Source organism: Paenibacillus sp. SEL3, assembly GCF_054602585.1.
Window position 1 is genome coordinate 2,492,501 of sequence record NZ_CM137725.1, and the last position, 57,671, is coordinate 2,550,171.

The 57,671-nt window shown below is 42.4% G+C and carries 38 protein-coding genes (2 of these 38 running past the window's edge); 5 read left to right on the forward strand and 33 right to left on the reverse strand.

Annotated features, from left to right (window positions below; all coding sequences use genetic code 11):
* The 19 genes from ligA to rfbA all read right to left on the reverse strand — a co-directional run.
* Positions 1 to 1,465, reverse strand: partial view of an NAD-dependent DNA ligase LigA gene (ligA, locus tag ACYCS5_RS11700; RefSeq protein ID WP_459761078.1) — the 5' portion only. Its footprint begins 551 nt before the window's first position; the window shows 1,465 of its 2,016 coding nt (coding positions 1-1,465); its start codon is at positions 1,463 to 1,465; the stop codon falls past the left edge of the window.
* An 88-nt stretch (positions 1,466 to 1,553) separates the two neighbouring features.
* Complete coding sequence (gene pcrA / locus ACYCS5_RS11705) at positions 1,554 to 3,878, reverse strand: DNA helicase PcrA (RefSeq protein WP_459761079.1); 2,325 nt, start codon at positions 3,876 to 3,878, stop codon at positions 1,554 to 1,556.
* Between the two features lie 41 nt (positions 3,879 to 3,919).
* Complete coding sequence (gene pcrB / locus ACYCS5_RS11710) at positions 3,920 to 4,612, reverse strand: heptaprenylglyceryl phosphate synthase (RefSeq protein ID WP_459761080.1); 693 nt, start codon at positions 4,610 to 4,612, stop codon at positions 3,920 to 3,922.
* Between the two features lie 144 nt (positions 4,613 to 4,756).
* On the reverse strand, positions 4,757 to 5,629 hold the full coding sequence (locus ACYCS5_RS11715) for a phosphatidylinositol-specific phospholipase C/glycerophosphodiester phosphodiesterase family protein (protein ID WP_459761081.1): 873 nt from the start codon (positions 5,627 to 5,629) through the stop codon (positions 4,757 to 4,759).
* A 106-nt stretch (positions 5,630 to 5,735) separates the two neighbouring features.
* Positions 5,736 to 7,136: an undecaprenyl-phosphate glucose phosphotransferase gene (locus ACYCS5_RS11720; RefSeq protein WP_039271378.1), complete on the reverse strand. Its 1,401-nt coding sequence runs from the start codon at positions 7,134 to 7,136 to the stop codon at positions 5,736 to 5,738.
* The gene (locus ACYCS5_RS11725; protein WP_459761082.1) at positions 7,133 to 8,041 is read right to left on the reverse strand and encodes a glycosyltransferase family 2 protein; all 909 of its coding nucleotides are present in this window, start codon (positions 8,039 to 8,041) and stop codon (positions 7,133 to 7,135) included. Before ACYCS5_RS11725 ends, ACYCS5_RS11720 begins: the two co-directional genes overlap by 4 nt.
* A gap of 372 nt (positions 8,042 to 8,413) precedes the next feature.
* Positions 8,414 to 8,470 carry a hypothetical protein gene (locus ACYCS5_RS11730; RefSeq protein ID WP_413782955.1) on the reverse strand — a complete coding sequence of 19 codons (57 nt, stop codon included), beginning with the start codon at positions 8,468 to 8,470 and terminating at the stop codon, positions 8,414 to 8,416.
* A 381-nt stretch (positions 8,471 to 8,851) separates the two neighbouring features.
* Positions 8,852 to 9,949, reverse strand: a complete 1,098-nt coding sequence (locus ACYCS5_RS11735; RefSeq protein WP_341040129.1) for an acyltransferase family protein — start codon at positions 9,947 to 9,949, stop codon at positions 8,852 to 8,854.
* A gap of 319 nt (positions 9,950 to 10,268) precedes the next feature.
* Positions 10,269 to 12,026 (reverse strand): acyltransferase family protein, encoded by a 1,758-nt coding sequence (locus ACYCS5_RS11740; RefSeq protein WP_459761083.1) that lies wholly within the window; start codon positions 12,024 to 12,026, stop codon positions 10,269 to 10,271.
* Between the two features lie 81 nt (positions 12,027 to 12,107).
* Positions 12,108 to 12,974, reverse strand: a complete 867-nt coding sequence (gene rfbD, locus ACYCS5_RS11745; RefSeq protein ID WP_459761084.1) for a dTDP-4-dehydrorhamnose reductase — start codon at positions 12,972 to 12,974, stop codon at positions 12,108 to 12,110.
* A 1-nt stretch (position 12,975) separates the two neighbouring features.
* Positions 12,976 to 13,995, reverse strand: a complete 1,020-nt coding sequence (gene rfbB, locus ACYCS5_RS11750; protein WP_459761085.1) for a dTDP-glucose 4,6-dehydratase — start codon at positions 13,993 to 13,995, stop codon at positions 12,976 to 12,978.
* Between the two features lie 53 nt (positions 13,996 to 14,048).
* Entirely contained in the window at positions 14,049 to 14,597 is a 549-nt protein-coding gene (rfbC, locus tag ACYCS5_RS11755) for a dTDP-4-dehydrorhamnose 3,5-epimerase (protein WP_117290409.1), read from the reverse strand.
* 96 nt (positions 14,598 to 14,693) lie between these two features.
* Positions 14,694 to 15,668, reverse strand: coding sequence for a glycosyltransferase family 2 protein (locus ACYCS5_RS11760; protein WP_341040137.1), 975 nt, complete (start codon positions 15,666 to 15,668; stop codon positions 14,694 to 14,696).
* Positions 15,668 to 16,597 (reverse strand): NAD-dependent epimerase/dehydratase family protein, encoded by a 930-nt coding sequence (locus ACYCS5_RS11765; RefSeq protein WP_341040138.1) that lies wholly within the window; start codon positions 16,595 to 16,597, stop codon positions 15,668 to 15,670. Before ACYCS5_RS11765 ends, ACYCS5_RS11760 begins: the two co-directional genes overlap by 1 nt.
* A 64-nt stretch (positions 16,598 to 16,661) precedes the next feature.
* Positions 16,662 to 20,483: a glycosyltransferase gene (locus tag ACYCS5_RS11770; RefSeq protein WP_459761086.1), complete on the reverse strand. Its 3,822-nt coding sequence runs from the start codon at positions 20,481 to 20,483 to the stop codon at positions 16,662 to 16,664.
* Positions 20,483 to 21,949 carry a class I SAM-dependent methyltransferase gene (locus ACYCS5_RS11775; protein ID WP_459761087.1) on the reverse strand — a complete coding sequence of 489 codons (1,467 nt, stop codon included), beginning with the start codon at positions 21,947 to 21,949 and terminating at the stop codon, positions 20,483 to 20,485. The genes ACYCS5_RS11770 and ACYCS5_RS11775 overlap by 1 nt, the downstream gene beginning before the upstream one ends.
* A gap of 5 nt (positions 21,950 to 21,954) precedes the next feature.
* Positions 21,955 to 23,166, reverse strand: a complete 1,212-nt coding sequence (locus tag ACYCS5_RS11780; RefSeq protein WP_341040141.1) for an ABC transporter ATP-binding protein — start codon at positions 23,164 to 23,166, stop codon at positions 21,955 to 21,957.
* Positions 23,167 to 23,181: 15 nt separating this feature from the next.
* A complete protein-coding gene (locus ACYCS5_RS11785) occupies positions 23,182 to 24,543 on the reverse strand; it encodes an ABC transporter permease (protein ID WP_341040428.1) in 1,362 nt (453 codons plus the stop codon).
* Positions 24,544 to 24,602: 59 nt separating this feature from the next.
* A complete protein-coding gene (gene rfbA / locus ACYCS5_RS11790) occupies positions 24,603 to 25,484 on the reverse strand; it encodes a glucose-1-phosphate thymidylyltransferase RfbA (protein ID WP_117290398.1) in 882 nt (293 codons plus the stop codon).
* A gap of 142 nt (positions 25,485 to 25,626) precedes the next feature.
* Here rfbA and ACYCS5_RS11795 point away from each other — a divergent pair, with 142 nt between their 5' ends.
* Positions 25,627 to 28,083 carry an O-antigen ligase family protein gene (locus ACYCS5_RS11795; RefSeq protein ID WP_459761088.1) on the forward strand — a complete coding sequence of 819 codons (2,457 nt, stop codon included), beginning with the start codon at positions 25,627 to 25,629 and terminating at the stop codon, positions 28,081 to 28,083.
* A gap of 91 nt (positions 28,084 to 28,174) precedes the next feature.
* Here the strand turns inward: ACYCS5_RS11795 and galU are convergent, their stop codons facing one another.
* From galU to ACYCS5_RS11815, 4 genes are all read right to left on the reverse strand, one after another.
* Positions 28,175 to 29,056, reverse strand: coding sequence for a UTP--glucose-1-phosphate uridylyltransferase GalU (gene galU / locus ACYCS5_RS11800; protein WP_459761089.1), 882 nt, complete (start codon positions 29,054 to 29,056; stop codon positions 28,175 to 28,177).
* 195 nt (positions 29,057 to 29,251) lie between these two features.
* Positions 29,252 to 31,762 (reverse strand): U32 family peptidase, encoded by a 2,511-nt coding sequence (locus ACYCS5_RS11805; RefSeq protein WP_459761090.1) that lies wholly within the window; start codon positions 31,760 to 31,762, stop codon positions 29,252 to 29,254.
* A gap of 770 nt (positions 31,763 to 32,532) precedes the next feature.
* Complete coding sequence (locus tag ACYCS5_RS11810; protein WP_459761091.1) at positions 32,533 to 34,446, reverse strand: stalk domain-containing protein; 1,914 nt, start codon at positions 34,444 to 34,446, stop codon at positions 32,533 to 32,535.
* A 49-nt stretch (positions 34,447 to 34,495) separates the two neighbouring features.
* On the reverse strand, positions 34,496 to 35,740 hold the full coding sequence (locus ACYCS5_RS11815) for a S1C family serine protease (RefSeq protein ID WP_029514532.1): 1,245 nt from the start codon (positions 35,738 to 35,740) through the stop codon (positions 34,496 to 34,498).
* A gap of 360 nt (positions 35,741 to 36,100) precedes the next feature.
* Between ACYCS5_RS11815 and ACYCS5_RS11820 the strand changes: the two genes are divergently transcribed.
* Positions 36,101 to 37,726 carry a nitrite/sulfite reductase gene (locus tag ACYCS5_RS11820; protein WP_459761092.1) on the forward strand — a complete coding sequence of 542 codons (1,626 nt, stop codon included), beginning with the start codon at positions 36,101 to 36,103 and terminating at the stop codon, positions 37,724 to 37,726.
* A 113-nt stretch (positions 37,727 to 37,839) separates the two neighbouring features.
* Here ACYCS5_RS11820 and ACYCS5_RS11825 read toward each other — a convergent pair whose 3' ends face one another.
* From ACYCS5_RS11825 to uvrB, 3 genes are all read right to left on the reverse strand, one after another.
* The gene (locus tag ACYCS5_RS11825; protein WP_459761093.1) at positions 37,840 to 39,051 is read right to left on the reverse strand and encodes a hypothetical protein; all 1,212 of its coding nucleotides are present in this window, start codon (positions 39,049 to 39,051) and stop codon (positions 37,840 to 37,842) included.
* A 405-nt stretch (positions 39,052 to 39,456) separates the two neighbouring features.
* Positions 39,457 to 42,318, reverse strand: coding sequence for an excinuclease ABC subunit UvrA (gene uvrA / locus ACYCS5_RS11830; RefSeq protein WP_459761094.1), 2,862 nt, complete (start codon positions 42,316 to 42,318; stop codon positions 39,457 to 39,459).
* A 172-nt stretch (positions 42,319 to 42,490) separates the two neighbouring features.
* On the reverse strand, positions 42,491 to 44,482 hold the full coding sequence (gene uvrB / locus ACYCS5_RS11835; protein WP_029514536.1) for an excinuclease ABC subunit UvrB: 1,992 nt from the start codon (positions 44,480 to 44,482) through the stop codon (positions 42,491 to 42,493).
* A 208-nt stretch (positions 44,483 to 44,690) separates the two neighbouring features.
* Between uvrB and ACYCS5_RS11840 the strand changes: the two genes are divergently transcribed.
* Positions 44,691 to 45,518 (forward strand): flagellar motor protein, encoded by an 828-nt coding sequence (locus ACYCS5_RS11840; RefSeq protein ID WP_029514537.1) that lies wholly within the window; start codon positions 44,691 to 44,693, stop codon positions 45,516 to 45,518.
* Entirely contained in the window at positions 45,502 to 46,317 is an 816-nt protein-coding gene (locus tag ACYCS5_RS11845; RefSeq protein ID WP_459761095.1) for a flagellar motor protein MotB, read from the forward strand. Before ACYCS5_RS11840 ends, ACYCS5_RS11845 begins: the two co-directional genes overlap by 17 nt.
* 235 nt (positions 46,318 to 46,552) lie before the next feature.
* Here ACYCS5_RS11845 and ACYCS5_RS11850 read toward each other — a convergent pair whose 3' ends face one another.
* A complete protein-coding gene (locus ACYCS5_RS11850) occupies positions 46,553 to 46,780 on the reverse strand; it encodes an aspartyl-phosphate phosphatase Spo0E family protein (protein WP_023990607.1) in 228 nt (75 codons plus the stop codon).
* Between the two features lie 297 nt (positions 46,781 to 47,077).
* Positions 47,078 to 48,478 (reverse strand): DNA-binding protein, encoded by a 1,401-nt coding sequence (locus ACYCS5_RS11855; protein ID WP_459761310.1) that lies wholly within the window; start codon positions 48,476 to 48,478, stop codon positions 47,078 to 47,080.
* 255 nt (positions 48,479 to 48,733) lie between these two features.
* On the opposite strand from ACYCS5_RS11855, the gene ACYCS5_RS11860 reads away from it, so the two are divergent.
* Positions 48,734 to 48,895 (forward strand): helix-turn-helix domain-containing protein, encoded by a 162-nt coding sequence (locus ACYCS5_RS11860; RefSeq protein WP_459761096.1) that lies wholly within the window; start codon positions 48,734 to 48,736, stop codon positions 48,893 to 48,895.
* Between the two features lie 632 nt (positions 48,896 to 49,527).
* Here ACYCS5_RS11860 and ACYCS5_RS11865 read toward each other — a convergent pair.
* The 5 genes from ACYCS5_RS11865 to ACYCS5_RS11885 all read right to left on the reverse strand — a co-directional run.
* Positions 49,528 to 53,592: a glycosyl hydrolase gene (locus tag ACYCS5_RS11865; RefSeq protein WP_459761097.1), complete on the reverse strand. Its 4,065-nt coding sequence runs from the start codon at positions 53,590 to 53,592 to the stop codon at positions 49,528 to 49,530.
* Positions 53,593 to 53,889: 297 nt separating this feature from the next.
* A complete protein-coding gene (locus tag ACYCS5_RS11870; RefSeq protein ID WP_029514546.1) occupies positions 53,890 to 54,273 on the reverse strand; it encodes a hypothetical protein in 384 nt (127 codons plus the stop codon).
* Positions 54,274 to 54,546: 273 nt separating this feature from the next.
* Positions 54,547 to 55,104, reverse strand: a complete 558-nt coding sequence (locus tag ACYCS5_RS11875; protein ID WP_029514547.1) for a class I SAM-dependent methyltransferase — start codon at positions 55,102 to 55,104, stop codon at positions 54,547 to 54,549.
* 177 nt (positions 55,105 to 55,281) lie between these two features.
* On the reverse strand, positions 55,282 to 56,598 hold the full coding sequence (locus ACYCS5_RS11880) for a PDZ domain-containing protein (RefSeq protein ID WP_340957043.1): 1,317 nt from the start codon (positions 56,596 to 56,598) through the stop codon (positions 55,282 to 55,284).
* A gap of 165 nt (positions 56,599 to 56,763) precedes the next feature.
* Positions 56,764 to 57,671, reverse strand: partial view of a S41 family peptidase gene (locus ACYCS5_RS11885; RefSeq protein WP_459761098.1) — the 3' portion only. The gene runs 559 nt beyond the window's last position; 908 of the gene's 1,467 nt are visible here — the last part of the coding sequence; the start codon falls outside the window, past its right edge; the stop codon is at positions 56,764 to 56,766.

Below are 57,671 nucleotides of genomic sequence, written 5' to 3' on the forward strand. Positions count from 1 at the left end.
TCTCACCAAACCGCTCCAGCTTCACAAGATCATCATATTGGAGTGTATACAAATCCGCAGGCTCGCGCACTTCCAGTTCGTCATGCAGCTGTATGGCCGTTTTGTCACTGAATGTCTCAATATCCATAGCATCACGTGAAGCAAAATGGGAAATACGAGCTACAATTTGCGGTTTACACCCCAGCTTATTGTCGCAAAACAAATGGGCACCTCGCTGCTGTAACGGAAACCCGCAGGCTGGACAATGATCTGGTACGACAATTTCCTCCCCGTCGTTCTCAGACGTTACCTTTCCTAATATCTCCGGAATGACATCGTTTGAGCGACGGATAAACACACGTGCACCCAAAGCAAACTTCAGGTTTTTGCGCTCGATGTCACCAGCATTGTTCAGTGTACAATTTTGTACAGTGACTCCCGCCAGCTCTACCGGCTCTACCCTTGCGAGTGGGGTGATTTTACCGGTTCGTCCTACATTCCACTCAACCGAGTTAAGCACCGTTGTCGTTTCCTCGGCTTCGAACTTATAGGCCACCGCCCAGCGCGGGAATTTATCGGTATACCCGAGAGCCTCACGTGTGCGCATATCTGTAATTTTCAATACTGCCCCATCAATGAGGTAATCCAATCCGGCACGAGATTTTTCAATCTCAATCAGTTGCTCCATTACATCTTCAAAATTATCAAAGTAAGTCAGGTAAGGGTTTACCTTAAAATGATTTTCACGCAGGAAAGTCATCATTTCCTGGTGGCTGTTAAACTGGATACGTTCTGCATATCCCACATTGTAGAAAAATGCATTCAAGCGCCGCTCTGCTGTCACTTTGGGATTCAAGTTGCGCAAAGCACCAGCTGCGGCGTTGCGTGCATTTTTAAGAGGGTCCACGGCAGTCTCATTATATTTGGACAATACAGAGAGATTCATGATCCCTTCTCCCTGTACTTCAATGGTTCCATTTCGAAAAGGAATTGTAAGTGGCACAGATTTAATCGTCTTCACCTGTGCCAGTATTCCCTCACCCACCACGCCATTACCGCGGGTAGAAGCCTGTACAAGCTGTCCATCTGTATACGTCAGGTTCAGCGTCAGTCCATCGAATTTAAGTTCTATCGCATAGCCTGGAGATGGCAAAGGTGACTCCGGGTTCTTAGTATTATAATCATTGACCAGCTTCACGACACGCGCGTTCCATGCACGCAGCTGTTCCATATTCTGAGCTTTATCAAGGCTCCATAATGGGGCAAGGTGGCGATGTGGTGTGAAACCTTTAAGTAACTCCCCGCCCACACGCTGTGTCGGCGAATCCGGCAGCACAAGACCGCTCGTCTGTTCGAGCGCTACCAACTCGTCATAAAGCACATCATATTCTTTGTCGCTGATCTTGGGTTCATCCAGTGTGTAGTAATGATAGTTATATGTGTTCAGTTCAGCAACAAGCTGCTCCATCCTGTGCATTGGGTTCATGCAGGCGTATCCCTCCGGGAACTTCATCAGGGCAGAGGCTAAGCCAAACTGCCACTCATGAGGTTCGAGATTTAGTGATGTTTGAGATTTATTCTACTTTTGTAATAGGTGCAAAGCCAGCCAGCAGTCGTTTAACCCCTACTGGAGCCGGGAAAGCAATTTGAAGCTCCATGTCATTACCAGTCCCTTTTACTGCGACAATGGTTCCAGTTCCCCATTTGCCATGCTGTACCTTGTCTCCAGCAGCAAAAATGGAGGGGCCTCCTGCCGAAGCAGCCGGAGTCGGTTTCGCGGATGAAGATGTCGTTACGGTTACGCGGGGTGACGCGGAAGCGGACGAACCACTGCGGCTCATCGTATCAAACGAGCGTTCTCCACCAAAGTTGCTACCACTACCTTTATTCAGTCCGCGCCCACCATAAGATCCGCCTACATTGCCTGAACGACGATAGCGGTCACGTTTGATGATCGTATCCTCTTTTAACTCGTCTGGAATCTCTTCGAGAAAGCGGGAAGGCGGGTTAGCCGTGGTGCGTCCAAACAAAGTGCGCATCTGTGCACATGTAAGGAACAGTTGCTCCTCTGCACGGGTTATGCCGACATACGCCAATCTGCGCTCTTCTTCCAGTTCTTCGTTATCCAGAAAGGCACGACTATGAGGGAACACTCCCTCCTCCATACCGACAATAAATACAATGGGAAACTCCAGACCTTTGGCGCTATGCATGGTCATCAATACAACCGCATCGCTTTGCTCTTCTTCGTCGTCATTCATGGAATCAATATCAGCAATCAGCGCAAGGTCGGTCAGGAAGGAGACGAGTGACTTGTCTTCCGCACCTTTTTCAAATTCCATGGTTACCGACAGGAACTCATCAATATTCTCCAAACGCGAGCGTGACTCGAGTGTATTCTCGTTTTGCAGTTCCAATCGATATTGGGTGGTTTCCAGCATTTTTTCTGTTAACTCGGTAACCGACAGGTAGTCTACCATACGACTTAAACCTTCGATCATATCGTAAAACTCTACCAACGCATTACGCGTACGTCCTGCAAAGCCCAAATCATCTACCACTTGAAGGACACGGAAAATCGAAACTCCACGTTCCGCTGCAGCTGCCTGCAATTTGCCGACAGTTGTGTCTCCGATGCTTCGTTTTGGCACATTAATGATTCGGATCAAACTGATGTCGTCGTCAGGATTGGAGAGCAGGCGAAGATACGCCAGCAAATCCTTAATTTCCTTCCGATCATAGAACTTGATACCGCCCACGATCTGATAAGGAATATCTGATTTAATCAGAATTTCCTCGACAACCCGAGACTGAGCATTCGTACGGTACAAAATGGCATGATGGCTATAGGTTTTGCCCGCTTTAATATTCTTATGAATTTCGGAGGCGATAAAGTAGCCCTCATCATGTTCAGAATCAGCACGGTAAACCTTAATCTTGGCGCCGCCTTCTTTGTCAGTCCATAGTTTTTTCGGCTTGCGGCCTGTATTTTGACCAATGACTTCATTGGCAGCATTGAGAATATTCGAGGTGGACCGGTAGTTCTGCTCCAGCAAAATGGTACGCGCTTCCGGGTAGTCCTCTTCAAAATTCAAAATGTTGCTAATATCGGCACCTCGCCACCGATAGATGGATTGGTCACTGTCACCTACTACGCAAATCCGGTGATGCTTGTCGGCCAGCATTTTGCACAGCATGTACTGCGCACGGTTTGTATCCTGATATTCATCAACATGAATGTATTGAAATTTCTTCTGGTAGAAGTCCAGTACCTCAGGTACTTCTTTAAACAGCTGAATCGTTGCCATGATCAAATCATCAAAATCAAGAGAGTTGTTGTTTTTGAGCCGCTGTTGGTACTTGGTATATACCTTCGCCACAATCCCTTCAAAATAGTCGCCAATCTTGCGCTCATACATTTCGGGAGTGACCAGTTCATTTTTTGCCGTACTCATCATAGACTGAACCGCTTTGGGTTCAAATTTTTTGGTGTCTATATTCAGATCCTTCATGCAGCTCCGAATGACAGACAATTGATCCGTAGAATCCAAAATGCTGAAATTCGAGGTAAATCCAATCCGCTCGATATCCCGACGTAAAATACGCACACACATCGAGTGGAAGGTGGATACCCACACATCTCTTCCCTGTGGGCCAATCAGCTTGGATACGCGATCCTGCATCTCACGCGCGGCCTTGTTCGTAAAGGTAATCGCCAAAATGCCCCATGGAGCCGTCTTGCGGGTTGCGATGAGGTAGGCTATTCGGTGCGTGAGCACCCGTGTTTTACCACTGCCTGCGCCAGCCATAATCAGCAGCGGACCATCTACCGCCTCCACAGCCTGACGCTGAGGCGGATTAAGGCGAGCTACCGCCTCGTGTATATCTATTGATTGCATGCGTGCATGCTCCTTTCCCTGAGCTTCCATAAAATCACGTTCTATACTTCCAATTTCACAGCTACCGTCTCCAGCGCTTTCGCCAAGTCACGATAAATGATGTTTCCTACTACAATGGTGTCACAAACGGCAGCCGCTTGTAACGCGGTAGATTTATCCACGATTCCTCCCCCGTATAGGACACGAGAGTGCTCTGTACTGCGATGTATTTTTTGCACCAGCTCCATATCTCCAAAAGCACCGCTATATTCCACATATACAATCGGCAGATGCATGAGCTTGTCAGCAATCTGTGCATATGAGGTGGCAGATGAAGTATCCAGCGAAGTATCTGCTCCGGTAAGCTTAGCGACTGTAGAATCACCGTTCAAAACAATATATCCTTCCGTCACAAGCAAATCCCAAGGGATCATATAACCAAACTGTTCAATCGCACGTTGGTGCTGTCCTAGAATCCAATTACTGTCAGCGGTATTCAGTACCATAGGAATCATATATAGATCAAACCCTGGTACTACAGCTTCCAGATCGGACACCTCAAGCACACACGGCACCTCATAACGTCGAACCCTCGACAGCAAATCCACCGTATTTTCGTAGGTAATACCTGATGAACCTCCTACCATAATCGCATCCGTACCAGACATACACACGGCGTCAAGTGCCTCATCATCCAGTTCCTTTTCAGGATCAAGCTTAAACACATGCCTCCATGATTGAATTGAATCTGCCAACACACATTCCTCCAGCATCCATTGCTTTTGTCATGATCCAGTCGAACCGAATTCCAATATCCAAAAGCGTTCTATGCTAAGTCTATGACAGTGCTTAAAAGGTGTCAATGTTCGTATCAAATGGGAACACCCCGTTCAGACAGCCTAGGGGCGTAGCGCATACAACCAACTACGTTTACTAAGTTCTTTTTCCGTTAAAATATCTGTATAGAAACCTTGCACACCCATCTGTTCATACTCAGCCGCATCCTTCAACTCATTAATGGTATTTACGTAGCATACCGCTCCGGCCTGACGCAAACTTTCCACTAGAGCACCACTCACCCGATTCTCTGGTAAAGTTACTGCCGTTATATCATTTTGTTGTACAAATCGAATGATCTGGTCATCTTTATCCTCTGTGGCGTAGAGCGTATAAATAACGGATGGATAGGGATAAATACTCCGTAATGTTTGCAGCATTTCTTCATTATAAATTTGGGGAACAATACGAGACAAAAGCTCGGGGTTTTTCTCCTGCGCCTGACGGGTCAGTTGTGCAAACAACTGTTTGATCTGGGCAGGGTCCTGTTCTTTCGTATCGGTCACAATATAAGCATCCGGGTATGTTTCCAATAAATCCAATACATCCTTCCAATCTACTGGGGTATAAGAACCGTGTATGGGGGTGTTCTTGAATTGATGATAGCTCCAAGGTTTTCCTCCCTGTTCTGTAGCAACTGCGTGTTCCTGTTGCATTTGCTCTGTAAAAGATTCTGTCCATTCATGGCGCGCCACCAATTGTCCATCCGAAGTAAACATCAGGTCGACCTCGAATACGCGGCTGCCTTTTTTATAATTTTCCACAAACGCTTCACGCGCATTAGTATAGGCCAAACCATTAACGGCTCCCATGGCATGCGAAATTACGCGGTGCGTGGTAAAGTCAGTCTGTTCTTCTGTAGATTGCCCTTTGTAAGCCAGTAAAAATGTGCCGGTTAACATTAAAAGAATGACCGCAGCAATCAGTCGTTTCATAGGGTGTCACATCCTTTTCGTAAAGGTCAATACCCCACATACGCATGCTCAAAACAACTGCCAGACGCAAAAGCACCCTCCGGCTAAACCGAAGGGTGACTCTAAATTAATACGCGTTCTTGAAACCGTTGCGAATCGTACGAAAAATAATTTTAATATCGAATAAGAGCGACCAGTTCTCAATATAGAAGATGTCATGTTTAATCCGTTCCTCAATAGATGTATCTCCGCGCAACCCGTTGCTCTGTGCCCAGCCTGTGATTCCGGGACGAACATGATGCTTCACCATGTATTTTGGAATTTCCTCACGGAACTGATCCACATAATAGGGCCGCTCTGGGCGTGGACCAACGACACTCATATCACCCAGCAGAACGTTGAAAAACTGCGGCAGCTCGTCGAGACTCGTTTTACGAATAAAAGTACCAAAACGTGTGCGTCTTGGGTCATTAGCAGTCGTCCAGCCCGTATCTTCAGTTCCAGGTGGTAACACCTTCATCGAACGAAATTTGTACATTCGGAAGGTGCGACGATTCAAGCCTACCCGCTCCTGCTTAAAAATGATTGGCCCTCTGGATGTAATCATCACACCAATCGCTACTGCTAGCATGATCGGAGAGGTCAGGAGAATCGCGAATAAAGAGAATAAAATATCGAATAGGCGCTTAAACAATCGATTCCCCGCTACATCCAGTGGAATATCCCGCACATTGATCATCGGCATACCTGCAAAGTTATCAAAGTACGGGCGAGCCGGCAAATAATCGAAAAAGTCGGGGATTATAAGCGTGCGCACTCCAGCCTTTTCACACATGTTGATAATCTTGGGGTACTTATCATGAGCATCCAGCGGCAGCGCCAGAATGACCTCGTCAATCATCAGACGCGACAGCGTAGCCTCCAATTGATCTAAGCCTCCAAGAATCGGGCGGAAATGCGCCTCTTCCTCTTCACTCCAATGCCGCTTATCATCCAGAAAACCCACTACCTCGTATCCCAGATCAGGATACTGTCCAAGGTTATGATAAAATCGCTGGCCTAGAGTACCCGCCCCAAGAATAAGCATGAATTGTTTATTGTACCCTTTTTGACGGAGAGCTTTAAGAACTTGCTTCAAGAAAAATCGATAAAACAAAATAAGCAGCACGTTTCCAACCATATAGATTGCCAGATAGGACCGCGAGATATCAATTTGTTTCACGAAGAACATCACACTCAACAGCACGAACAGTCCAACGATATGAATCTGGGTGACGCGAAATACATCATCTGCAAATCGTTTTTTGCGTTTGGGCGAATAGAGCGAAAATAACATCCCCAGCACTACGGCAATCAGGCCGTAGATTAAGCTCCAGCCTCCATATACTTGAATAGGAAGCGGTTCTGTATAGGTGATCCATTCACTTTCAAATTTGAAAAACCAAGCGATCAGAAAGGACAACTGAATGACCGCGAAATCCGCCACAATATATAATTGGGTTAAAAAACGCTGATTTCTGCGTATCATGCTTTCACCTCAGTATGAGATTGTTCCCCGCCGTCCGGCTTGACCGGTGCGGACAACTTATTTTTTAGGAAAGCCATTCCAAATTTCACGGCAATCCCCGCATATACAGCCATATTGGTGATCCAACTGTATTGCTGTTTATAATGCTTACGATGAAATACCCACATAGCTCTATGAAACTCATAAATAATTTTCAAAGGACGGCGGCGAGCGCTGCCCCCTTTGATATGAATAATATATGTGCGCGGGTAGTAGTAAATGCCCCACCCGGCTTGCTTAATCCGGTAGCACCAGTCAATATCCTCACCATACATAAAAAAGGTTTCGTCCAACCCCCCGACCTGGTCAATCGTCTCCCGGCGTACTAGCATAAAAGCACCTACCAGTACATCTACTGGATACTCATCATCCGGGCTTAGATGCCCAAGCTGATATTGATTGTACTTCGGGTTATCCGGGTAACGCTTCGACCAGCCAAAAGCATAGTAAAAAGAAGCTGATGGCGTTGGAAATCCACGCTTGCATGCCTTATCCAGCGAACCATCCGGCAGGATGACCTTACAGCCCGATGCTCCCATCTCCGGATGCGTATCCATAAACGGAATCATTGTATCCAGCGTGTCCGGTTGCACCAACGTATCGGAGTTCAACAGCAATATATAACGTCCGCCGGCTACTTCCATTCCCTGATTGTTTGCCTTGGCAAAACCTGTATTATCCTCATTGGCTATCAACATAATCTCCGGGTATGCAGCACGAATAGCCTCAACAGATCCGTCACTGGAGTGATTATCAATAACAATCACTTCATATCGGTATTGCGTCTTGGACGCATACACCGACTGCAAACAATCCAGCGTCAATTGACACGTATTATAGTTGACGACCAGTATGCTTACATCCATATTTAAAACGCTCCTGACAAATTCAGTAATCTATTCTACTATCGCCTATTATAGCATACCGCGTAGACCACGGGGCGCAAAAAAGCACATAACTTGTAACCTTACATAGTTTAGAAGGATTATGCAAAGTTCGATTCCTGTCACTCCAAAGTGCAAATATAGACAAACGAAATCATTTCGATCTATATATTGTTCATTGGAAGTCGTTTATTAGATTTTTGTAAAATCCTCGGTTGAGGTCTAAAATTCATCGTGGTAAGATATACATGGAAAAAGGGCTGGTGCCAGCCAGCCCCTGCGCAACCAACGCTCCAAGAGCGGACGGTTTTGGAACAATCAGGCCGAAAATAGACCCTTCCTTGCGGGGGCGGTCTATTTTCGTTTGTTAAACTCTAACAGTGTGACGATTAACGCCCCGAACGTCAGCATTAAACTGAGCGCCTCAAACACTGTCACAGGCTTCACCCCCCTCCTCGGGAGAGTTAGCCGACCGCCCTTGCCAGCTCTATCGGTTGCACGTTTCAATTATACTATATATTTCCATAAAGGAACACGCATTCGATGGTATTTCGGTAAATTAAATGTACTATGTGCATTAACCTAATTTCGTTAACAATCTCTCAAACTTGTTCATTCCTTTGTAGTACAGCAGGGAGCTGTTATATAAAAGTCTGTTTCATTCGCTAAAAGTCATTTAACCGTTAGTAGCCAAATAGCCCCTTCTCCATAAAATGGAGAAGGGGCTGGCCTATTTAAAGAATCTCAGTAATTATCCTGACTATCCATGGGCGCTTGTCTTTCTCTTTCGTCTTAAAGGCTTATTTTTCTAGCAGGAACATACTTATCTCTTAATTTTAAAAAAGGAATTTCAATACAATAGTACAAAACAGTTGCAATTATAAGTGTTAAAATAAGAGAACAAAATAATAATGAAAATTTTACTACTATTGAATTATGGGATTCAAGCACAACAGATAAGAACTTAAATATAGGAAAATGCACTAAATATATAGAATAACTTATCTTGCTTAAAAATGTAATTACCTTTCTAAAAACACTAGAACTAGTTCTATTTACTTTGCTCTGTTCAAAATAAGCTATAATAACAGCACATGAAAGAGAAACGACAAAAAATAAAAGAGTTCTGCTATAAAACGAATTATTTATAGTATTCTGAGTAATACCATCATAGACAAATTGCATTCCAAAGTAATATAAGATAATTAGACTAGCTATTAGGTATATCTTGCCTCGAGCAACCTTTGTATAAAATTTTACCCAATAAAATTTTACACTGGCCAATAACACACCAATTAATAGGCTATCCAACCTAATCGGTATTTGTTTTCTTACTCCTTGATCCCATGATGGATCGTAATTAATGACGTAAACAATTCTCAATATATTAATAAATAACAAAATAAAAAGATTTGAAAATATCAAAACTTTTTTATTCGAATTACTTAGCTTAGAAATAAGCAAAAAGACTATTGGACATAACAAGTAAAACCACTCTTCTATAGAAAGGCTCCATGAAACGGGAAAAAATAATAGCTTCTCCGCTTCAAAGTTTTGTAAAAACAACATCGTTTCCAGGTTAAATTGACTTGAATCTAAGATGTATAAAATAAGAATAACGAAATAATATACAGGAATAGTTCTCAACCATCTTCTTACATAAAAGTTAGGGAGAGAGTTCCAACTTCCACTATGAAATATGTCTCTTATTAGAATCGAACCAATTAAAAAGCCACTTAAAACAAAGAATATTTCTACTCCTAAGTAACCGAATACATATACGAATCCTAGTACACCATAATCCAGAAAAAACCAAGATAGACCGTGACAAATCAAAACCATTAAGATAGCTGTGACTCTTGATATATCTAATCCAAAATTCCTATTCATTAACTCTAACCCACCTAGCCTCATCAATTGTTGTCAAAATTAACGTCAATGATCGGACCTTTAGACCTTCCCAATTAGAAATTATGTTAAAGCTGTGATGAATTACTACCTAGTCGTAAAGCTTCTGCACAGAAATACTGGCATAGACTATTGAGTTGAGGTGACAAGAATATACAATTTCCCCCTACTAATTCATCTCATATTGAGACTTTCTCTGAAGATTTCTTCAGCATTCCGAGTAAAGTTAACATTCAAAACAGTTCACATATTGAAGTAAAAATTAATGATTATAATAGAAAAAAGAGGCGCAACCCAGCGCCTATCTCCTAATAAATTCAATTAAAACCTTAGCAAACAAGGAAAGTATGAAAAACGAAAGGACGCCCAGTGCAATTCTAACAAAGCTTAAATTGCCCCCAATATTATTCCCAAATCCAGCTTTCAATACGGGGACGATGTACGGATCACTTGAGTTTGAATTTAGCCGGATTCCCTCATCAGTCGTACCCATATTCTCTATTTGATTGATTTGTGAATTATCAATCATATTTATTACTCTTTTAGTATCTGATTTTATTAACATAACAGGGCCTAAATAAATCTGGCCTGGGTAGGACCCAAAATCAACTCGGATTCTTTCAATATATGAAACTGGTAACTGAATAACTATTTTTTGAAAATTTTCATTACTATATACCTTTTGAAGTATTGAATTCCTTTCGTCAAACTCCGCTAGCTTTGTTGTATAGTAAACTTGCATATCTAGTTCCTTTGACATTTTCGCATATAATTCTAATTTTATGCTATTATCCTGATACAAATTAGGAAACAAGAATACAGATATTAAAACAATAATCACCGATATGATAAATTTAATCACTATTTGCTTGTAATTATACTTTATCTTATGGATAAGCTTACGAAGCGTAACAGAGATGTGAAGGAGATCAATAAAACTATCTTTAGCTTCCTCTTTAAAAAAATTTCTGTACATATAATTTGAAAAAGAAACGCTTTTTTTATCTATCAATTTAGCATAAATAACAGATATAAAGATAATAATTGGAATAGATATACTTATAGTAAAGACAAAACACCAAACATATGGAATTTTACGTTCCAAAAGGAGGTAATAGAAGACATTTTTTGAAAAGTAAAAAATAATCGCATTGTGTATAAGATACATAGAGAAGGATATTTCCCCAATAAAGTTCATAAATTTCGAAGAGAATATTGTTTTTAATGTGGATGAATTAAGCACAACTAAAAGGATAATAAATGCACCTATCGAATGATAAAATGAGTCAGCACCCTCTAACTTACTAAAGAAAGCATAGATTGTGTCATTCAACTTAATTGAATTATCCATTTTTTCTAATTGGTTAGGATAAGAACCTAAAAGCAATGCAAAGATAAGGAGTGCCCACTTTAAAAGTCTATTCTCAATTACACCTAATTTACTAGTATTGTTGTAATGAAAATCACATAACAATAAACCAAGTACAAAACCCAAATAGTATGTTTTCCAGAATAAGAGAATAAATAAGAAATAAAAAAAGATTCGGTTCCTGCTTTTCCCGAACAGTGCACAGAATAAAAATACAATAAAAGAGCCCATAAATTCAAAACTCATCGTCCACAAAACTACATTATAATTTGCAGTGTGAGTAAAAAAACTACCAATAAACCCTTCGTATAGAGCCTTGTAAATATTGGGTTCATCCTTTTCAAACATCCTGAAGCAAAAATAAAAAATCAAGACTGAGAAAATCGCCGGAATTACTAATCTAAAATATCTTTTTATAGCACTTTCTGTAACTGCACTTAAATCCTTTGTCTTAAAGAACTTAATACTTAATACAAAACCACTTAATACAAAGAAAATACAAACAGCAAAATTCCCATTGTACAAAACATTCAGGGGAGTGCTTACAAAAAGCAATTCTGATTTTGCTGGAGTGTTAATGTTGTTTAGCGTCCCATATATTGATGAGGGGTAAAAACTCCCTAAAAAGTGAAATATTACTACAATAAATGCTGCAAATCCACGTAGTCCTTCTAAATACTTTAACTTCATAACTCCCCCTGAAAGTTCAAACAGTATATTCTGTGTTATATATTCTTTATCTCTAAATCACTACATTCTACAATATTCCATCTAATATGCAATTAACTCCTTTAAAAATTGTCGCAACCCTTCTCTCCAAGGACGTAAATCGGTTAAACCATTAGCACGGATGCTCATATGATCTAATACAGAATTAAATGGGCGTGGGGCAGGCCTTAGGAACTGCTGGGTAGTGCAGGGTTCTAACTTTGAGGTCATTTTAATGCCTAGTATGTCTTCTGCGTCCTTGAATATTGCCTGTGTAAACTCATACCATGAACATGAACCTTTATTTGAAGCATGATACACTCCGTATTTTTCAGTCTTAATTATTTCATTTAGAAAGTCTACAAGGTCTACCGTATATGTCGGACTGCCTATTTGATCATTCACAACCTGAAGCATAGGCTTCTCCCGCCCCAGTTTTAACATAGTCTTTACAAAATTGCTGCCGTTAATTCCGTACACCCATGAAGTCCTTACAATAAAATAGCGAGAAGATAACGATTGAACTAGTATTTCTCCCGCTCTTTTTGATTTACCATAAACAGTTTGGGGATTGGTATTGTCATATTCTTGATAAGGGAGCTGTGAAAAACCATCAAATACATAATCAGTGCTGATATATACTAACTTCGCTCCCACTTTTTCTGCAGCCAAGGCCATATTGCGGGTTCCGTATGCATTTATTTGATATGCTTTATCAATATCATTTTCTGCAGCATCCACTGCAGTGTACGCAGCACAGTGAATTATTACGTCTGGTTGATAATTCTTCGAAATTCCTATAGCCTGCTCCAAATTAGTAATGTCCAGCTTCTCTCGGTCACACGGCAAAACATCGTAATCCTGCTTTTGGAAAAACCCACAAACTTGACTACCTAATTGACCAGTTGCTCCCGTAACAAGGACCTTCATATTAAATGTCCTCCAGCCTATGCCCATATTGTTTTTTATAATATTCTTGATAAGCTCCCGACTGGATACGTGTCCACCAATCTTTGTTCTCCAGATACCAACGAATTGTTTCTTTAATCCCCGTTTCAAAAGAATGCTTGGGCTTCCAGCCGAGTTGGTTCATTGTTTTGTTTGGGTCTATACCGTAGCGACGATCATGACCAAGACGATCTTCTACATAGCTAATAAGTGATTCCGGCTTACCGAGTTCCTCAAGCACGGTCTTGACAATGTGAATATTGGTTCGTTCATTATTGCCCCCGATATTATACACTTCACCTAATTCGCCCTGATGAATAACCAGATCAATTGCACTACAATGATCTTCTACGTAGAGCCAATCCCGAATATTCATTCCATCGCCATAGATTGGAAGCTTTTGTCCGTTCAATGCACGCGAAATCATTAGTGGTATCAACTTTTCTGGAAATTGATAAGGTCCATAATTGTTCGAACACCGTGTAATATTAACAGGCAGACCGAAGGTCTCATGATACGCACGAACAAGCAAATCACCGCCAGCTTTAGATGCTGAATACGGGCTATTAGGCTGAAGAGGAGTTTCTTCTGTAAATAAACCTGTTTCTCCGAGAGAACCATATACTTCATCTGTTGAAACCTGCACGAACTTAGAAACTCCATACTTTTTGGCAGCCTCCAGAAGCACTTGTGTCCCTACTACGTTTGTTTTCACAAAAATATCAGGTTCCAAAATACTACGGTCCACATGTGATTCAGCAGCAAAGTTAACAACAATATCGATTCCCTGTTTCATTAACCGGTCCATTGCATGTACATCAGTTATATCTGCCTTCACAAAAGTATGATTTGGATTCTTTTCGATTGATTTGAGATTCTCAAGATTCCCCGCATATGTTAGAGCATCTACATTTACTATATGATAATGTGGATATTGCTTCAGCATATACATAACAAAGTTACTACCAATAAATCCAGCTCCGCCAGTGACAAGAAGTTTCATAAAAACCCTCCAATTTTAATTTCCCTTAAATTTCAAAACAAATAAGCTTATCTTTAATTAAAATTTAAATCAGCCTCAGCAAGAACGGGATGTTTCTCATCTTTTTCAGAGAGTATCGCCTGTGAAATAGGCCAATTAATATCCAAAGCTGGGTCATTCCATAGAATCCCACGATCATGCTCTGGCGAGTAATATTCATCAACCTTATAAATTACCTGTGTATTAGGAGTAAGGGTGCAAAACCCATGTGCAAAACCCTTTGGAACCAATAATTGACGTTGATTGTATTCGCTCAAAATCACTCCTATCCATTTACCAAAAGTTGGCGAGCTATGACGGATATCTAAAGCAACGTCATAAATTGCTCCAGAAATAACACGGACTAGTTTAGTTTGGGCTTTAGGTTCGAGTTGATAATGCAACCCGCGTATCACACCTGGTTCAGCAGATAAAGAATGATTATCTTGAACAAAGGTACAATCGATTCCCTTTTCTTTTAACAATTGCTCATTATAACTTTCCATAAAAAATCCTCTATGATCCCCATGAACTACGGGCTCTATAATTTTTACATCATGTAACTTTAAAGAGTTTACTATCATGAGTAATCCCCCACTTATTTATATTGTATAGGTTCCATGCTTAGTTTTTTATTATATGATACTGCTCAATAATTGTGCTTTTAGGCTTTGAACCATTTATATATGAATAATCATCCTTTTTAATTTATGAAAAGCATAATAGATTCCTTTAAATACAAGCCAGTATTGAATATAAATATAGCGACTGGCTTTTACATGTTGTGTTTTTCTTAGCTTTTTTCTTTCTTTAAGCCCTTCCTGCACTCCTTCAACATAATAATTGGCTAGGCCCTTTTTCTTAAAGAACATATATTTAAATAAGTGTCCTATTATCAAACAAGGCATATTAATAGCCAGTTGAAAAAAGGGCATGTTCTTATATATAAGATATATATTATTTCTCGCCGATAGTCTTACTTTAATAGGAGAGTACCCACCACCAGTAGTTGCACTACCGATATGATATATTTCAGCTGTTGCGCAAAATATATTTTTATAGCCCATCAGTTGTGCCCTGTATCCAATATCTACATCTTCAAGATATGCAAAAAAAGCCTCATCAAATAAACCAATCCTGTCAAACAACTCCCTCCGGTATATCGCAGCACCTGCACACGAACTAAAAACTTCAACATTTTTATTGAAGTGCTTGATTGATTGACCATTCCCTTCTTGGTAAGCCCATCCGAAAATAGTGTATGCGTCACCTGAATCATCTATCTTATCCTGATCATTATACATGATCATCTTACTCGAACAAGAAAAAGCAGTGGAATTCTCCTCCATACATGTAACCAAACATCCAAGCCAATTCTCTTTTGCTACTGTATCGTTATTAAGCAGTACAACAAATTCACCGTTAGCTTCTCGGATCCCAGCATTGACTGCCCGGCTAAACCCTGTATTTCCTTCCATACTAATTATTTGTATTTCATTGAACAATTCCCTTGCGACAGTAACACTATTATCTTCAGAATTGTTATCAACTAAAATCAGTTCATAATCAGTATAAAGTTGTTTTTTTAATGAATTAATACAGCCTGGAAGAAACTTAGCACCATTATAATTAGGAATAACAATTGATACTCTCATTAGATTTTCCTTCTTAAAAAGTTGTAAAGATCGTTTACTCCTTCTTGCAAGCTTACCTGAGCTTCAAAACCTAAGTAGCGTTTAGCTTTCGACGAATCTAGTATACTACTTTTGACATCGATACTTCGCTCACTTAGAAAATTAATATGCGCCTTGATTTTCGATACATTTTCAACTTCATAAATTATATCTAATAGCGATACTCCCACACCTGTACCTATATTAAATATGGGCTCTGTATCATAAGAATCAGGGCTATACTGCAAGGCAGATACGATTGCCTGGCAAACATCTGAAATTTGAATATAATCCCTGACAATTTTCCCATCTCCGTATATAGAAATAGGCTCTTGGTTTAAGACATGCTGCAAAAATATTGAAATAGCCCCTATCTTCTTTTCCGGATTTTGTCCCCTGCCATATGGATTAGCAACCCTAAGTATAATATTTTTCATACCAAATAGTTTATTATACATTAATAGGATTCTTTCTATAGTCAGTTTCATTATTCCATAATGATTCAAAGGTACACACGGCATATCTTCATTTAATAGTTCCGAAGAGTTATTACCATATACCGTTCCTCCTGAAGAAACAAAGACTATTTTTTGGATTCCTTCGTTTTTTGCAGCTTCAACCATCTCCAATGTTTTCACCACATCTTTTTGATAAGAATCTTCAATACTTACCATTGAAGAAAATGGAGTAACACTGCTTATCAAATGTATAATGGTATCATGTCCCTTTAGAATATTTCTGAAGTCAGTCTCTAAAAAAAAATCCCCTTCAATTATATTATAATTTTCATCAGGCAGTTTTTTGCTTTTTAAATTTCTATCATAAAGTGTGGTGCTCACGTTTTCTCTACAGAGTCTTTTAATCAGTTCTGTGCCTATAAACCCAGCTCCACCAAAAACTATCGTACTCATTAGGATTTTTCCTCTCTACATTTTTAAAGTCACCAGTACTACAACTGGTGACTTTAAAAAAAATTTAGAAAACATTGAAATATTCTCGGGCAAAGTTACGCATGCTGAATTGTTTAAAAAGCAGAGCAGTATTACTTTTTAATTCCTCATACTTTTGGGAATCATTTTGTAATGTTAACATTGAAGTGTATATATCATCCGTATTAACTATTCCTTCGCCGTTTAACTCAAGTAATATTCCCGCAAATTTATCAACCTTTTCCGAATAGATCATCTGTTTAATTTCACCAATATTCGTTGTAATGACAGGCTTGTTGTAAGCTAAATATTCTATAATAGAGTTAGGTAGACTCTCAGAGATGAAATAAGTTGGTAATAATGCAACATCAAAAATCTTAACCCAACCGATCCATTCAGAAGGCTCATGTAAATTCATTACAAAATGCAAATAATCAATATCTTTATATTTTTCTTTAAGCATTTTGGAGTATTCACTCTCGCCAACAAGAATAAGATGACTTCTAGATTGATTTTTGTTATTTAATTGAATAAGAGCTTTAATACTCTCTTCCCAGCCCTTCTCTTTAATGGCTCGGGACACTAGACCAAAAACAAATTCCCCTTCCCGTATACCAATACTTTCTTTATTTTTTGAAGGAATACTTTGTAGGTCATATCCATAGTACACTTTTTTGATTTTACTGCTATCACTTATGTTAACTTCGCTAAAAATTTTCAAATTTTTATTCGTAGCATAAATGATATGATTTGCACGTTCTAGTACATTAGGAACCAACTGCAAGAAGTCATTATCCCAATCAGGGTTCTGCAACAATGCCTCGTAACAACCATGCATAGATAACACCCAATTAACTGATGTCATCTCTTTAACAGCCAAGTAAGTAATTTTATCAGACCACCAAATATGAGAATTAATTGTAGTTATATTAAATTTTTCAATATATCCTCTTAGTTCTTCCGGGTCCCCTTTGCTTGGTAAAATTTCAACTGATGGAGAAACCATTTTTAATACACTTTCCTCCAACAACCAGGGTCTTGCATTATAAATGTATACCTTCTGAAAAGAAGCAAAAAAATTAGCAAGCCTTATAACTAGCATTTGTCCTCCACCAACTTCAAAATCGGGAGTTACAAACAATATTTTTTTCTGTTCACACAAATAATTTACTTGACTACTTTTTTGGAACGCTCTATCTTTCAAGGCTAAATACATTTCTGATAATTCATCATTATCGAGAATATTTTTGCTTCCATATCCTTTACAGCCTAGTCTTTCATAATCCTTAGCCACCTGTTCAACAAAACTTCCTACTATATCCAGAGGCAATTCGTAGTTATCAATAATAAAGTTTTTGATCCTTAATATCTCTTTATAAAGTTCTTGTGTTTGCTCATTTACACTAATTATACTTTGTGAGTGTCTACGATGATAGTTTAACACTTCAGGTGTGAAATAAATTTTACCTTGTCGTAGAAGATAGAGATAAGCAAACCAGTCTCCGCCAATTTTATAATCACTTAGTTTTTCTGAAATCCCCTGTAAAGCAGAAGCCCTCATTAACACTGCACTAGCATTGGGTATCGTATTCTTAATAGCAAGTCCTTGAACTAATTCATCTTTTCCATTAATACAATATGGTACTCGCCATTTTTCTACAGATAAGTCATCAGTATATTGTGTGTAATGATAATTCACTTTATTGGAATGCTCATCTATTATTTGTGACTGGGAATACGCCAGATTCACTTCCTGATCTGAAAAAGACGGAAGTAATCTCTCCAAAAGAACAGGTTCGCACAGATCATCTGCCTCAGCAATCCAGATTATATCTCCTGAAGCCTCCTGAATGCCTCTAATCCATTGACCAAAGCATCCAATGTTCTCTTTATTAACGATAATCTTATGCTTTATTGAAGTTTGCTCTAACATTCTTTTAGCCAACTCTACGCTATTATCCTTAGAGACATCATCAAGGAAAATAATTTCATATGGAGTTACTGTCTGATTAATGATGGAACGGAGTCTCTCTTCAATAAAAGATTCATAGTTATAATTAGGTACTATTACCGATACTTTCAAATCAGGAATTCGATAAACCTCAGAGTTGATACTACTTAAAATATCACCAACATATTTAGTGAAATTAAATTTTTCTTCAATAACTTCATGTCCTTTTTGTACAATTGCGTCATAGATATCTTTATTGTTTAATATCCTCATAATCTCCTGAGCCATCAAATGAATATCAGAGTATGGAGTTGCTCTAACCCCTAATTCAGTTATAAGCTCGGCCATTCCACCATTGTTTTCAAAAGTAACTACAGGCGTTGCATTGTCTATTGCTTCTAAGGCTATGGATGGAAAAGGGTCTTCTCTAGATGTGAGAACAAACATATCTGCCGCTTCGAAGATAGGAAGTGGGTCTTTTTGGAATCCCATCATATGAATATTCTTTTCAATCTTCAGAGTCTGTGCATCATGCATTAACCATCTCTCTAATACTTGTTCTGTACCACCCATCCATACAAAATGAATATCTTTACAATTGCAATTTAAAATCAACTCTCTAGCTAAGGAAAAAAATGAATCAAGACCTTTTCTCAAGTCACCATAACCACAGCCAAGTAGAATGGTTGAACTTGTACTAATCCCCAGTTCCTCGCATAATTTTTCTTTTGCAGAGTTCTTGTTTAACCGATGTAACCTCTTCTTGTATATTCCCTGAGGCTTAATGAGTACTCTGTCTTCATGAAGATCAAAGTACTGTTGAAAGCTATTTTTAACAAATTGATTAGGGAATACAATTTTTGATGCATACCGTGCTGCATTGTTGGCAGCCTGCACAAAATTATAAGTCTGAATAGAAGTAGGAAGTTCATGAATAAGTGAGATGGTTTTAATTTCATTTTTCTCCAAAAGTTCAACAAGAATACTAGACACCACAGAATTCGCAATACAATAAGTTACTCCACGTTTTCGAATAGACTTAATAATCCGGGATACTTCCGTTTCATTCTCCAAATTAGACAAAGAGTTTTGATGTAAGTTTATTACATCAGCTACATCTGAAAAGTCCTTCTCAAGTGGCCCTCCTTTGAGCAAAATTGCTATGACCTGCTTGTGATAGACCTCTTTTAATACTCGAATCATATTTAAAGAAAGTATAGAAGCTCCAGCATTTTGAGCATCGTGTACAATAAAAAGTATACTATTAGTGGAAGCATAGGATAAAGGACTAAGTATGAGTTCATTACCCATCACTATAATATTATCCTTGGGATCATTGTGATATAACTTCTGCTTAACCTTTTGCAAAGCTGGCTTTAGTCCTGCTGTTCTTATTTCTTGCACAAATTTCCCCCGCAAATGAGGTTGCAATTTCACAAGTCTATTTAATTTCAAAGAATATTGTTTTATTTTATTAAATTTGTATTCGCTCTTTGTGATTCCTATAAGTTCAAGCTGACTGATATTAAAAGTATATTCAGTAGAAATACTTATAATAATTTTTTTAATATTAAAATCTGCCTTCAAATAAAAGGCAATACTTTGTCCCGAAAAGGCTCCTACCTCAAATACTTGAGATTCCCCATTCGTTCCATAACAATTTAACACAATACTACCTTGGTCATTATCATTATATATATTATATATAAACTTCAAAAACTTAATATCTTTTTTCACTTCAAACGTTATTTCTGCAGCTTTATCAGCTTCATTGATATTTAAAGTAGCATCTGCATTAACATTTAAATTATCAACGTCACTGAGCTTAAATATGATGGAACTTCTTAGCATATTATTTTTAACTGTATTTCTATCAATTATAGAAGTTATAAGGTTGATCTTTTCACTCAGTAACATTAACGCACACCCAATTTCTTAATTTTAGAAATTAATTTCCAACTCCTAGAAGAGTGGATTTGATTTAATTGTAAAGACTGTTTTTCTATTTCTTTCTTCAACTCTTCAATTTGAAGAGACAGAGTATTAGTAAGTTTCGCATGTTCATCCGTTCTCACTTTGCTCTCTTCATTTAAGAATCCCAGCTCGTCAACAAGATTTATATTTATTGCCTCTAAATTTTCAATTTCCCGCTTACATTGTTCGATTTCATTGATATATTCTTTTTTTTCATTTGATAAAGACGATATTAACCCTTGAGCGGATAGTAATTGATTTTCAACAATCTCTTTATCTTTTATTAAATTTGCTTGGTTATTTAATAATTCCGTAGTGTAATTATATTGGTCTATTTCAACATCTAGCATAGCAACATTCAAAATTAACTTTTCTATGTTAGAATTTCCTCTAGGCTTTTCAAAGATAAATTGAGAGTCTTCGTGAAAGAACAATAGAAAACCATTAAATTGATAGTCGGCGTTATTTTCATAACCTTCCACTTTTAGTACTGATCCATCGCTCATATGAAGTTCAACTCTATCTACTCTCAATGAACAACTCACATTCAATGGATCAAATCTTAGTTTTTTTATTTGCTCATAATCTTTAAGATCAAACTCTATTACACCATTATATTGCTGTGTATTAATAATAGTTTGATTTTCACTGAATCCTGCCCCTGTGTCTATATATAACTGAGAATAATAGTAGTTACTTTTGGCGGAAATATTTTTAAAGAATGCTGTACCAGAATGAATTCCCTTTTTACCCATTACAAAAATATACTGATAGACATCTCCTAAATGCCGGTTTTTAAGATATGAAGCTACTGAATTAGGCAAGCCATCAAAGTAACTGCCGATTTCTGTTTCGCCCACTTTTTTTATAACAGCTTCTTCACTTACTGTCATCAGATTGCATTCATCAATCATTTCCAATAATGTATAATAGGTAAAAAAGCGGACATGTGTATCATCAAGAAGCCCAGTACTTCTGTATTTAAACTGACTTTTCATCATATCAATAATGACACTATTATGAGCAATATTTGGTATCGAAAGTAAAATCGCTCCATCATCTTTTAGCAGATTGACAGAAGCGCTAAGAACTCTCTTAGGGTCATACAAATGTTCCAGTACATCTGCAAAAATAATGTAGTCGAACTGGATTTCCCCAAATTTATCCAACCACTTCATTTCTTCAATATCTCCAACAATTCCATCTTTGGCATATTGAAGAGCTCTCTCAGCCGCATCTTGGTCAATTTCAACAATGTATACATCACATTCAAGCTTTTCTTTCAGGTAACGGGTAAGACGCCCTGCGGCAGGGCCAAATTCCAATATAGTTGCATGCTTTCTGATCTTTTTTGAAATCAGTGCCAACGAATTATTCGAAGTCAGGTCCAATTCAAAATCATATTTCATTATGATTATCCTTTCGTACTCCAAGAATGGGGTAATACGCAAAGACCTTCAGCAATATAAGCAGCTTTAACAAAGAACTCACAGACCTGGGCCTTATAATCAATCGGAACATGAGCGTTTCTTTCAAATAAAGCTACATCAAAGTAGTAGCTCCCTCCTAAAAGATTAAAATCAGTATATTTTAAATATATGGTATTGTAACCTTTATTATATATAATCTTTTCTTCATCCAACAAAGTATTTAAACCACAAACATATATGTTATCTATCGAATGTACTGCAACCCCTATCACAATATCCACTACATCATCATTCATTACATAATCTATTTTAAGAGTACATTTTTTTCCGTATGTTATATCTGATATTTCCTCTCCATTTTCATTTAACAATGTAACCTTTTCAATAAAACCAATTACATCTTTATTTAATACTCTTTCGTTAACATCGGCGCCAAAAACTTTGCCTTTCGCTCTGTCATCGCCATATTTTAAATAATCAGTGTATCGATCACATATGGTCTCCGTGTCACCTTGAGCTTCTATTTTACCCTCGTTTAACCATATTGCTCTGGTACAGTATCGCTTAATGCTATTAATGTCATGGGAAACAAATAGTATAGTTTTACCTCTTTCTCTAAACTCATTAAATTTATCCATACATTTTAATTGAAACTTTAAATCCCCAACCGCTAAAGCTTCATCGACAATCAAAATTTCCGGTTCAACATTAATAGCGACCGAAAATGCTAATCTTGCAAACATACCGCTCGAATAAGATTTTACAGGCTGATGAATAAAATCGCCTATATCAGCAAATTCAAGTATCTTATCAAGTTTTCTCTCCATTTCTTCTCTTGAAAAACCCATGATCATTCCATTTAGAAACACATTCTCGATTCCGGTATACTCAGGATTAAAGCCTGTTCCTAATTCAAGCAAAGCAGAAATTTTTCCTTCGACAGTAACTTCACCAATTGAGGGAGAGACTACTCCAGTGATAATTTTCAACAGAGTTGATTTTCCAGAGCCATTTTTCCCGACTAAACCAACAATTTCTCCCTTACTTACTGAAAGAGACACATCATTTAGTGCATAAAATTCTTTATGATACTTCTTTTTCCGTATACTTAAAGACTCCTTTAAACGGTTAATAGCAGCATCATATAATTTATAGACTTTTGATACGTTAGTAACTGAAATTACTGAATCACTCATAATTCAACACCATCCCTACAATACATCAGCAAAATGAGGCTTCAATTTTTTCATTATGAACACCCCTACTATGAACAACAAACAAGTAAGTGCCCAATAGTAAACTGACTGATTATACCTATCCCAAAACCAAACTTTATAAATCAGAGAGTCCCTATATCCTTCGGCAATGTAATAAGCCGGGTTAATCTTCAAAATCCATCTGAATTGAGTCGGAAGCATATTCTCATTCCAGAGTATCGGTGTAAGCCACATCCCAAACTGCAAAACCAAACTAATAATCTGCCCCAGATCTTTAAAGAAAAGAATTAATGAACTTGTTATTAACGACATGCTATAAACTAAAGCGAATGCAGCTAATGAGTAATACAATAACTGTAAATAATATACATCTGGAAACAAACCGTACACTCCATATATAAGTACAATGATTAAAATGAAAAACAAATGTACGTAAGCACTTGATAGGATTTTCATAAAAGGAAGAACTCTTATCTGAAAAACAACCTTCTTCACAAGATAATTATATTCTAAAAGAGCATTAGTTGAATTACCTAATGATTCAGCAAAAAAGAACCATGGAACAATTCCAGCAATCAGCCAGAGGATATAAGGTACATTTTGAACAGGACCTGAACGAAATCCCACTTCAAATACAAACCAATAAATCAAGACTGTTATAATTGGCTGAACAAAGGCCCAAATAATCCCTAAATAAGAACCAGCATATCTAGTTTTAAAATCGTTCAGCGAAAGACGGTAAATCAGTTCTTTGTTCTGATAGAGTTCCTTCAGAAGTCCAAACACTTCTTTTCTTATTTTCAAAAGCAAACATAACAGTATAGATAAAATAAGAGAAATGCCGAGGCAAATAAAGTGCTTTACTAATGTATTATCTTCTAATATCCTCTCCTTGTTATTCGGAGGAAGCGAAACATAAACATACGGGTCATTGCCAGCTGTTTCAATGCTTACTGCTGAATCAAGGATATCATATTTAGAAATCTGGTTACTTTTCTTCGTTGAAATATTATTAATGCTAAACTCATAATTTTTAAGCAGTGAGGCTATTTTAAAATCAGACACCATCAGTAAAGATGGTTTACTTCCTAAATCCAATCTAATCTTATTAATATCGGTATTTAAACGAAACTTCAACTCCTGACTTACACCAGGAGTTGAATAGAGCAATGACACCGAGTTATCTTCGCTTAATACAGAACCTTTTTTTGTATCCATTAGGTAAACCTGGAAATCATCTTCGATTTTGCTTTTAACCGACATCTTTAAGTACATAGTAGTGGGCGTCTGAATAAATAAATTTAGCAGAACGGAGAAGACCAGCACACTGATCACAAATACAAGACCCCACTTCACTTTCAAAGAGAATCGCAAGTAGATAACCCCTTTTTCAATTTTTCATCATATTGACAATGTCATAAGCTAACTTTGCTACTCTCAGCTAAATCAAGCAGATACTTTCCATAATCAGTTTTCATAAGCGGTCTAGCTAAATCGGAAAGCTGACGATTGTTAATGTAGCCCATACGATAAGCTATTTCTTCAATGCTAGATATATATAACCCTTGCCTCTTTTGTATAGCTTCAACAAAATTGGAGGCTTCTAGCAAAGATTCATGAGTACCAGTATCTAACCAAGCCATACCTCTTCCCATAAGCTCTACTTTCAGACTTCTATTATTTAAGTACTTATCTATAACAGAAGTTATTTCAAGCTCTCCACGTGCTGAAGGAGTGACTTGTTTAGCATAAGCCGCAACTTTACTATCGAAAAAATAAAGACCTGGAATAGCGTAATCAGATTTTGGATGCTCAGGCTTCTCTTCAATTGATAAAACGTTAAAATCATTGTCAAATTCTACAACTCCATATGCTCTTGGATCTTTCACATTGCATCCAAAAATTATGGCTCCCTCAGTGAGTTCGGATGCTCTTTGTAGCGTCTTACTAAAGTTTAGTCCATAAAAAATATTATCCCCAAGGACAAGGGCTACAGGATCGCCATCTATAAAAGATTCCCCAATAATAAACGCTTCAGCTAACCCGTTAGGCTTCTCTTGAACGCTGTATTCAATCGAAATACCTAGTGCCCCGCCATCTCCGAGAAGCTCCTTGAAAAAGGGTATATCCCTAGGGGTAGATATAAGCAAGATTTCCTTTATACCCGCTAACATCAACACAGATAAAGGGTAGTAGATCATAGGCTTATCATAAATTGGAAGCATTTGTTTTGAAACGGCTCTAGTCAGAGGATAAAGCCTTGTTCCTGAACCTCCAGCAAGAATAATTCCTTTCATTAATAACTCTCCTTTTTTTAATTTTCACAACAAGATCCAGTAACATTCTCATTTACTCAACAACGCTTGAGCAAAAAGTATCTCAACTATCATATTTGTGCTAAAATATTGACGTATCTACAAGAAAAGGAGATTGTAAACCTTGTCGAATCCAGTATACGGGAAACAGGCCAAAACGTCGACCCGTGACGATAAAAGGCCGGCTATATTTTGGGTGTTAATTGTTGGCATGATTTTGTTCTTAGCTTGGGCCCCCTTCCAGGCTGCACTTTTTAATGGTCAAATGCTCGACTTTGAGAAGCCTCTGTATTGGGCTTTGATCATCAGCACGATTCTATTAATTTTAGGAATCGTAACCTATTATAAAAAATTCAAGCTAGAAGAGCAAAGGGATTGGCTAGTTGTACTAGTATTACTGCTTCCTCTGACCTATGTGCTTTCACTGACGTCAGCAGCTTCGCATTACCTGGCCATGAATATGGTGGTGGTACAATGCATATATGCTGCCCTGTTTATCATTTCAATCTATCTACTCCAGGATCGTTTAGGCAATAAGATTATTCACAACCTGATTATGACTGTTGCTTATATCATCGTAGGATTTGGCTTCATTAACTGGTTCGGACAGTGGGTACTTGCCGGCAAGATGGTAGGCTGGTTTAGCCAATATGTGTATCAGTATCGCTATACCAATGCAGTTATGACAGATACAAATGGTCTCCGGCTGACATCGGTGTTCCAATATGCGAATACATATGCCGCCTTCCTAATGGCTTTCCTGTTCGCTGCCGTTTTCTGTCTGATGAAATCGAAACTATGGTATGGCAAGGCTATTCACGGCTTCATGTTGGTGCCCATTTTGGTCTCGCTATTCCTGACCTTATCACGGGGCGGTCTGGTTATGCTGCCAGTCGTGTTCGTCCTGCTCCTGCTTTTCCTTAAACCAGCACGCCAAATTATATGGATTTTACATTGCGCCATTGCTGGTGTAGTGTCAATATCTATCTTGGCGCCGATTACAAATATGGGTTTACAGCTCAACAAGACCTACAACGGCGGAGAGGCTGCGAAGGCTTGGGGGTTACTTATTGGTGTCTCCCTGGCTGTAACTGTTGTACTGTGGGTTGTTGAACGTTATCTGGCACCAAAGCTGGAAAATGCCCTCACAGGATGGACCTCCCGCAAGTTCTCCAACCTGTGGCTACCTGTCGGATCAGTTGTGGTGATTGGCTTGCTGGCTTTTCTGTTAATAGGAACTGGCCTGCGCAGCGTACTGCCGGAGAATGTTCAGGTCCGGTTGGAAAACATTAATTTCCGCCAGCATAGTGTACTTGAACGAATTGCATTCTATCAGGATGCTGCCAAATTGATTAAAGATCATCCTGTTATTGGCACTGGCGGCGGCGGTTGGGCATCTTTATACGAAGAATATCAGGATTATCCTTATAGCAGCCGTCAGGCCCATAACTTTTTCATGCAGTACCTAGTTGAAGTAGGTATTTTCGGTTTTGTAATTTTAATGTCATTTATCTTATATATTTTCTACAAATATACTCGTAGCTATATTAGACAAAATGATGAAGAGCGAGATTCTCACTTTCTGTACCTTATTCTGGCACTCTCAATCTTACTTCACAGCTTACTGGACTTTAATATGAGTTACGTGTTCATGGGCATACTGGTATTTGTGAGTCTAGGCGGCATGGCCGTTGCTATGGACAGCAAGCCTCTTAAACGCTTATCCATGAGTGCTTCCGGTTTTCGGATCACGTACAGTGTAGTCATTGGTATTCTGAGTATCGTCGTGCTATTCTCAGGTTTTCGCTTTGTGCAATCGGCTAATGCCGCTTCATATGGCAAACAGATCATGGCGGTCAGCACATCTTTTGAGGAAATTCAAAGTGCTATTAATAAAGATCTTGAGCTTCGTCCTACACATCCGGATTCGGTTATAGGATTGGCTGCACTGTACAAGAATGTGTATGACCAAACGAAAAAAGAGGAATTTTATAACGCTGCAATAGAGGTACTTAATACGGGCTTGAAGGCAGAACCGTATAATAAAACCATGTATAACTTCAAACTTAACCTTTTACAAGCAAAAGGTGAGAATGAGCAAGCTTTCAGCATTTTGGAAAATAATATTCACAAATTTAACTGGGACAATGATTGGTACAATATGTTGATTACCCAGGCCTACACTATTGGCAATAAGGCACGTGAGCAGAAGGACACAGCTAAAGAACAGAAGTTTTTCCAAGCAGGTCTTGCTGCTTATCAGCAGGTTTTGGATAGGGTAGCCCATATTAAGACGCTTCCACCTGAAATTGAGTTGCCACGTACTTTTGAAGTAACTCCAGGTATTGCACTCAGTACTGGCAAAATTGAGTTCATGTCAGGTAAGCCTGCTGAGGCTGCAAGCATCCTCAAAAACGGCCTAAAGGACGACCTGAGTGATGCTACGAATCGTGAGGTCGCTCGCTATTATATCGTCGCTCTGCAACAGCAGGGACAAGATGACAAAGCTTTGTACGATAAGCTGATTCAGGCTGATCCGAAGGAGAAGGAGCAGATTGAACAGTTGAAATCGGAGAAATAGTTAAGAAAAAAGAGACTAGCAGATGATGTTACATCATACTGATAGTCTCTTTTTTTATATTGAGGAAGCATAGTTAGGTTTAGTGAGATGTTTATTTTTGTTGGTCAATCTCTTTAATAACCTGTCTCATATAAGCCAGTACTTCATCCTTAATCTCGTTATGCTGTAGAGCATAATGAATGGTCGTTTCAATGAATCCCAATTTCTCGCCAACGTCATGACGATTGCCATCAAATTCGTAGGCCAGAATGGGGCTCTTTTCTCCCAGTTTGGACAATGCGTCCGTCAGTTGAATTTCCCCGCCTACTCCTGCGGATTGCTGACCCAGGATATCAAAAATGTCAGGCGTCAAGATATAACGTCCCATGATCGCCAAATTGGAGTTGGTTTCTTCCTTCTTTGGCTTTTCCACTAATCGTTCCGCCTCAGAGATTTTGGAAGTAAGTGCATGACCTTCAACTATCCCGTAACGATGTACCTCGTTCCAATTCACTTGTTTTACACCTACAACAGAACGCTGATATTCATCGAACACGTCAATCATCTGTTTGAGGCACGGATTCTCAGACTCAACGATGTCATCCCCTAAAAGGACGGCAAAAGGTTCATCACCTATAAACTTACGTGCACACCAGATGGCATGCCCCAACCCTTTAGGTTCCTTTTGACGAATATAGTGGATATCTGCCATCTCTGATGGTTTACGCACTTCATTGAGCAGGTTCCATTTTTCCTTGGCAGTCAAATTATGCTCCAGCTCAAAGGAGTAATCAAAATGATCCTCAATCGCTCGTTTGCCTTTACCAGTAACGATAATGATATCCTCTATACCAGATGCAACAGCCTCTTCAATAATATATTGAATTGTCGGTTTGTCTACAATGGGAAGCATCTCTTTAGGCATCGCTTTCGTAGCAGGAAGGAACCGGGTTCCTAACCCCGCAGCAGGAATAATCGCTTTACGGATTTTCATAGGTTAAACTCCTTTGTCTTCAATATAACGGATAGATATACTGTCTATGATTATAACAGGAAGATAGATGAATTTGATAGGTTATAGAAGAAGACATCTTCCCTCAAAGAGAACATGTCTTCTAATCACTTGGTTTCTATATGAATATATTATGCTGCCGGAATCTTTCTGGCTCCCGAACAAATATACAGTTATTTACTTCACCAGCTGCCCACGTGTAACACCCAACTGATTCGTCGCTTTCAGCGTCTTCCATACTTGTGTTCCGCTGATTTCTCCGCGCAGGGCACGGTTATAAAGATCAATAACCTCATGCACTTGCTCCGGTGTCTCCTCCAAAAATTCCACACGGTAACGGGACACGCCCAGCTCCAGGAAGTTGGACAGGTATTCCGCGCCGGATTGCTCAATCGCGTTGTACACCGTGTTGCGGCAGCCTTCGTCCACACGGACCGGATGAGACATCCCAATTCGATCACGCAGGGATGCGCGATGGTCCTCGCACGGACGTCCACAGTTAGTGTAGTCGGTGCCTTCACTCATAAAGGTGCAGTATACGCAATGTTCAGTATGGAACATTGGCATATGCTGCTGGATCACGATCTCCAGCTTATCGGTACGCGTACGTCTGAGCATATCGACCATTTGCTGGATGTTCAGATCGTACGAAGGCGTAACCAGGTCGCAGCCGGAATCCAGGAACAGATCAGCCGCTTTATGGTTGGCTATGTTCAGCGAGAAGTCACCAATCAATTGCGGGTGATGTGCGTCCGGGTTCTCCAACCGATGTCGCAAGTAGAAATACAGTGCCCCTGGATTGCGTACCAGCACAGCATCCGGCTTTAGGCGCAGGATGTTGTTGTGGTAGCCATTTTCACCCGGCATGTGAATACGCGGGGTCGCCAGCGCAATTCGGCGGCCTGCAGCGTGCACAGCCTCTACGGCTGCTGGGAATTGCTTGATGAACTCGAAGTCGGCGTAGATGAATTCCACGCCGGCCTCGAGCGCAGCCTCCACCTGAGGGAGGCTGCGGCACAACGCGGTCAGCTCTGCCTGACCGCGTGCCACAGACGATGCCGGAGCCGATGCATCGTCATACACCTCGACCGCCCGTTTCGTGTACACGGGCGGTTTGGGACGCTCGCCCGCGAGCAGTTCCACCGCCTGACGGCGGATACCGTTCAGCTCGCGCATCGGCACGATGACGTCCCCATGCAGATGGACGTCCAGCTCTTCCAGCTGGAACACCGTTCCGCCCAGTCGGCCGAACTGCTCTTCGAGCAGTTCGTGCGTCATCGGACGCTTCTGGGCAATTTCAAGTTCCAGCTCGGAGTCCACGCGGACCGTTGTGCCTTTCTGCACGTCGGTCCACCATGTCGACAGCGGTTGTCCTGGGGAGCCGCTGACCCGCACATGTACTGGGAAGACCCGGTACGGCTTGTCCGTGTCGTACGACTGGCGCAGACGCTTGTCCAGCGCCGGGTCGTTGGTCTTCCAAATGCGATCGCCCACGTGTACACGGCGCAGATCGACATCGTTGCGTCCCGCTACAATGTCAATGATCCAGCCTTCTCCGGCTTCGCCTTCAATCTTCACGCCCTTGCGACGGATATCGTATACGCGTCCGCCTTCTTCTTTTTGCGTGGGATCTCCCGCATCGAATACAATACCATCGCCACGCTTGAGCGGTGCATCAATACGGCACACTACGCCATCACGAAGGATTTGTTCCACTCGGCCCAGATACACCCCCCGGCTTTTCGGGAACGTCCCGTCAACCAGCTTCTTGTTATTGGTTCCTTCGAGAAAACCGTGCGTAAAGCCGCGTGAAAAGCTCTGCTGCAGCTCGCGGATATCTTCTTTGCTCGTCTTGGATGTATCTCCATCAAAATACTTATCAATGGCCTTGCGGTACTTGCTGACCACATTTGCCACATATTCAGGTGTTTTCAGTCGCCCTTCAATTTTAAAAGAAACCACACCCGCGTCGATCAGTTCAGGCATCAGGTCAATCGCTGCTAGATCCTTAGGTGACAGCAGATACGTCACATCTGCCATTGGCTTCTGCTCTCCATCCACCATCAGATCGTAAGGCAAACGACATGCCTGTGCACACTCACCACGGTTAGCAGAGCGGCCGCCCCACATTTCTGAAGTCAGGCATTGGCCAGAATAAGATACGCATAATGCTCCATGTACGAATACCTCCATTGGAAGTCTCGCCTGATCGCCTATTTTTTGGATCTGTTTCAGGTTGTTTTCACGTCCAAGCACGACCCGTTCCATATTGTACGGCTTTGTAAACTCTACCGCTTCCGGCGAGGTAATCGTCATTTGGGTAGAACCATGAATCGGAAAATCCGGTGAAATGTCGCGGATCATTTTCACCAGGCCCATATCCTGGACAATTAAAGCATCGACTCCAGCATCAATACAGGCATCGACCAGCTCCTTAGCGTCCTCCAACTCGTTTTCAAATACCAATATATTGAATGTTAAAAAACCTTTAACCCCATAGCTATGCAAAAACGCCATAATTTCAGGCAGTTCCTCCATGCGGAAATTATTCGCCCGTGCCCGTGCGTTGAACTTTTCCACCCCGAAAAAGATCGCATCAGCCCCGTTTGCCACCGCCGCACGCATACAATCCCAGTCACCGGCTGGTGCCAGAAGCTCAACATCTTCTCTTCGTACTACTGATTTCATTTTTGTCCTCCCTATATGGAGAAATAACTGATTAACCTTGAGTTAAACGTTATTTTCCAGAGCAGCGATGCTGCTTATTTTATAGCCCTATGAATTATCATCCTATCCGATCATCCCCACTCTGAACCACTGGCTCGAGGGATAAATGGCATCCAACTCAAAAAATCCGCATCACGAACATTTGCGGCATAGTTATTCTTATCTTGTAACTAATCTAGTGTACCAGACTGCGTCCCAAGCTTCTACACTTTCCAAGCGATTCCTCATAAAAATCCTCTTACTAAAACATAAAAAACACCCCCATTCCCGTCAAACGGTACTTTGGAGGTGAAGAATCCTATAGAACAAGAGGAACAACGAAGTAATCAGTACTATCGAGCAGGAAGCCAAATAGTGATGAAGACTAGGCAATTTAGAGCGCTAGTAAGCTACACCAGCCTTTTTAGAATACGGTATCCTCGTTGACGCTAACAGCGTACCAGACAATGAATCCGAGAAAAGGGGTTCGTATTGGCTGATCTAAGTACCGTAAATATCTGCCTTCGCTCTTCCCTGCTTACCTCACTCATCAAAAGATTGGTGGTATTTGGCGGGCGCCAGCGAAGCGGGCCATTTGAATCCGTAGAAGCGTCAGCGTTCGCCTTTGACCCGGGATTCTTACATATTAAATCCTTATACAATCCAAGAATCCCGGGTCAACAGCGATCGTAGGATCAAATGGCACGCGTAGCGCTCTCACCATAACTCGCTAATCTCTTACCTACACCCTCTTACTTCACAAAATTAAACGAATTTAACGTCGAATCCAGTGCGTTAGACTGAATAGCCGTGTTGTTCGCATCATTCAATGTCGTTGTCACGGTATACGTTTTTCCGTCACGTTCTAAAACCAATTGGTGGCCTGTGTAGCCAATGCCTTCCTCGATACGATGGAATGTAAAGGACACTGCCGGAACACCAGCAAATGTTACGTCCTTAACTTCCTCAACTTTGAGGTTTTTGTAGTTCTTTGCTTGCTTATCGTAGAAGTCCTTGAGCTGGGATACCGTTAGTTCAAATGATTGGTCGTTGTCGATTTTGATGGAAAAACGTCCTCCGGTAAACTGGTACTCTACATCGCCCAATTCAAATTGATCGCTAATCGCGGTCCAATATCGTGGGATATTCACTGTATATTCATAGGCTTTTGACGTCTTTTTGACCGTTTTCGTTTTGTCTGTCAAATAGTCGTCTTCTTCCAACTGTCCAAAGTTACTCGCTACGGTTTGAAAATCGATTTGAAGCGAGGAAATGAGCGCATTGAACTGATCATTTCCTTTGCTTACTTTTTCAGGCACTGCGTATTCAGCCAAGTAGCGGTATCCATTTTGCTGAATCAGCACATTGTACTCTTTGACCCATCCATCGCCAAAATTATAGCGGTACTCCTGTACTAACCCTTGAACGCCTGCAACCTCCAGCGGATACGTCTTCTGTGCCTCATAAGCCGTGGACACAAATGAATCGCTCAGCCATTTTTGCAGCTGCTGGCCCCAGTTCTCCAATTTTCCATCTGCTGGAGCTGAGGTTACTTTCACACGGAAGCTCGATCCATCATTACTTTCATATTGCATCCGTTGATCGTCCATTTTCCAGCCTGCGGGTATGCTGAGTGACACACCGTAGTCTGGATTCCCGGCCTCGCGTGTGCCTCCTACGACAGTAGACAAGTCTTTAATACTTTTATCCTGCGCATTAAAGGAGGTCTTGAAGGAATTTAAAAGTCCCGCATACTGGGCCAGATCTTTATAATTCGTTGCTTTAGCATCGGAAAAATAAACTACATACAATCGTCCGTTGTCATAGTACTGACGATTTTCCCACAGCACGCCGTCCCCATCCTTCGTAATGACACGAGCATAAGGTACCTTCGCTTTCGGGAAGGATTTTCGATCGATCACAGTTTCTCCCGTTTCCTTGGCTGCCTGCACCAATTGTTGCAGCAGATCGTCCGCATTCAGTGGAACCGGCTGTGACGCTGTGTGCACTTCCATATAATACGCACTGTTCTCGTCCATAAATGTGGAAATACTCTCATCTCCACCTCCCTGACCGATGACGAGCCCTGTTGGATAGTTCATAGACCAGTCATAGTAACTGTTCCCGATCTGTGTCTTACCCTCATCATTATCAATGTTCGGTGTCTCTTCAGCTACCGTGCCTGCCTCTTCTTGTGCTTCCATCCGAATAATGATTCCGGCACCATTCTTCTCCAACTTACCGCCAAGTCCTTCTGCTACTTGACGCAGAGGCACCATGAGAATACCTGATGACATTTCCGGTGGAGCTGGAAGTGTCACCAGGTGACCTCTCACCCACGCTGTACGGCTACCAATGGTTAGCGATACAACATGAGTTCCGCTAGTGATTTTAACCACATTATCTTCAGCTAATCGAATTTTGCTGTTAAATGCCTTTTTAAACACACCAGCCGGAACCATCAGTGCACCACTTTTGGAATACGGCTTCGTAATATTGGCATTATGACCGTTCACGATGGCTGTATTGCTGCCGCTTTGCAACCGTAATTCCAGCATGGTTTTATCATGATCTGCTGCAACTGCTGGCAAAGCGGAAAGCAGAAGGGACAATGCGACAGCGCCGACCCCCAGCTTACGCATCATTTTTCTTTGAATATGCTTCACAGTAAATCTCCCTTTAGCTTTATTTTATAGATTCAAGAGGCATTATTGTTCACTTTCCAGTAGTTGCTCCTTGAGCTGGCTCCGATGCTTCCTTAGAAGGCGCTACACCACCATCTTCAGCGGCTTCCGAACCGTTCGAATCTTCACTATCTTCTCCAGACTGAATGGACTCATAGATTTCACCATTATCCTGTGTCAGTACCAGCTTGCGCTTCACAATATCACCGTCAGACTGCATAAGTACACTCACCGTTTGACCTGGTTGATAGTTTTTAAGCAGTTCATTGACATCAATAGCGGAAGCTACACGCTTACCGTTAATACTATACAGCTCATCGCCTTCCTTGATTTTGGCCTGAACGGCATTGGCTGAAGTAATTTTCGTAACTTTCAAAGGATCCTCGGTAGGTAATCCGACGATAGCTGACCAGCTTTCTTCCAGCCCTAGACCAAGACTAGCGCGCCGAACCTCTCCGTATTTGAAAAATTGGCCGATGACATATTTCACCGTATCCGCCGGAATCGAAAAGCCCATATTTTCAATGCCGACCGCCGAGAATTTCATCGTATTGATCCCAATGACCTCACCCTTGAGATTGACCAGCGGACCGCCGCTGTTACCAGGATTGATCGCGGTATCACTTTGGATCAAACGATAAGCAGCGTTGACACCACGGTTCAGCCCGCTAACCACACCTGAGGTTGCCGAATTGCGAAGTGAAAAGGATATAGGCGTACCAATAGCCACTACCTGCTCCCCTACCTGTAGACTGTTCGTTGAAGCTGCCAAGGTAGCGGGTTTGAGGCCGCTTGCCTTGATTTTAACTAATGCCAAATCACTGATCGGATCGCTATAGCTGTCGGTGATTCCGTAAGATTTTCCGTCCGAGGTTACGACCACGGCATCACCTAATCCTTCGATAACATGCGCATTCGTCACAATCCATCCATCTGTACGAATGATGACACCCGTGCCGTGAGCCAGGTTGTATCGATCTCCTCCTGCTACGGTCTCTCCCGTGGCTGAACGGCCAATAATACCGACCACAGAAGGAGATACATTTTTAACCACCTGCGGCACACGACCGGCCGATAACGTATATGTACCATTTGCGCTGTTATATGCGCCGCTGGTTCCTAATGCCTTATTCATATCGCTTACGTTAACATAGACCCCACCATTAATGACTTTGGCCTTTAACGCAGTCCCACTGCTGGCTGCACCTGCCGTACCAGAAACACATAGAGCGCTGCCCAAAGCCAGAACAACTGCCCTTTTCCCCATCTTACGCATATACTCACCATTCCCTCTCTTACATGACCCTGTTCTATCAGTTAGTCCAAATCTACCATAGAGGGGACACGTATACAATCGCTTTAAGCCCTATCTTTTTCTAAAAGGCGCCGTTTGCTGCATCCCTGTCCTCTCATGCTATTTATATTATAAATTTTCCAAATCCTTTATATCAAAAAAATAAGCAAAAACGATAAATAATCGTTATACCGTTTAGGTCATTCCTTCATTTACGGGCATAACCAACTATGATACCATCACATTATATCTTAGTTTTATTGTCGGAAATAAAGAATAAAATCATGAGTCCTCTATCCAAAACACTAAAGTATAAATAAGCACCTACAGGAGGTTAAAAGAATGGCCTACGAACCAATCTGGAACGCTCATCCCGATAAGCTTAACAAATTCGAGTTAGTCAAGCTGGAAAAGGACGGTCTCGACGTTATCCGTACCATTATTGAAAACTATGCCAACGAAGGCTATGACTCGATCTCTGCGGACGATATGGATCGTTTCAAATGGGCTGGGGTATATCAGCAAAAGCCCAAGGATGGTCATTTCATGATGCGAGTCCGCATCAACACAGGGATCATGACTTCAGCACAAGCACATGCACTGGCAGACATATCCGCGCTATACGGACGCGGTCTTGTGGACGTCACCACTCGCCAGGCGATTCAATTCCACTGGCTGACAGTCGAAAGCTTGCCCGATATTTTTGAAAGACTGGAAAAAGTCAACTTGTATTCCTTCGAAGCCTGTGGAGACTGCCCGCGTACCATTGTCGGTAATCCGCTGGCTGGTATTGATCCCAATGAATTGGTGGATACCCAAGAGATTGTAGATGAAGTAAACCGTTTTTTCTTATTAAATCGAGACTTCTCCAATCTGCCGCGTAAGTACAAAATGTCTATCTCCGGTAATACGTACAACAATGCACAGGCTGAAATTAACGACCTGTCCTTCACTCCGGCCACCAAGATCCTCGACGGAAAAGAAGTGATCGGCTTCCATGTGATGGTTGGTGGAGGTTTGTCCGCCAAGCCGCATATGGCACAGTCTCTGGATTTGTTTGTTCGTCCTGAGGAAGTACTGAAGGTTGCTATTGCTGTCACCACCATTTTCCGTGATTACGGCTATCGGGAAAAGCGGCACCATGCCCGCTTGAAATTCCTCGTTACCGATTGGGGCCCAGACAAATTTCTGGCTAAGCTCACCGAGTACATCGGTGAAGTGCCCGGACGAGGTGAAGACAAAACGATTGGCTGGCAAGCCGCCTATTTTGACGGTGTGCACCCTCAAGCCCAGAAAGGCCTGAACTATGTCGGTCTGAACGTGCCTGTCGGTCGCCTTAGCGCTGACGAGTTGCATGAACTGGCCGAACTGGCTGACCGCTATGGCGATGGTCAGATTCGTACCACGATGTCGCAAAATATTTTGCTGAGCGGCGTGCCGGATGAGCAAGTGGATGAACTACTGGAAGCTCCCGTGCTGCAACGCCTGACACCACGACCCAAGCATTTTATGAGTCGTACGGTATCGTGCACAGGAAATGAGTTTTGCAATCTGGCGATTGTGGAAACCAAAAAACGGGCGGTTGACGTTGCCGAGTATTTGGATCAGCACGTACAATTGGATGAAAAGGTGCGCATTCATTTTATCGGTTGCCCAAATTCCTGCGGTCAAAAGCATATTGCGGACATCGGTCTGCAAGGCTCGCTCATAAAGACACCGGAAGGCTTGGTCGACGCGTTCGACATCGCTGTCGGCGGAGCGCTTGGGGCAGGCGCCCAGTTTAACAAGGCGCTCAAAGGTCGCGTACGTGGGGATCAGGTTGGACCTGTGCTGGCGGAGCTCATTCTGTTCTACAAAGAAAACAGGAGCGCTGGCGAAAGCTTTTACGCATATGTACAGCGTGTAGGTATTCCGACTTTCCAGGAAAAGCTGTCTGCCATTTTACAGTCCAGCCACGTTGCATCCTAAATATAGAGCCTATTAACAGCCTGCTTGTATCCCATATACAAGCAGGCTGTTTCTTATCGCCATACAGCCCCGCAATATCGTCTCCCTCACTTTCACAAAAAAAAGACACCGGATTACTCCGGTATCAATATTTTCGCAAAATCAAGCACTGTCGGTTTATGAGCGCCTGTTGTAGATGTCACCACCGCGTAGCCTGAAGGTATCTTATATATCAATCCCGTATCATACCGGATGCCGAAGGAATTGTCCTCCTTATAATGAGTCCTCGTTTCCCACACCTTCGTACCGTTTTCTTTCAAGCCTGTAATGGTGATGCCATGCATCTTCGTCGTTTTCCCCAGTGGATCATATTGATCACTGAACTGGACATACAGCTGCTCCTCAGGCAGATACACCTGGTCAGCCCCGTAGTCCTCTGTATTGCTAAATAATTGCAGACTATTACTTAGCACCTGTGTACGCTTGCTGTTTCCTTTAAGCCCTGTTACAGCAATATGACCGCTCGGCAACTCTCGTACTGCGGCAATTTCTTTACCTGATCCTAAGTCCAGATGGATGTCACGGATATCGCGACCATATACATCTGCTTGTACCCCCACGGGACCATCTGAGCTGTTCAAAAGCGCATAATATCCATTGTGACTGCCGACCAGCCAACCCGAGGTCACTCCGGCCGTCGTTCGATTCCATTGTATATCGCCAGTTTCAGTGTATTTGAGTACAGTGAAGGACTGTTCCGCAAGGTTCAGATAGGAGACCAGGAAACCGCCATCCTCCAGTGGCTCCAAGCCAACCTGAGAATCCTCCCCATGAGATATCAAGCCATCTGTGGGTAATGTTTTGGACCACAAGGTGTTTCCATCCTCGTCCAATCGTGAAGCCTGCAACTCTCGTATTCCGTTCGGTTTTGTATATTCAATCAGAAACAGCAAGCCACCATCCGACGTCTCCCGCTGGACTCCCCTGCTGCTTGTTCCAGGCTGTACGTTCAGATCCTGCTGATGTTTCCATACAGCCTCCACAGAACTGTCCAGCTTGCCATATGTGACGTGTACTACACTTGCTTCTGTATCGTCCTCGACGTTCAGCGTTAAAAACCCACCATTTGCTGTGGGTTGAATGTAATTGTGAGCGTTTCCTAAATCCTTAATACTGCCAATGGCCGCACTTGTTTCGATTTCGGCTTGTTTGGGCACAAACGCCTCGGACACCTCGGAGGCATAGGACGGTGCAGCACTATATCCCATCAAGCATGCCGCCAAAGCAGCTCCTGCTGCCCATGTATACACACGTGTACGTAAAACTCTACTTTGCTTAACCTTCAAGCGTTCCAGCTCCCTTCATGACTTCCTCAGAGATGTTGTATGAACCTTAGATGTGATAAAACTAGAGACGGTTTCGCTTCAACTTGTAATGGTGTCACGTGGGCACGGAACTTTGTATGATGCTATGACGATTTATATATTTACCTCTTCAAGTCCGAACCTAAACATCCAAAACTCCAAAATTTAGAGACTACTCAGAGACTTTCTGTCGATGAATATACGTATAGATTTATTATCCCAGCGCTTGGTAAACTACGTGTCACATGCTTTAACGCAGGAATTTGATAAAAGTTTTCTTTTTTTACAAAAAAAATAAAACCCTGCCAAGGCGAAGGCATAAATACAGTAGTTCGTATTCTGCCTTCCTGCCTGTGCAGGGCTTTTAAAGCGTACGTTAAACGATATCTATAGATCGACTGTCTGAAGCGCTTGGCTACGCTCTGTATCCCGTTCAAGGATCGGCTTTAAGTATCGACCTGTATAGGATTCTTCGACTTTCACGAGTTGCTCCGGTGTCCCGGTAGCCAAGATCGTTCCACCGCCACTTCCGCCTTCCGGTCCCAAATCAATCAGATAATCGGCTGTTTTAATCACATCCAGATTATGCTCAATGACCAGCACCGTCTCTCCTGAATCAACCAAACGATGCAGCACCGTCAATAATCGATCAATATCGTGAACATGCAGACCAGTTGTCGGCTCATCCAAAATATAAATGGTTTTGCCTGTGCTGCGACGATACAATTCGGAGGCCAGCTTCACACGCTGTGCTTCACCGCCTGACAAGGTAGTCGCTGGCTGACCCAGCTTGATATACCCCAAACCTACATCCATCAGCGTCTGGATCTTGCGATGAATCTTCGGAATATTTTCAAAAAACTCCGTCGCATCCTCTACCGTCATCTCCAGCACATCGGCAATACTTTTTCCTTTGTATTTAACCTCCAGGGTCTCCCGGTTATAACGCCTACCTTTGCACACTTCGCATGGGACATACACATCCGGCAGAAAATGCATCTCAATCTTGATGATGCCGTCGCCTCTACAAGCTTCACAACGACCTCCCTTAACGTTAAAGCTAAAGCGGCCTTTCTTGTAGCCTCGTACTTTGGCCTCGTTCGTCTGCGAGAATAAGTCACGGATATCATCAAATACACCAGTATACGTTGCAGGATTGGAACGCGGTGTACGGCCAATTGGCGATTGATCGATCTCAACAACCTTTTCGATATGCTCTAGCCCGCGAATTTCTTTGTGCTGCCCTGGACGCACTCTCGCCCGGTTCAGATCACGCGCCAACGTTTTGTACAAAATTTCGTTGACCAGCGTCGACTTTCCAGAGCCGGATACACCAGTAACAGCCGAGAAAACACCCAACGGAATTTTGACATTCACATTTTTGAGATTGTTCTCCTTGGCTCCGCGAATCTCCAGCCACTTATCAGCAGGCTTGCGCCGCTCGGTATTGACCGGAATGAACTTGCGTCCGCTCAAATACTGCCCGGTTAAGGAATTCGGGTCTTCCATAACTTCCTGCGGGGTCCCCTGCGACATAATCATCCCACCGTGGATTCCAGCTCCCGGCCCGATATCAATGATATAGTCCGCCGCCATCATCGTATCTTCATCATGCTCCACCACGATCAAGGTATTGCCAAGATTCCGCATATGCTCCAAAGCACTAATCAGACGATCATTATCTCGCTGATGCAGCCCGATACTAGGCTCGTCCAAAATATAAAGCACACCCATCAGACTGGACCCGATCTGTGTCGCCAATCGGATACGCTGTGCCTCACCGCCTGACAACGTGCCTGCCGCACGGCTTAAAGTCAGGTATTCCAGACCCACGTTAACGAGGAATCCCAGTCGGCTGTTAATTTCTTTTAAAATGAGATTGGCAATCGACTTCTCCTTCTCACTCAGCTCCAGTGTATGGAAAAAGTTTGAGGCTTCACCGATAGACAGGGCTGTTACATAAGCAATATTGCGCTCTTGAATGGTTACCGACAGGCTTTCTTTTTTCAGTCGATGTCCCTTACAGGTGTTACATGGCTTTGCACTCATAAAGCCTTCAATAAATTCACGTATGCCCTCAGAAGCCGTATCACGATACCGACGCTCCAAGTTGGGGATAATCCCCTCAAAGGTCACATAGGCTTCCTTACGTTGACCAAAATCATTTTCATAGCGGAAACGGATCTTCTGCTCACCCGTTCCATGTAAAATGAGGTTCATTTGTTCTGTCGTCAATTGACTAACAGGAATGTCCTGTGGAATACCGTAGTGCTCGCATACTGACTGTAAAAATTGAGGATAATAAGTGGAAGTTCCCCCACTCCAAGCCTGAAACGCCCCATCTTCCACACTTTTTTCAGGATCGGGAATGAGCAAATCAGGGTCAACCACCATTTTAACTCCTAACCCATCGCAATCCGGGCAAGCGCCGAACGGACTATTAAAGGAAAACATTCTTGGAGACAGTTCATCTATGCTGAATCCACAAATCGGACATGCAAAGTTGGAGCTGAACCGCAACTCCTCTTGCCCCATAATGTCTACAAGCAACTGCCCGCCTGAAAGATTCAATGCCGTCTCAATAGAGTCAGACAGACGCGCACGCACATCTTCCTTGACAACGATGCGGTCTACGACCACTTCAATCGAGTGCTTCTTATTCTTTTCCAACTCAATCTTCTCAGACAATTCACGCAGTTCGCCATTCACACGTACCCGCACAAAGCCCTGCTTGGCTATATCCGTGAACAGTGTTTTATGCTCACCTTTGCGACCCGATACCAATGGAGCTAGGATTTGCAGTCGTGTCTTCTCAGGATACTGCAAAATGCGGTCTACCATCTGTTCGACGGTCTGTGACGTGATTTCAATGCCATGTTCAGGACAATGAGGATGACCCACCCGGGCAAACAACAACCGCAGGTAGTCATAGATTTCGGTAACCGTTCCGACGGTAGAACGCGGATTCCGACTTGTTGTTTTTTGGTCAATGGAAATGGCAGGAGACAGACCGTCAATCGAATCAACGTCCGGCTTCTCCATTTGCCCGAGAAATTGACGGGCATACGCAGATAAAGATTCCACATACCTCCGCTGCCCTTCCGCATAGATCGTATCGAAAGCCAGCGACGATTTACCTGAGCCGCTAAGCCCTGTCAGGACGACGAACTTGTCCCGTGGAATCGCCACGTCAATATTTTTGAGATTATGCGCGCGTGCGCCTTTGATGATGATGCTTTCATTCGCCAAATGTTTCATCTCCTTAGCCGTAGTTCACGTCATGCTATATCGCATTGGATTATCCCATGGAAGTGATATATCGCAAAGAGAACGACCACATAGGCCGCCCTCACTATTTTTAAAAGCAAAGCAATCAAACATTTTATTTTCATATGTTTTGCTTCTAGCTTATTCTCAATGTTTAATCAGCTCGCAACTCCAGCAAAGCATCACGCAGCTCGGCTGCCCGCTCGAACTGTAGGTTCTTGGCGGCGTCTTTCATCTCTGCTTCCAGACGCTGAATGAGTGATTGGCGCTCCTTCTTGGAAAGTTTACCCGTCTCATTAGGAAGGTAATCATTCTTCGATTCTGCCACCTTAGTTGCTTCAATAACATCACGAATCTTTTTACGTATGGTTTGCGGGGTAATCCCATGTTCTTCATTATACTGAATTTGAATCGCACGCCGACGTTCCGTTTCCTTTATCGCTTTATCCATAGAATCGGTAATCTTATCGCCGTACATAATAACACGACCGTCACTGTTCCGTGCTGCCCGTCCGATTGTCTGTATCAGAGAGCGCTCAGAACGCAGGAAGCCTTCTTTGTCTGCATCCAAAATCGTGACCAGAGATACTTCCGGCAAATCAAGACCCTCCCGTAACAGGTTAATCCCGATTAGCACGTCGAAGGTCCCTAGACGAAGATCCCGCAAAATAGCCATCCGCTCCAACGTCTTAATCTCGGAGTGCATATACCGGACCTTGATGCCTACTTCTTTTAAATAGTCAGTCAAATCTTCGGACATCTTCTTCGTAAGTGTGGTCACCAGCACCCGTTCTTCACGTTCTATGCGAAGCCGTATTTCATTAATAAGATCGTCAATCTGCCCCTTGCTCGGACGCACCTCAATAATCGGATCAAGAAGCCCGGTAGGACGAATAATCTGCTGCACCATCGTTTCGCACTTCTCCATCTCATAGGGTCCTGGAGTAGCTGATACATAGATAATCTGACTTACCTTGTCCTCAAACTCTTCAAACTTCAACGGGCGATTATCCAATGCAGACGGCAAACGAAAACCATGATCCACCAGTACATTCTTACGTGCTTGGTCACCGTTATACATGGCACGAATCTGCGGCAATGTAACATGGGACTCGTCAATGACGATCAGCATATCATCCGGGAAATAATCCATTAGCGTATATGGTGTTGCTCCTCGTTCACGGAATGTCAGTGGACCTGAATAATTCTCGACACCGGAACAAAAACCAACCTCTTTCATCATCTCGATATCATAGCGGGTACGTTGCTCCAAACGTTGCGCTTCTAACAGCTTCCCTTGCTCCTTCAACTCCGCTAACCGCTCTTCAAGCTCACGTTCAATGTTGACCAATGCTACCTTCATCGTATCCTCATGAGTAACAAAGTGAGATGCCGGGAAAATAGCAATATGATCACGTTCACCGATCAATTCACCCGTAAGCACATTAATCTCGGTAATTCGTTCAATTTCATCCCCGAATAGTTCTACACGTATAGCGTGTTCCCCATGGGAAGCCGGGAATATTTCTACAACATCCCCCCGTACACGGAAAGTACCCCGCACGAAGTTGATATCGTTCCGCTGATATTGAATATCGACCAAGCGGGACAAAATCTGATTGCGGGGTTTCTCCATGCCAACTCTAAGCGAAAGCAGCAGACTTGAATATTCTTTCGGCGAACCCAAACCATAAATGCAGGAGACACTCGCTACAATAATAACGTCACGACGCTCAAACAGAGAGCTTGTCGCTGAGTGGCGAAGTTTATCAATCTCCTCATTGATGCTGGAATCCTTCTCAATATACGTATCGGAAGACGGGATGTATGCTTCCGGTTGATAGTAATCATAGTAGCTGACAAAATAATCGACGGAGTTATTCGGAAAGAATTCTTTAAACTCACTCGCCAGTTGAGCAGCCAAAGTCTTATTATGTGCAATAACCAGCGTAGGCCGATTTAACTTGGCAATGGTTTGTGCGATGGTAAACGTCTTACCTGTTCCCGTAGCACCCAATAGCGTTTGATGCTTCTTTCCTTCTGCAATTCCCTCTACCAATTCAAAAATGGCCTGGGGCTGATCGCCTTGAGGTTGGAATTCCGACTGAATTTCAAAAGTCTTATCGCTAACAACGATATCACTCATTGCCCTGCATCACCCTTATCGTCTAAAATGGAAACATCATGATTTTACACCAGTCGAGCTTTAACGTCTTTGCCTGTAACTCTATGTCGATATTTCCCGAGCAATGATACTTGGGAAATATGGTTGGATAAGAATGTTTGTTCCCGTATTATACCTCTTTCTTACCGCGGATGCAAACGATAAGTCTTGAATAGGAGTGAATTAAATTTTGGATATCACCATCGTATTGGGCATCATCGCAGGAATCATAGCATTAATCGGTGGCTTCTTATGGGAAGGCGGCGAATTTACCGGGCTGCTTCAAGGTACATCGGCTCTCATTGTATTTGGGGGAACTTTCGCCGCAGTTGTGATCAGCTACCCCGCTTCCAAGCTGAAGACGATCCCCACCGCTCTACGGATGGCATTTAGCCGTGAGGACAATCCTACGGAGCAATATATAGAAGATTTGGTTTCCATGGCTGCCACCTCACGCCGATCCGGTGTGCTTGCGCTAGAGCGTATTTCGTCAGAGCATCCGAATGCATTTTTGCGCGAAGGTCTTCAGTTGGTCATCGACGGCACCGAGCAGGAACAGATCAAACAGATTTTAGAGCTTGAGTTAGATGCCATTGAACACAAACATGAAGGGTACGCCAAAATATTTGAATCCGCAGGCGGTTATGCTCCTACGATGGGGATTATCGGTACGGTTATGGGCCTAATCCATGTACTGGGCAGCCTGACCGAGCCTACTGCGCTTGGTCCGTCCATTGCTGTTGCCTTTATCGCAACCCTATACGGCGTTGCTAGCGCCAATCTGATCTTTCTGCCCATCGCATCCAAAATAAGAGCAGCCAGTGAGAGTGAAATTATCACGATGGATTTGCTGCTGCAAGGTATTCTGGCTATCCAAAACGGAGAGAATCCAAAGCTTGTACGCAAAAAGTTGGAGTTCTTTATCCGCTCAGAGCAAAATATAGATCGCAAACCGCCTCGTCGCTCACGCACTGAGGACGCATCTCCAAAGGAGGACTTCCATGAGAACGCGCGGTAAGCGCCGTGGGGGTCAAGGAGGCGGCGGAGACCATCGTGACCGCTGGATGATTACCTATGCCGATTTAATCACCCTGCTGCTCATATTTTTCGTTGTGATGTATGCCATGAGTAGTTTGGATGCTAAAAAATACGATGTCGTTGTTCAATCCCTTCAGGATACGTTCCACAAGGGAGATTCTATTTTGGAGCAAGGCTCGGGCATTACAGGTACTGCCGATCGTTATACCAGCAAGAATCCACCCACGACCAAGCAACCAGCAGCCGATAAAAAGGAAGCCGGATCGACAAAGCTTACCGAACGTGAACAAGCATTCCGCACGCAGGAAAAAGAGCTGCAAAATTTAATGGGTGTCATTCAAGAATATATTACGGACAACAAACTGGAAAATCAGATTTTTGTGTCAGATCAGCCGCGTGGTATTGTCATTACGCTGAATGACCGCTTTTTATTCGATCAAGGTAGAGCTGCACTCAAGCAAGGCTCTGCCAACACACTATCCAAGTTGGCCAGTCTATTTCGAGATTTGAAAACACCGATTAGTATTGAGGGCCATACGGACAACATTCCATTCACGCGTTCCTCTAACTCATCGACCTACAAGGACAACTGGGAGCTTTCCGGCGCTCGGGCACTGTCTGTACTCCGGTTCTTTATCGACCGAGAGCAACTTTCACCCTCAGGATTTCAGTATGCAGGTTATGCAGATACCCGACCGGTTGGTGACAATAGCACCGAAGCTGGACGACAAAAAAACCGCCGTGTCGAAATCACCGTGCTACGCCAGCTTCAACAGTAAAACCCAAAAACCTCCTGAGTCACGCAATAACGTGAATCGGGAGGTTTTTTTGATACATATTCATCATTAATACATGGCTTCCGCCTGATGTAGACGCAGAACAATAAACCGTACGAACAACGTGGATAAGAGCAGCGTACGAGATGCAATAGAGATTATTTTGTTTATTCTATATCCCACTATGTATTAGAAGCCCTGGTGAAGTTAGATTCTATCTTGTCATGATGCTTGAAGATTAATAAGATAGGACAAGCTCGTGTTGCTTCTCTTGTATTTGTGAACTTTGGGGGATGCTCTGTTGTCTACGATAGCTATATTTCCAGTCGCTGTACTTATTAAGGAGTCGATCTAACTCCATGGACTTGATTAACACCCGCCGGTCCTTCAATCCCACCTCATTCGCCAAATCATTTAATTCCTTCCGCTTTTCTTCGATGCATTCCTCCAATTGTTTCCATTTCACATCAATAAACCTCCTGTTCGGTGTGGTATTTACATTAGTTTACAAGCTGATACCTTCCCTACAGGTTAAAAATATAATAAAACCCAATTCATCCCTTTAACGGGGAGAATCAAAAAACCAGCTTTAACGAGGCTGGTTTCTTGATTCATATCTATTTACTTGGAAAACTCCCTTGGAACTCATCTGGAAGTGAACAGCACTATTGGATTTCACCCACCTCTACCATGACTAGAAACTGAAATATGAGAATTATTACTAACTATAATATCATGGAAAGAAGACAGAACCCCGATATTACTAACTACTATTAGAGAAAGCAAAAGTGAAAGTAAAACCTTCCTCATCTTTGCACACCTCCTTAATAATAGATTTATAAATCTCAATTTGTCCTTCGTCACATAAAGCTCTATTATTTTCGAATAAAACCATACTTTGGGCGAAACTCTCTACATTTTTAAGAAAGAATGATATCTGTATACATTGTAAATTAGCATTTATTGCATCCTTGTATCTCTTATTTCGTCTATAATAAATGGCTAATTGAAAATTAAAATTATAATAATCATCCATAATTATTACATCCTGAGTATTTCTAAAAATATCAATATATTGGATAAATCGATCCAATATACTGTCAACTGAGAAGAAATTTCTATTAGCCGATTCTAAAATATTCACAAGACCTGGTAATATCTCATCATTATTGTTCTCTAATAAGTTTACATATTGAGGGAGCACAGACGTATCTCCTAATAGTAAATCAAGTGTATAAGAGTTCCCCATAGACCATACCTTAAACTTTTCCACTTCTCTTTTCCCAACGGTGTTTAAACCCTCAAACCAACTTAGATCGGCATACTCAGCAACAATTTTTTTTGCATTCTCATAGTCACCAATTTTTTGTAAGGCATAAGCTTTCATAAGTAATCCTTGCCCATAATATACTACTAAATGTCGTTCGGTCTTTATCGGTACATAATTCCTGTTTTTCCGAGCCCTTCTTTTTTTTTCTTCTTCATATATAATTTTAGATTGTTCCCAAAGCTCATCGCTGTGTGTAAGTGTTTCTTGCCATTTATGTAGTGAAGAATATATATTTGTTAGTTGCAACAATCCGTCTAATTGATGGCACTCTGGCAACCGAAAACGAAAAGGTTCAAATCGTATAGCCGCCTTTAAATTTAATTCAGTATTCTCTCCAATTTTTGCACGAAACAATTTATAATGGCTTATCGCCAATCTCTCAGAATGTTGATACTTTTCATTTTCAATGACACATTCATAGAAAGGAATTGCCTCTTGCAGCTTCCCCCCTTCATAAAGCTCCTCTGCCAAAGCAAAGATTGTTGGAATGTGGTTAAGATCTTCCATTAAGCGTGAAAGCACTTTCTCAACACATCGCAGGTTTCCCACTTCAACACAACGAATCAGGAACGGCTTGACCCTTTTCCAATGTGGTCTTCCATCATAAAAACATTCATCCACATACAGATCATATAACCAGCCCTCTGGATAATTAAAGGCTTTGGTAATCAAGTCCATTTGTCTTACAGATATAGGTTTAGGTGGATTTCCGTTAAGCATCGCACTAAATATACCCCGGTTAAGCCCCGTAGCTTGTCCAAAACTATTAAACGTGTAGCCACCAAGTTTTAATTCTTTCTCAATTTCCGAACGAATCGTGGTTGCATTTTCCAATAAAAACACCCCCGGCATATTCAGATGATTTTAAAAAATCACCCTCCTCGACAATCAATTACAATATACTAGAAATTATATGAATAAATTGGATGATGGTCAACCCCTTTTCTACACTGTTTTATTATATTATGGAATTTGATGTTATTAAAATAGTTCCCACAAGAACTAAATGACGAATAATTAAGGTAATTTAATTACCTCCACGCTTAATCTAGCTTTGTCTACACTCATACTATAGGAGTGTGGATGTCTATGGAAACAACGAAACTACTAGGAACAAAAATCCGCCAATTTCGAAAATTGCGGGGTATTACACAAGAACAGTTAGCAGAAGCATCCGATTCAACAGGTTCCTATATCGGCAAGTTAGAGCGCGGTGAGGTCAATGTGCAGATCAAGACACTGGAAAAATAGCAGAGGCGCTGGACACAAACGTATTTGCATTTTTTGACTATAATCCATATGAAGAACTCAAAAGCCAGCCTTGGATTTGGGAATGCGTTCATATCCTTTCCCAGCAGAATGAAGCGGGGCAAAATAAAGCTTATCGCATATTGAAGGAACTTTTCTCGTCAGAGAGTGAGCTTTCTGAAAATAACCCTGATAATTTAAATGGTAATGAAAAAAATTAGATTTCCGAATAGCCTTGCTATTTAAATACCAAATAGGCTATGTTTCTCTACCTAATAATAGTAGTAGGTCACATAGCCTTTTATAAGTTTCAAGAAGTCATTTGCTTAATATTACTTTCAACAGTTTTAAGTACTTTTTCATATTCTGCCCGTTGTTCATGTATCGAACGGTCTTTGTATTTCTCAAACAACAACGTGATAGACTTGATATAGAAAGCTTTATCATTCAATTGTGAGGATGCTTTGAGACTGTTCAGCATACTGTCGATCGCCTCAGAGTAGTTTCCCTTATTAAAAGGGTATCGACTAAACTTAAGAAAAAAAACGAGAATAGGTCACTAGGTCAGTACATAAAAAAATGAGCAGGTGGGTACTAAATCCCCTGCTCATTTTAGCGATAGTATTTATATCATTTTAATTAGCTGTCGGTTCGGTTCCCCAAACAAGTACCCCATTATGATACAACGTAGCTTTCGTATGATCGGCGAATGAAGTTTGCGTGCCTTTATACGAGTAATCGTCACTTTCGTTATAGTTCGACCAGTCTGTTTTATGAATACGAGTTTGAATTCCGCCCGTGCTTCCTCTAGGTGCTAACACGCCTGCATCTGAGTTGAAGCTGACTTCCAAATAATAATCAGCACCGGTTGCAGCCTTATCCATTTTAACCAGTTTACCATTCAGCTTTGAGCAGCTCAGCATTGCATAGTCGCAGTTGAATGTCTGCTCACGGTCACCGTCGATCGTGTAGTAGTAGCGAATTTTCAACTCGTTGATCGGTACGGAGGCTGTACCTTTGTTTACAATTTGGAAATGCGGGTTCAAGTGATTGTCGTTCACATTTGTATCCGCTGTGCGATACTGGAGCACCAGTCCCGTTGTCGGCTGCTGAGTATCCGCTTTCGGTGCTGCGCTAGCCGTGTTCGAAAGCGTTTGACCTGCATCGTTCTTCGCTACGACTTGGTAATAGTATATCGTGTCTGCCGTTACGGCTGTGTCGGTGTAGCTGCTTTCGTATACATCGCTCGCTACGGTGGCGAACGTACCGTTTTCAGCCGTCGAACGCTTCACTTCATAGCTTGCGGCATTCGCCGATGCTGTCCAGCTCAGCTTTACTTTCGCCGTTTCGCCCGCTGCGTTCAGCGTGAAGCTGCCCGGTACTGATGGTTGCTCGGTAATGCCATACGTTTTTAAGTTAGTCGGGAGCTTTTCAAGCGTAATGACGTTCGGATGATTATACACTTTTTTCAGATGCTCCAGACTGTTTTGTTTGCCGTCTCTCAGGAAATCCCCATACCATGTAGCGAACCAGCTCCAATGGGCTTGATACGCCTTCATCAGATCAGGGTCCGGGATAGGTCCGTTTTCGCTCATGGCAACTAACTTTTTGTCCTTGCCCAATGTAACAAGGTCTTCGTATTTTGCAATCTGCGGGCTGTAGTCGCCTGCTTGCGGATAAGAGTCAAAGCTCAAAATATCCACATACTCATCTCCCGGATACCAATCCGGAGCAACAGAATTCCATACCCAAATCAAATTGTTCAGTTTGTGCACATTCGTCAAACGGTCATGCATCAAAATATACAATTTTTTAACAGGCTCAGGGCCTTTGGCGCCCCACCAGAACCATTTGCCTTCCGCTTCGTGCAAAGGACGGAACAGCACAGGAACTTTCGCATCCTGCAACTTCTTCAATTGCCCCGCAATTACATCGATGTCGCGAATAAGCAATGTATAATCTTCGGACTCTGGATGATTCATCGCATATTCGATATCGAATGTAGTTGAATCGGCATAAAAGCCTCTCCACCATTCTTTTCCCTGCGTATCGATCAGACCTTTTGGCGCATTCCAATGCCATGCAAAGGTAACAATGCCCCCTTGCTTATCCCATGCAATCGCCTTTTCCGTCTCTGTGGAACTAAGACCGTGTTCCACTCTGCTTGGCGAATAGTCGATCAGGTCAAGCGCTGCAATTGCTGGTTTTTTACCTACCTTGGCTTGAAGCCAATCAATTTCGTTTATCTCCTCCTGACCAGAGAGCATATTCTTCCCGTATTGATCAACCAGGTAGTTCATCAATGCTCTTGCTTCTACCGTCGCATTCGGATTAATGAGCGTTTTGGTTACCGCATGCGGTGGACGGTCAGTAGCTGGCTCCAGCTTGACATAGTCGATATCATACCAGCCCCAGCCTGTTTCAAAACCGATCGTATTGGCCCCTGCATTCAACAGAACCTTACCACCGGACGTCTCTTTAAAATCAGCCGTTTCCCAAAGTACCAGCTCGCCAGACGCTTTGCCGTTTAAAGAGAAGTTCGTGCGTTTGTCATCATGAGGAGAACGGTAGCCGATTGTAAGATTGTACAAGCCTGCCGCCTCTGCCTGAATCGTCATCGCCAGGGAATCCCCTGCATTGTGGAAATTAGTTACATAACCAGTACCTGAGAAGCCAGTCCCGCTGGATTCCACAATGGTTCCCTTCAGCGTGCCCTCTTCGGCTTCATAGCGATCCGGTCCATCTACAGGCGCTCGAGGAACCGCTTTCAAAACATTGGATTCGCTCATTCCCGCCTTTGTTTTTGCGGTTATTTTATAATAATAAGAAGTGCCGTTCGTTACGTTGGTATCTGTATAAGACGTTTCGACCAAGTTGGATGCTACAGCAGTAAAAGGACCGTTTTCATACGTAGCCCGCTGTACACTGTACCCTACAGCTCCGCTGGAAGCGTCCCAGGATAAATCGACTTTCCCATCGCCAGCCTCAGCCCTCAGCGCAAAGCTTTCAGGACCTTCCACAGGTGGCACAGACGTATCATTGCCAGCAGTCAAGACGATATGATAAGCCGTCAATGGTGGTACTGTATAGGTAAAGCGGTTGCCTGAAATTTGCGTGATTGGTGCGGATTCCTTAATTTGCGAGCTATTTTTGTCGAAGCCCCATACTTTACCGGAACCGTAAGTCGTCTCGCCGGAAAGATCAAATTGGGCGTCGAATGCGCTGTCCATGCTTTTATTCATGACAACGAGGTGCAGTTCTTTGTAGGATGCATCTGTTACGGAAGCATGCACCGAGCTATTAACAATATCCGACGTTTGCGCGTTAACGCTGATATCACCGAAAGTAGAGCTTTTTCCGTCATAATTGCGATAAAGCTTGTAAGCGGCACTAACGTAGTTGTTGGCACCCTCCTTTAACTTCCAGTAGTTTGCCATATAAACGTCGTTTTTGCCCAAGATGCCCAGCACATCGGTCATAGCGATACCACCGGAAATATCATTTTCGCCGCCATAGCTATACTCAGTCAAAGCCAGCTTGGTTCCCGGGTAATACTTATCCACCGACTGCTTTAATCGAGGCAATAAAGGCAAGAATTCACTGTTCCATTGAGCGATCCAGCTATCTTCCTTGTAGGTCGGATCCCACAAAGTACGAGGCGCCTGCATTCTGGCTTTCTTCGTTTCGTCATTGCCTACCTCATTCGTAATTCGTATGCCTCCGCCCATCGCTTCAGGATACCAGTGGACGTCGAAAACATCCAGCAATCTCTTGCCTTCGGCTTGCGAACTGAGGCGCATTTGATCCAGGTAATAGTCCACGAACCAGCTGTAGTTGCCTTTTACAGAGCTCCAATCAGGTGCGGTTTGAAGATCTGTATAGGCGCCAAAACCGTAAAGAACGGGCCCAAAAATTTCCGCACCCGCGTCAACCGCTTTAACAGCTTTGGATAAACTTACCGACCGGTCTACCAACTCTTTGGCTCCGACCTTTTCACCATGAATGCGCGGATGCGTGTGCGACCAGAGAGCGGGTTCATTGTCGAGCGCATATCCTTTCACGCCCGTCTTTGTTGAAGCAACGCCGTACTTTTTCACTAAAAAGTTGACGAATTCATCCGCATAAACCTGATTGTCATTCAGATCAGGCTGTAGTTGGAACGGCGCATTTTTAGCGTTTACGACCTGATTCCAACGAGCAGAAGGGGCCTTTTCACTTTCCTGCACACTTCCGTTTCCATCCTTGGCCACATAACCAGCCATCGGCAGCGTGACTAAAGAATATGTGCCCTGCTTCAGCGATTGATCGTGAAACGAGGTTGCCACCGCACCTGGCTTTTCACATTCGGCTTTTGTCAATCCGGCGTTGTCGCATAAATAGCTATCGCTGGACTGCATCCAGTCACTTCCTGCATTGGACATATTGTTTTCCCAGTTATATCCGGTCATTCGATTGCCACCAAGTCGTCTGGCAGTCAGATTCTCATCGCCTGCCAATTCCTGATTCGTACCGTAAATATAAGGGCTAATCGGCTTACGATCCTTGGATGTATCGACTTTAATGGTAACGGTCTTTGCCGTTTGACCGTGAACTACAGTTGGAGTCGGTAGAGCCCCCCCTACTATAATCTTGCATGCCATGACGACCGGCAGCCATTTGGAACGTTTGGACCAAATACCACTACTATTTTTCTCCTTCATGCCGCTTTCCTCCTTTAAGTTTGAAAAGAGCGGCACCCATACGAGTGCCGCTCTACAAGGCTTTAAGGCTCCTGATTCCAAACGAGTTTATCGTTCTGGTACAGCGTCATATCCCTGCTTGAAATGTTCCAGCCGAAGACAACACCCTCTTTCTTTGAAACTGGATTTATAATATTACCTTAACACAAAGGTATATTGACATTTTTAACTATTGTTTTAATTAACTAGTATTAATTTCTTAAATAACCATATTGCTTGAGTATCCCAATAGCTCTTGCTTATCCACACTCGTCCTTCCTACCGTACTTTATCCTTTTGAATAAGCTTATAATAGATGCGCGCAGGCTCTGATTCTCCAGTGGATAAAATGTATTCTGCCAAAGGTGCGCACAGCTTTTGGAGGTAAAAGGAGTATAGTAGCTCGGCCGTGTCAAAATGAATTTTCAACACCTGCTTCATCAAACCTTCGAATTTGGAGTAATCCAGTTCTTCCGGGGTAATATCAAACGGGTACTCAGGAAAGGTTTTTTTCTGAATTTCAACAAATTGCTCCCTAAGCTTCGGTTGATTGCCTGAACGGGCAGCCGAGAAATTCATCATAAAAAAAGATACAAAGTCCGTCTCACGATCACTTAACTTATAGTACTCACACCAACGCATGAATATCAGTGGTTTTACCATATATAAATCTCCTTTAACAAAAGTTCAGATTTATCATGAATCTTACAAAAATCTAGTGGGTTCCATCTTATGTAATATATAGGTTAAGCCCCATTTTAAAATATGATTCCTTAAATGAATTTTGCTTTTTAACATATCCCCTTCTTATATATCTATGAAAGTGGACAACAAAAAAAGACCGTTTCAGTATCTTAATGACGCTGACCAAGTCTTCTCATAATCATCCGTATAATCGCATTCGTATTTATTCTAATCTTCTACATAGCTGCAAGGTTACAGGCTGCACGTGAACACATAAGCGGGCGGGACATTGCAGTTTACCTTTTTAATCTGAATGTCAGCAAAAAAGGTGCGGAAAAAATTGTGTTTGACCTTGCTGTACTGGAACGTAATAAATTTGCCTTCCTGGCCCAAAACCTCAGCCGTTTGTCCCAAAATAAGGCTAGATAACGCGCCTGGCAGGCTGGTGAAAGGGAGCCCTGATACGACATAATCCACTTTTGGAACCTCATACTGTCGTATATACTGCGCTACATGCTCAGCCGATCCATGAATGATGTGTACCTTCTCCAAGTGTCCGTACTTGCTTTGTAGCGTTTTGTAAAACGATTCATTAGCTTCAATCACTAAAAGTAGCGTTTCTGGACGCTTGTTCAAAATCAGCTCTTGCGTAAACACACCGGTCCCTGCACCATATTCAATAATGCACGATGCTTTGTCAAAGTAAATCGGTGTGGCAATTTGTTTGGCCAACTGTCTTGAGCTGGGTATAACAGCGCCTACGCTGCGTGGATGCCTGATGTACTCTCGAATAAAGTGAATCGCGTTCATCTTTTCCTCTCCCTGCTTGACACACATGATAGACATTCGGTTCATCGACGCTTCTTATTACATATTCATTGTATACCGATCAGAATATTGATTTCAAGCAGGCTACTGTCGGCATATAAAAAGAGCGTAGCCTTATTCGACTCTAATCAAATAATGACTACCCTCTTATTGTAACATCTATTTGTTCATGGTATCCAACTGTGTACCCTCTGCCTGCGATGCCTGTCCAGCTTTACGTCGCCGTGCGCCTATATGCATGGCAACAATCCGATAGATGGAGGCCGGCTGTAGGGATACGGCCCAGCTCGCGTCTGCATCCGGTGCAAGCACGACCCCTAGCTGGTGATGATCGCCATCGTACATGCCTCGCTGCACAAACTTGCTCTCGCCTTGCAGATTGCGTACTTCCAGCTTGCAAAAGGCAGAATTGATCCGCAAGGCCTGGTGTAACTCGGCACGGGTATTCACAATAACTCCATTCACGCGGTAAATGGCCTCGCCCGGCAGTATGCCCATGGCTGTCGCCGGACTGTCTGGCAGCACAGCGAGCACACGCATCCCTTGCTCCGGATGGACAAACATCGGGCTAAGACGACTTTCCTCCATATTACCATACCAGATCAGTGCCTCATGAGCCAGAAAAGAGAATAACGCTGCTAACAATATCAGCGGACTCCACCATGCAGCCAGCAAGCTCAGCAGAAGTAAAGCCACACTGTACAGAAGCAAGCGGTTCGAAGTGAGTACCGCCTTCTGTCGTGGTAGCTGGCCTAGCGTCACGCTGCTGAAGCCCATCAGGACTGGTAAGGCTGCCAGCATATACCCGGTTCCGGCATCGCCGCCGAACAACGGTGTCCAGGGAAGCATGAATCCTCCCTGAGTGGGTACCAGCAATAACAACGGAATGGGCCAGAGATCTTCCATCCGATAGCCGCCAACCAATCTCCCCCGTTTGCCCTCGACAAACAGTGGAGTGGCAGCTTTCCCCCCTTGCCAGCGAACCAACAGCGCCTCAGCCACATGCAGCACGGCGACCAACACCAACAGTGCTGGAATATCCAATCCGCGGATAGCCGTTACTGAAGTTCCGAGCGCTCCCACAGGTTGCCAGCCACTGGCCACATTTAGGAAAAATTGAACCACACCTAGCAGACCTACCGAATAAGCGAGACACAGGTAACGGACGCGTACCAGCATGAGCAGTAATGTTGCTACCCACAGGCACACGATGGAAGCCGGGTTCAGATGCACGCTGACGAACATTCCCAGAGCGGATAGCGCCGTTCCAGCAAGCAAACCACTCCATACGACACGCCAGGTCTCTGAGGCCCAGCTATGCATTTTAGTATGAAATAGCTTGCGCTCCAGCAACATTTGCCGACGATAACCAAGTGCGACAATGAGTATTGAGATATAATAAAACGGCTGCATAAGCAGGTATAAGCAAGCATTCAAGACGCTCCATCCCCATTGTAATGCCCATTCCAAGTCCATTCACACTCCCTTATGCCCCTGGCCCGCTGTATAGCGGATCACGTACACTTCATATCCATTTATTCTATATGAAATTGCCAACGTAGGGAAGACAAACCGACAGACTGCAAATAAATCCCAATATAAAAGGAGGCTGTTTCCAGCCCCCTTGTTGTAGCCTCACTATTATTTCGCTACGCTTGTCTTCATTTCCTTCCGAATCTCTTCAATCCCCTGCTTGAGTTGATTATCATTTTTCGGATCACGAATTTTCTCAATCAGCTTGGCTTCCATCGCTGCTGCTGTCTTCGCATCAATGATGCCACTAGCCGTCAGCTTCGCTTGTTTTTGAAAAGCAATAACAGAGCTTTCAGTTACTTTGTCAAAATAGCCATCCTCGCGACCTGGTTTGTAACCCAAACCTTGCAGAATGATTTGTGCATTTTTCACATCACTGCTATTCATATTGTATTTCAAGGACTTTTCCTTGTTCAGCGGTGCTGCTGTGAAGTATTCAGGCTGTTCCACCGCGATGTTCGGCTTAATCCCTTTTTTATGAATCCACGTTCCATTTGGCGTTAACCATTTGGCAATCGTGATTTTGAGCAGGCTACCGTCACCCATTTGCTTGTCATAGCTGGTTTGTACAGTACCTTTACCAAAGGAGTTTTCCCCGATCAACACAGCACCTGCTGATTGCTGGAGAGCACCTGCCAGAATTTCGGACGCACTTGCGCTACCTTTATTCATTAGCAAAGTCACAGGGTAATTTTTACGTGAACCTTTGGATTTCTCTTCTTCACGCTTCTGATTCTTGTCTTCCACTTGTACAATCGTTTTGCCGGAAGGTACAAATTGCTGCGCAATCTCAATGACAACGGAAAGCACGCCGCCCGGGTTATTACGCACGTCAATGACGAGCCCTTTTAGCCCTTGCTTCTCGAGCTTCGCCAACTCTTCCTTGAATCGTTCTGCTGTATTCAAGGAGAACTGGGTGATCGTGATGACGCCTACACCGTCGCTTTCCATATGAGCTGTTACAGTTTCCATATCAATATTGTCACGGGTAATCGTGTATTCGAGCGGATCAGGAG

What these genes read in the sequence shown, in the direction of transcription:
- uvrB (WP_029514536.1), bottom strand. Translation starts at nt 44,482, where the DNA reads ATGAGTGATATCGTTGTTAGCGATAAGACTTTTGAAATTCAGTCGGAA.
- ACYCS5_RS11765 (WP_341040138.1), bottom strand. Translation starts at nt 16,597, where the DNA reads ATGAGTACGATAGTTTTTGGTGGAGCTGGGTTTATAGGCACAGAACTG.
- rfbA (WP_117290398.1), bottom strand. Translation starts at nt 25,484, where the DNA reads ATGAAAGGAATTATTCTTGCTGGAGGTTCAGGAACAAGGCTTTATCCT.
- ACYCS5_RS11725 (WP_459761082.1), bottom strand. Translation starts at nt 8,041, where the DNA reads ATGGATGTAAGCATACTGGTCGTCAACTATAATACGTGTCAATTGACG.
- ACYCS5_RS11775 (WP_459761087.1), bottom strand. Translation starts at nt 21,949, where the DNA reads ATGAAATATGATTTTGAATTGGACCTGACTTCGAATAATTCGTTGGCA.
- rfbB (WP_459761085.1), bottom strand. Translation starts at nt 13,995, where the DNA reads ATGAAACTTCTTGTCACTGGCGGAGCTGGATTTATTGGTAGTAACTTT.
- galU (WP_459761089.1), bottom strand. Translation starts at nt 29,056, where the DNA reads ATGAAAATCCGTAAAGCGATTATTCCTGCTGCGGGGTTAGGAACCCGG.
- rfbC (WP_117290409.1), bottom strand. Translation starts at nt 14,597, where the DNA reads ATGATAGTAAACTCTTTAAAGTTACATGATGTAAAAATTATAGAGCCC.
- ACYCS5_RS11715 (WP_459761081.1), bottom strand. Translation starts at nt 5,629, where the DNA reads ATGAAACGACTGATTGCTGCGGTCATTCTTTTAATGTTAACCGGCACA.
- ACYCS5_RS11720 (WP_039271378.1), bottom strand. Translation starts at nt 7,136, where the DNA reads ATGATACGCAGAAATCAGCGTTTTTTAACCCAATTATATATTGTGGCG.
- ACYCS5_RS11805 (WP_459761090.1), bottom strand. Translation starts at nt 31,762, where the DNA reads ATGAAATCAGTAGTACGAAGAGAAGATGTTGAGCTTCTGGCACCAGCC.
- ACYCS5_RS11770 (WP_459761086.1), bottom strand. Translation starts at nt 20,483, where the DNA reads ATGTTACTGAGTGAAAAGATCAACCTTATAACTTCTATAATTGATAGA.
- ACYCS5_RS11865 (WP_459761097.1), bottom strand. Translation starts at nt 53,592, where the DNA reads ATGAAGGAGAAAAATAGTAGTGGTATTTGGTCCAAACGTTCCAAATGG.
- ACYCS5_RS11845 (WP_459761095.1), top strand. Translation starts at nt 45,502, where the DNA reads ATGAGAACGCGCGGTAAGCGCCGTGGGGGTCAAGGAGGCGGCGGAGAC.
- ACYCS5_RS11780 (WP_341040141.1), bottom strand. Translation starts at nt 23,166, where the DNA reads ATGAGTGATTCAGTAATTTCAGTTACTAACGTATCAAAAGTCTATAAA.
- ACYCS5_RS11740 (WP_459761083.1), bottom strand. Translation starts at nt 12,026, where the DNA reads ATGAAGTTAAAGTATTTAGAAGGACTACGTGGATTTGCAGCATTTATT.
- pcrA (WP_459761079.1), bottom strand. Translation starts at nt 3,878, where the DNA reads ATGCAATCAATAGATATACACGAGGCGGTAGCTCGCCTTAATCCGCCT.
- ACYCS5_RS11860 (WP_459761096.1), top strand. Translation starts at nt 48,734, where the DNA reads ATGGAAACAACGAAACTACTAGGAACAAAAATCCGCCAATTTCGAAAA.
- ACYCS5_RS11875 (WP_029514547.1), bottom strand. Translation starts at nt 55,104, where the DNA reads ATGAACGCGATTCACTTTATTCGAGAGTACATCAGGCATCCACGCAGC.
- ACYCS5_RS11815 (WP_029514532.1), bottom strand. Translation starts at nt 35,740, where the DNA reads ATGCGTAAGATGGGGAAAAGGGCAGTTGTTCTGGCTTTGGGCAGCGCT.
- rfbD (WP_459761084.1), bottom strand. Translation starts at nt 12,974, where the DNA reads ATGAAGGTCCTTGTTACGGGAGCAACTGGTCAATTAGGTAGTCAAGTT.
- ACYCS5_RS11820 (WP_459761092.1), top strand. Translation starts at nt 36,101, where the DNA reads ATGGCCTACGAACCAATCTGGAACGCTCATCCCGATAAGCTTAACAAA.
- ACYCS5_RS11880 (WP_340957043.1), bottom strand. Translation starts at nt 56,598, where the DNA reads ATGGACTTGGAATGGGCATTACAATGGGGATGGAGCGTCTTGAATGCT.
- ACYCS5_RS11870 (WP_029514546.1), bottom strand. Translation starts at nt 54,273, where the DNA reads ATGGTAAAACCACTGATATTCATGCGTTGGTGTGAGTACTATAAGTTA.
- ACYCS5_RS11735 (WP_341040129.1), bottom strand. Translation starts at nt 9,949, where the DNA reads ATGAATAGGAATTTTGGATTAGATATATCAAGAGTCACAGCTATCTTA.
- ACYCS5_RS11760 (WP_341040137.1), bottom strand. Translation starts at nt 15,668, where the DNA reads ATGAGAGTATCAATTGTTATTCCTAATTATAATGGTGCTAAGTTTCTT.